48 protein-coding genes and 1 pseudogene (2 of these 49 only partly in view) are annotated in these 57,671 nt (G+C 32.5%); 14 read left to right on the forward strand and 35 right to left on the reverse strand.

From position 1 onward, the window contains the following. On the reverse strand, positions 1-727 hold the beginning of the coding sequence (locus tag C7J89_RS10930; RefSeq protein WP_103294595.1) for a UDP-N-acetylmuramoyl-L-alanyl-D-glutamate--L-lysine ligase. Its footprint begins 758 nt before the window's first position; only the first 727 of its 1,485 coding nucleotides appear in the window; the start codon lies at positions 725-727; its stop codon lies off the left edge, out of view. Positions 728-1,102: 375 nt separating this feature from the next. Between C7J89_RS10930 and C7J89_RS10935 the strand changes: the two genes are divergently transcribed. Then, positions 1,103-2,278 (forward strand): diglucosyl diacylglycerol synthase, encoded by a 1,176-nt coding sequence (locus tag C7J89_RS10935; RefSeq protein ID WP_061855088.1) that lies wholly within the window; start codon positions 1,103-1,105, stop codon positions 2,276-2,278. Further along, positions 2,256-3,449 carry a lipoteichoic acid biosynthesis MFS flippase LtaA gene (ltaA, locus tag C7J89_RS10940; protein WP_103294592.1) on the forward strand — a complete coding sequence of 398 codons (1,194 nt, stop codon included), beginning with the start codon at positions 2,256-2,258 and terminating at the stop codon, positions 3,447-3,449. Before C7J89_RS10935 ends, ltaA begins: the two co-directional genes overlap by 23 nt. Positions 3,450-3,505: 56 nt before the next feature. Here the strand turns inward: ltaA and C7J89_RS10945 are convergent, their stop codons facing one another. The 3 genes from C7J89_RS10945 to C7J89_RS10955 all read right to left on the reverse strand — a co-directional run bounded on the left by C7J89_RS10945 (position 3,506) and on the right by C7J89_RS10955 (position 6,493). Further along, positions 3,506-4,015 carry a YjcG family protein gene (locus tag C7J89_RS10945; protein WP_061855090.1) on the reverse strand — a complete coding sequence of 170 codons (510 nt, stop codon included), beginning with the start codon at positions 4,013-4,015 and terminating at the stop codon, positions 3,506-3,508. 95 nt (positions 4,016-4,110) lie between these two features. Next, positions 4,111-4,857: an esterase family protein gene (locus C7J89_RS10950; protein WP_103294593.1), complete on the reverse strand. Its 747-nt coding sequence runs from the start codon at positions 4,855-4,857 to the stop codon at positions 4,111-4,113. Between the two features lie 64 nt (positions 4,858-4,921). Next, complete coding sequence (locus C7J89_RS10955; protein WP_103294594.1) at positions 4,922-6,493, reverse strand: alanine/glycine:cation symporter family protein; 1,572 nt, start codon at positions 6,491-6,493, stop codon at positions 4,922-4,924. 399 nt (positions 6,494-6,892) lie between these two features. On the opposite strand from C7J89_RS10955, the gene cozEa reads away from it, so the two are divergent. Both cozEa and C7J89_RS13440 read left to right on the forward strand, forming a co-directional pair. Next, the gene (gene cozEa / locus C7J89_RS10960; protein WP_061855093.1) at positions 6,893-7,978 is read left to right on the forward strand and encodes a lipoteichoic acid biosynthesis protein CozEa; all 1,086 of its coding nucleotides are present in this window, start codon (positions 6,893-6,895) and stop codon (positions 7,976-7,978) included. A gap of 350 nt (positions 7,979-8,328) precedes the next feature. Next, positions 8,329-8,649, forward strand: a pseudogene (locus C7J89_RS13440) (transposase); the annotation flags it as partial. A 30-nt stretch (positions 8,650-8,679) separates the two neighbouring features. Here C7J89_RS13440 and fabI read toward each other — a convergent pair. The 7 genes from fabI to C7J89_RS10995 form a co-directional block, all read right to left on the reverse strand. Next, on the reverse strand, positions 8,680-9,450 hold the full coding sequence (fabI, locus tag C7J89_RS10965) for an enoyl-ACP reductase FabI (protein WP_061855094.1): 771 nt from the start codon (positions 9,448-9,450) through the stop codon (positions 8,680-8,682). Between the two features lie 202 nt (positions 9,451-9,652). Beyond that, on the reverse strand, positions 9,653-11,497 hold the full coding sequence (locus tag C7J89_RS10970) for a monovalent cation:proton antiporter family protein (RefSeq protein WP_061855095.1): 1,845 nt from the start codon (positions 11,495-11,497) through the stop codon (positions 9,653-9,655). A 9-nt stretch (positions 11,498-11,506) separates the two neighbouring features. Beyond that, positions 11,507-12,892 (reverse strand): magnesium transporter, encoded by a 1,386-nt coding sequence (mgtE, locus tag C7J89_RS10975; protein WP_061855096.1) that lies wholly within the window; start codon positions 12,890-12,892, stop codon positions 11,507-11,509. A 28-nt stretch (positions 12,893-12,920) separates the two neighbouring features. Continuing rightward, entirely contained in the window at positions 12,921-13,772 is an 852-nt protein-coding gene (locus tag C7J89_RS10980; RefSeq protein ID WP_061855097.1) for an RluA family pseudouridine synthase, read from the reverse strand. Then, positions 13,772-14,581 carry an NAD kinase gene (locus C7J89_RS10985; RefSeq protein WP_048792721.1) on the reverse strand — a complete coding sequence of 270 codons (810 nt, stop codon included), beginning with the start codon at positions 14,579-14,581 and terminating at the stop codon, positions 13,772-13,774. Before C7J89_RS10985 ends, C7J89_RS10980 begins: the two co-directional genes overlap by 1 nt. 12 nt (positions 14,582-14,593) lie before the next feature. Beyond that, on the reverse strand, positions 14,594-15,229 hold the full coding sequence (locus tag C7J89_RS10990; protein WP_061855098.1) for a GTP diphosphokinase: 636 nt from the start codon (positions 15,227-15,229) through the stop codon (positions 14,594-14,596). A gap of 19 nt (positions 15,230-15,248) precedes the next feature. Continuing rightward, complete coding sequence (locus C7J89_RS10995; RefSeq protein WP_061855099.1) at positions 15,249-15,593, reverse strand: UPF0738 family protein; 345 nt, start codon at positions 15,591-15,593, stop codon at positions 15,249-15,251. Positions 15,594-15,774: 181 nt separating this feature from the next. Between C7J89_RS10995 and C7J89_RS11000 the strand changes: the two genes are divergently transcribed. The 3 genes from C7J89_RS11000 (at position 15,775) to yjbH (ending at position 17,629) form a co-directional block, all read left to right on the forward strand. Next, positions 15,775-16,356: a CYTH domain-containing protein gene (locus tag C7J89_RS11000; RefSeq protein ID WP_103296104.1), complete on the forward strand. Its 582-nt coding sequence runs from the start codon at positions 15,775-15,777 to the stop codon at positions 16,354-16,356. 90 nt (positions 16,357-16,446) lie between these two features. Then, complete coding sequence (locus C7J89_RS11005; protein ID WP_103296103.1) at positions 16,447-16,818, forward strand: truncated hemoglobin YjbI; 372 nt, start codon at positions 16,447-16,449, stop codon at positions 16,816-16,818. Between the two features lie 16 nt (positions 16,819-16,834). After that, on the forward strand, positions 16,835-17,629 hold the full coding sequence (gene yjbH / locus C7J89_RS11010; protein WP_103296102.1) for a protease adaptor protein YjbH: 795 nt from the start codon (positions 16,835-16,837) through the stop codon (positions 17,627-17,629). A 267-nt stretch (positions 17,630-17,896) separates the two neighbouring features. Here yjbH and pepF read toward each other — a convergent pair whose 3' ends face one another. The 4 genes from pepF to spxA all read right to left on the reverse strand — a co-directional run bounded on the left by pepF (position 17,897) and on the right by spxA (position 22,232). Beyond that, on the reverse strand, positions 17,897-19,705 hold the full coding sequence (pepF, locus tag C7J89_RS11015; RefSeq protein WP_103296101.1) for an oligoendopeptidase F: 1,809 nt from the start codon (positions 19,703-19,705) through the stop codon (positions 17,897-17,899). 48 nt (positions 19,706-19,753) lie between these two features. Further along, positions 19,754-20,725, reverse strand: coding sequence for a competence protein CoiA (locus C7J89_RS11020; RefSeq protein ID WP_159031778.1), 972 nt, complete (start codon positions 20,723-20,725; stop codon positions 19,754-19,756). 105 nt (positions 20,726-20,830) lie between these two features. Beyond that, on the reverse strand, positions 20,831-21,547 hold the full coding sequence (gene mecA / locus C7J89_RS11025; protein ID WP_103296099.1) for an adaptor protein MecA: 717 nt from the start codon (positions 21,545-21,547) through the stop codon (positions 20,831-20,833). Positions 21,548-21,836: 289 nt separating this feature from the next. Next, complete coding sequence (spxA, locus tag C7J89_RS11030; RefSeq protein ID WP_048792712.1) at positions 21,837-22,232, reverse strand: transcriptional regulator SpxA; 396 nt, start codon at positions 22,230-22,232, stop codon at positions 21,837-21,839. Positions 22,233-22,534: 302 nt separating this feature from the next. On the opposite strand from spxA, the gene trpS reads away from it, so the two are divergent. Continuing rightward, positions 22,535-23,524: a tryptophan--tRNA ligase gene (gene trpS, locus C7J89_RS11035; RefSeq protein WP_103296126.1), complete on the forward strand. Its 990-nt coding sequence runs from the start codon at positions 22,535-22,537 to the stop codon at positions 23,522-23,524. 86 nt (positions 23,525-23,610) lie between these two features. On the opposite strand, the gene C7J89_RS11040 is transcribed toward trpS, so the two are convergent. From C7J89_RS11040 to opp3b, 5 genes are read right to left on the reverse strand one after another with little or no spacing between them, the layout of a single operon-like run. Continuing rightward, the gene (locus C7J89_RS11040) at positions 23,611-25,269 is read right to left on the reverse strand and encodes a peptide ABC transporter substrate-binding protein (RefSeq protein ID WP_103296127.1); all 1,659 of its coding nucleotides are present in this window, start codon (positions 25,267-25,269) and stop codon (positions 23,611-23,613) included. Between the two features lie 18 nt (positions 25,270-25,287). Then, positions 25,288-26,232 carry an ABC transporter ATP-binding protein gene (locus C7J89_RS11045; protein WP_103296128.1) on the reverse strand — a complete coding sequence of 315 codons (945 nt, stop codon included), beginning with the start codon at positions 26,230-26,232 and terminating at the stop codon, positions 25,288-25,290. Continuing rightward, a complete protein-coding gene (locus C7J89_RS11050) occupies positions 26,222-27,304 on the reverse strand; it encodes an ABC transporter ATP-binding protein (protein WP_103296129.1) in 1,083 nt (360 codons plus the stop codon). The genes C7J89_RS11045 and C7J89_RS11050 overlap by 11 nt, the downstream gene beginning before the upstream one ends. 17 nt (positions 27,305-27,321) lie before the next feature. Next, positions 27,322-28,389, reverse strand: coding sequence for an oligopeptide ABC transporter permease (gene opp3C / locus C7J89_RS11055; protein WP_103296130.1), 1,068 nt, complete (start codon positions 28,387-28,389; stop codon positions 27,322-27,324). After that, complete coding sequence (opp3b, locus tag C7J89_RS11060; RefSeq protein ID WP_103296131.1) at positions 28,389-29,315, reverse strand: oligopeptide ABC transporter permease; 927 nt, start codon at positions 29,313-29,315, stop codon at positions 28,389-28,391. The genes opp3C and opp3b overlap by 1 nt, the downstream gene beginning before the upstream one ends. Positions 29,316-29,559: 244 nt before the next feature. On the opposite strand from opp3b, the gene C7J89_RS11065 reads away from it, so the two are divergent. Continuing rightward, positions 29,560-29,934: a DUF3899 domain-containing protein gene (locus C7J89_RS11065; RefSeq protein ID WP_103294923.1), complete on the forward strand. Its 375-nt coding sequence runs from the start codon at positions 29,560-29,562 to the stop codon at positions 29,932-29,934. 51 nt (positions 29,935-29,985) lie between these two features. Here the strand turns inward: C7J89_RS11065 and C7J89_RS11070 are convergent, their stop codons facing one another. From C7J89_RS11070 to C7J89_RS11080, 3 genes are all read right to left on the reverse strand, one after another. Beyond that, the gene (locus tag C7J89_RS11070; protein WP_103294922.1) at positions 29,986-31,221 is read right to left on the reverse strand and encodes an MFS transporter; all 1,236 of its coding nucleotides are present in this window, start codon (positions 31,219-31,221) and stop codon (positions 29,986-29,988) included. 172 nt (positions 31,222-31,393) lie between these two features. Beyond that, the gene (fabF, locus tag C7J89_RS11075; RefSeq protein ID WP_061855114.1) at positions 31,394-32,638 is read right to left on the reverse strand and encodes a beta-ketoacyl-ACP synthase II; all 1,245 of its coding nucleotides are present in this window, start codon (positions 32,636-32,638) and stop codon (positions 31,394-31,396) included. An 11-nt stretch (positions 32,639-32,649) separates the two neighbouring features. After that, positions 32,650-33,591 (reverse strand): beta-ketoacyl-ACP synthase III, encoded by a 942-nt coding sequence (locus tag C7J89_RS11080; protein WP_061855115.1) that lies wholly within the window; start codon positions 33,589-33,591, stop codon positions 32,650-32,652. Between the two features lie 229 nt (positions 33,592-33,820). Here C7J89_RS11080 and C7J89_RS11085 point away from each other — a divergent pair, with 229 nt between their 5' ends. Further along, the gene (locus tag C7J89_RS11085; protein ID WP_048792701.1) at positions 33,821-34,015 is read left to right on the forward strand and encodes a YjzD family protein; all 195 of its coding nucleotides are present in this window, start codon (positions 33,821-33,823) and stop codon (positions 34,013-34,015) included. Between the two features lie 41 nt (positions 34,016-34,056). Here the strand turns inward: C7J89_RS11085 and clpB are convergent, their stop codons facing one another. The 3 genes from clpB to C7J89_RS11100 form a co-directional block, all read right to left on the reverse strand. Next, positions 34,057-36,672 carry an ATP-dependent chaperone ClpB gene (clpB, locus tag C7J89_RS11090; protein ID WP_103294921.1) on the reverse strand — a complete coding sequence of 872 codons (2,616 nt, stop codon included), beginning with the start codon at positions 36,670-36,672 and terminating at the stop codon, positions 34,057-34,059. 201 nt (positions 36,673-36,873) lie between these two features. Further along, positions 36,874-38,679 (reverse strand): acyltransferase family protein, encoded by a 1,806-nt coding sequence (locus C7J89_RS11095; protein WP_170066448.1) that lies wholly within the window; start codon positions 38,677-38,679, stop codon positions 36,874-36,876. Positions 38,680-38,876: 197 nt separating this feature from the next. Further along, entirely contained in the window at positions 38,877-39,185 is a 309-nt protein-coding gene (locus tag C7J89_RS11100; protein WP_048792698.1) for a metal-sulfur cluster assembly factor, read from the reverse strand. A gap of 116 nt (positions 39,186-39,301) precedes the next feature. Between C7J89_RS11100 and C7J89_RS11105 the strand changes: the two genes are divergently transcribed. After that, a complete protein-coding gene (locus C7J89_RS11105; RefSeq protein ID WP_103294920.1) occupies positions 39,302-40,144 on the forward strand; it encodes a Cof-type HAD-IIB family hydrolase in 843 nt (280 codons plus the stop codon). 64 nt (positions 40,145-40,208) lie between these two features. Beyond that, a complete protein-coding gene (locus C7J89_RS11110; RefSeq protein WP_103294919.1) occupies positions 40,209-41,531 on the forward strand; it encodes a CoA-disulfide reductase in 1,323 nt (440 codons plus the stop codon). 176 nt (positions 41,532-41,707) lie between these two features. Here C7J89_RS11110 and C7J89_RS11115 read toward each other — a convergent pair whose 3' ends face one another. From C7J89_RS11115 to C7J89_RS11150, 8 genes are all read right to left on the reverse strand, one after another. Next, on the reverse strand, positions 41,708-42,100 hold the full coding sequence (locus tag C7J89_RS11115; protein ID WP_061855120.1) for a YisL family protein: 393 nt from the start codon (positions 42,098-42,100) through the stop codon (positions 41,708-41,710). A 685-nt stretch (positions 42,101-42,785) separates the two neighbouring features. Continuing rightward, positions 42,786-43,694, reverse strand: coding sequence for a fumarylacetoacetate hydrolase family protein (locus C7J89_RS11120; RefSeq protein WP_103294918.1), 909 nt, complete (start codon positions 43,692-43,694; stop codon positions 42,786-42,788). A gap of 250 nt (positions 43,695-43,944) precedes the next feature. Beyond that, on the reverse strand, positions 43,945-47,601 hold the full coding sequence (gene addA, locus C7J89_RS11125; RefSeq protein ID WP_103294917.1) for a helicase-exonuclease AddAB subunit AddA: 3,657 nt from the start codon (positions 47,599-47,601) through the stop codon (positions 43,945-43,947). Beyond that, positions 47,594-51,067 carry a helicase-exonuclease AddAB subunit AddB gene (gene addB, locus C7J89_RS11130; RefSeq protein WP_103294916.1) on the reverse strand — a complete coding sequence of 1,158 codons (3,474 nt, stop codon included), beginning with the start codon at positions 51,065-51,067 and terminating at the stop codon, positions 47,594-47,596. Before addB ends, addA begins: the two co-directional genes overlap by 8 nt. A gap of 129 nt (positions 51,068-51,196) precedes the next feature. After that, positions 51,197-51,769 (reverse strand): signal peptidase I, encoded by a 573-nt coding sequence (gene lepB / locus C7J89_RS11135; RefSeq protein ID WP_061855124.1) that lies wholly within the window; start codon positions 51,767-51,769, stop codon positions 51,197-51,199. Positions 51,770-51,787: 18 nt separating this feature from the next. Next, complete coding sequence (gene lepB / locus C7J89_RS11140) at positions 51,788-52,309, reverse strand: signal peptidase I (protein WP_103294915.1); 522 nt, start codon at positions 52,307-52,309, stop codon at positions 51,788-51,790. A gap of 4 nt (positions 52,310-52,313) precedes the next feature. Beyond that, positions 52,314-52,889 (reverse strand): TVP38/TMEM64 family protein, encoded by a 576-nt coding sequence (locus tag C7J89_RS11145; protein WP_103294914.1) that lies wholly within the window; start codon positions 52,887-52,889, stop codon positions 52,314-52,316. Between the two features lie 228 nt (positions 52,890-53,117). Then, the gene (locus tag C7J89_RS11150) at positions 53,118-54,449 is read right to left on the reverse strand and encodes a glucose-6-phosphate isomerase (RefSeq protein ID WP_103294913.1); all 1,332 of its coding nucleotides are present in this window, start codon (positions 54,447-54,449) and stop codon (positions 53,118-53,120) included. Positions 54,450-54,786: 337 nt separating this feature from the next. On the opposite strand from C7J89_RS11150, the gene C7J89_RS11155 reads away from it, so the two are divergent. Continuing rightward, complete coding sequence (locus C7J89_RS11155) at positions 54,787-55,989, forward strand: argininosuccinate synthase (protein ID WP_103294912.1); 1,203 nt, start codon at positions 54,787-54,789, stop codon at positions 55,987-55,989. Continuing rightward, a complete protein-coding gene (gene argH / locus C7J89_RS11160; RefSeq protein WP_103294911.1) occupies positions 55,982-57,358 on the forward strand; it encodes an argininosuccinate lyase in 1,377 nt (458 codons plus the stop codon). The genes C7J89_RS11155 and argH overlap by 8 nt, the downstream gene beginning before the upstream one ends. 98 nt (positions 57,359-57,456) lie before the next feature. Here argH and C7J89_RS11165 read toward each other — a convergent pair whose 3' ends face one another. Continuing rightward, positions 57,457-57,671 carry the 3' end of a Glu/Leu/Phe/Val family dehydrogenase gene (locus tag C7J89_RS11165; protein WP_106884411.1) on the reverse strand. It continues 1,030 nt past the right edge of the window, so the window shows 215 of its 1,245 coding nt (coding positions 1,031-1,245); the start codon falls outside the window, past its right edge; its stop codon occupies positions 57,457-57,459.

The raw sequence follows: 57,671 nt of genomic DNA on the forward strand, positions 1-57,671 counted from the left end.
CATCATCATTATTTATAACAGCATATTTATCTTTAGATAAGTCTTCACCTAATTGACTAAATAGTAATGATTTAGCATGACCATATGCCTCCATTGTGCCGTGAAAATCTAAATGATCTTGCGTTAAATTTGTAAAGACTGCAACATCGAATTCTACACCACGTAAACGTCCTAATGACAAACCATGACTCGATACTTCTAGCGTCATTGCTTCAGCTTCAGCCGTTACAGCTTCGTTAATTTTTTTAGTTAATGACACAGTTTCAGGCGTTGTATTTGCCCCTTTAGTTTTTGTTTCATTAATTTGAAAGCCATTCGTACCTAAATAAGCACTACCTTTATTTAACTTTCTATAAATATGATGAATCATCGTAGCAACTGACGTTTTGCCATTTGTACCTGTTACGCCATATGTAATAAGTTGTTGGCTTGGATAATTAAATAGTTCATTTGCTAATAAACTAGCTACGCGTAATGTATCAGGTACGATCACTTGAGTGACTTGCCCAGTAACCGAAACTTCTCTATCAACCACTACGATTTTACAGCCCTGTTCAACCACATTTTGGCAAAATTTATGACTATCTACCGTATATCCTTCAGACGCAACAAAAATACTGTTTTCTGTCGCAGTTCTAGAGTCCGTTGTTATATCATTAACGTCATATTCTAACGTTCCAATTATTTGTTTAACTTTGATTTTTTCGAACAATGCATTCGCATTCACCATCAATCGCTCCTTTAATTCGCTTATAGCCATTATACACTTTTTCACTTCATTTTATAATGATGAATTATTATCATTAAAATTCATCTGTAAAATGCTTATTCTTTCCTATTAATATGTAATTTTAACTTAATATTATTTTACGGTCATTAAATTTGTAGATTTTGTGTCCAAATGATTTTAGCAATACTTTTAATGACAATAATGGTACGCTATTACTAAATTACTTAAAATTCGTACTTAATAGTATGAATTATTTCAATTCATATTGTAAAATGATATAATTTTGACTAAATGTGCTTATTTTCTTTCTCATAACAAAAAATTGCGATAAAATAAAGACAAGTTAAATAAATATAATGGAGGGTGACTGAAATGGTTACTCAAAAGAAAAAATTGTTGATAATTACTGGTTCCTTTGGTAATGGCCATTTACAAGTGACGCAAAGTGTTGTCAATGAACTTAATTCGATGAACCTTGAAAACTTAACAGTCATTGAACATGATTTGTTTTTGGAAGCTCACCCGATATTAACGACTATATGTAAAAAATGGTATATCAATAGTTTTAAATACTTTAGAAATATGTATAAAAACTTTTACTATAGTAGACCGGAAGAATTAGATAAATGTTTTTATAAATATTATGGTTTAAATAAATTAATCAACTTATTGTTAAAAGAGAAACCGGATTTAATTCTATTAACATTCCCTACGCCGGTTATGTCAGTACTAACTGAGCAATTTAATATTAATATTCCAATAGCAACTGTAATGACAGACTACAGAATGCATAAAAACTGGATTACGCCTTACTCAGAAAGATATTATTTAGCAACTGAAGATTTAAAAGACGAGTTTGCTTCTATCGGTATACCACAACATAAAATAAAAGTTACTGGTATACCTATTGCAGATAAATTTGAAGAAGATATAGACAAAGAACATTGGTTAACTCAAAATGGTTTAGATCCAACCAAACCAACTATCTTAATGTCTGCCGGTGCTTTTGGAGTTTCTAAAGGCTTTGATCAGATGATTAAAGAAATATTAGCACAAAGTCCACATTCTCAAATTGTTATGATTTGTGGTAAAAGTAAAGAACTAAAACGTAATTTAGCTGCACAATTTAAAAATTACGATAATGTTCTAATACTAGGCTACACGCAACATATGAATGAATGGATGGCATCTAGTCAATTAATGATTACGAAACCAGGCGGTATTACAATATCAGAAGCTTTGACACGTCAGATACCTATGGTCTTTTTAAATCCTGCACCAGGACAAGAACTAGAAAATGCTCATTATTTCACTGACAAAGGCTATGGCAAAATTGCTTATACGCCAAATGATGCAATTAATATCGTATCAGACCTCACAAATCATCCAGAACAATTAGCAGCTATGGCTAAACATATGGATGAATCTCGGGTTAGTTATTCAACTTATAAATTATGTCGCGATTTATTAGATTTATTACATCACTCTACACAATATGAAGAAGTGTATGGAAAGGTACCTTTATATGCAAAATTCTTCGTTAAATAATTTTAAACAAAGTAACAATTTCATTATTATGCTTGTAATCTTATTTTTAATGGAATTTGCACGTGGTATGTATATATTAAGTTACTTATCACTACTACCCACGGCAACTACTATAGCGGTAGGTATTACATCTACTGCTATTTCTATTCATTTTATTTCAGATGCGGCAACTAATTTTGTTATTGGTTTTCTACTCAAAAGATTTGGCTCTAAAATAGTATTAACATCTGGATTTTTACTCGCCTTTGCTAGTTTATTTTTAGTTATTTGGTTACCAACTAATCCTATCATTTTAATTGCCAGTGCAATGTTACTCGGTATCGCTGTTAGCCCGATTTGGGTTATCATGCTTGCTAGCGTCGAAGAAAAAAGCCGTGGTAAACAAATGGGCTACGTTTATTTCGCATGGTTGTTAGGTTTACTTGTTGGTATGATTACTATGAATCTTATCTTCAAGTTCGATCCAACAAACTTTGCATTTATGATGTCCCTAGTAGTCTTAATCGCATGGATATTATATTACTTCGTCAAAATTAGACTAACAAATTATAATACTCGCCCTGTATCAGAACAATTAGGACAAATTGTAGATGTTACTAAAAAGCATTTGATTTTATTTCCAGGTATCTTGTTACAAGGTGCTTCAATAACTGCTTTAGTACCAATTTTACCTATTTATGCTACGAAAGTTGTCGGCGTCTCTACTGTCGAATATACAATCGCCATTATAATAGGTGGTGTCGGTTGTGCAATCTCAATGTTATTCTTATCTAAAATTATTGATAACAACGGCAAAACATTTATGTATGCCATGATTTTTGGCGGTTTTGTGTTATACGCCATTATGATATTTGCACTTTCTCTTATTACAAATATTTATATTGTATGGGGATTAGCAATATTTATCGGTTTGATGTATGGCTTATTATTACCAGCATGGAATACGTTTATGGCTGCACACATTCACCCTGACGAACAAGAAGAAACATGGGGCGTCTTTAATAGTATCCAAGGTTTTGGTTCTATGATAGGACCTATCGTTGGTGGACTTATTAAAGAATTCACTAAAAGTGTTAATAACACATTTTATTTCTCAGCAGCTGTCTTTTTACTACTGGCAATATTTTATGGTTATTACTTTATTTCAAATAAAAATAAGCAAACACATTAAAAAACGTGTTATACGAAATGTATAACACGCTTTTTTATTCAAACTTATATCGGGAATCAAGCTAAATTAAATGTTTCTTCAACTTCCCATTTTTCGTCAGCATCATTGTATTTAACTAATGATAATTCTTCAATTGTTTCTTTATAATCAATACCAGCTAATTTTAGCTGACCGTATATATCTTCAAATTCTTGGCTAGTCAAGCCTTGTGCAATTGTGAAATGCGGCACAAATGGATGCTCTGCTTTCCCATAAAAATCTTCAGTATTAAATTTATCGAACAATTGTTGTAATGCATCAGTTTTTTCAACTTTGAAATAAATTACGTTATTAGTTGGCGCAAATGTAGATGCTTTAGTCGCATGTACATCGATTGCCGGACTACCTTCAATTCGTTTTTTAATGTCCTCTTTTACCGCTTCATATTCACTATCATCGATAGTAAAATGTCCCTTTACAGTAATGTGTGGCATAATTGTTGCATAATGAGAATCATAACGCTTTCTGTATGCGTTTACCTCATCTTGCAATGCCTTTGACGGAATTAATGCTAATCCTAAAATCATTGAAATTCCTCCTTTGTTTAACATATTACCATTATATCAAATTTTAGAAAATTTCGTTACTTTAAACATCAATTAGTCTAAAAATTTATATATATTTAAAATGAAATATTATCCGACAAAAAATATGTCAACATATCATTTAGCAATGGCTTCCATGATTTCCATCGATGTCCCCCATCAAATTCTTCATAATGATAACTAAGATTATATGAATTTAGTAATTGATTTAATTCTCTATTAGGTGTTAAAAAGTTAGCACGTTTACCATTGGTTGGTAATTCAAAATCTTCTTCTTCTAAGCCTACAGCATGCCAAATAGATAAATTATCTTTAAGCTGACAGCGTTCTAATAATTCAGTAATCACATCATCGTGTTGAGGGCTTAATACGCCAACTTGGCTAAATATTCTTGGATATGAAAGTGCAGTAACCAATGCGACACTTCCAGCCAGACTATCACCAAATAGAATACGTCCATTGCCTACTTTAAATGTAGGGAAATGTTGATCAACATATGGTAGAATTTCTTTCGCCATTGCTTTAATTGTTAGTGGCGTTCTCTCACCTTGTGGATGAAACTCCGCTCTTCTTTTGTCTACCGTTTCATAATGAAAACCAACTATAATTGCACGTTCTACCTTGTTTGCCTCTCTTAACTTTTCATAAGTTCTATGAATTTGACCAAAGCTGAAGAAATCTTTGCCATCAAAACAAAATATCACTTTGTATTTGAATAAAGATGTGTAATCTTTAGGTAAGTAAATAGATAATGTGACATCTCTTTCTAATACTTCACTTTTAAAATCTATTTTATTAATCTTTCCTGCTTGAAATTCGGTCATAAATATAGCGCCTCCTAGATATCTTATCGCTATTGTATCAAGAGACGCTATATTTTAAAATATTCTATTTTTGATTACTTTCCTTTTTTAAACGATTTGGATAATCGTGAAGCCAAAATACTGCGTTTGATAATTTTTTAGGATCTGGTTTATAAATTGCATTTTTACCACTGCCCAATTTTTTCTTCTGGAATTCATAATCTTTCAACGCATTAATAGCTGGTTTATGCAATATCCAAATGGCTATAATATTTAACCAAGCCATTAAACCTACGCCTAAATCACCCATGCCCCATGCAGCCTCTGCCGTTTTAACTGCACCAAATATAGTAGCAGCAATCAAGACAATTCGCGTAACATTTATCCATATTTGAGTGACAGTATTACTTTTATTTCGTGTTAAATAAGTAATATTCGTTTCAGAAATATAGTAGTAAGCTAGTATAGTTGTAAATGCAAAGAAGAATAATGCTATGGCAATAAAGTAAGAACCGATACCTGAGAAGTTAGGATCAAAATGGAAATTACTGCCTTGGAACGCCTTATCAATACCTGCTTGAGCGTACATTGCCGTACCTGTGTAATCTCTACCTCCATCAGACATAGGCTGGAATATGCCGTTATTCTCGATTAATCTAGGTCCACCACTACTCGTAGTGCCACCATCTGTAACATTGTATGTACCTGATAATAAAATAATAAGTCCAGTTGCCGTACATACAAATAATGTATCAACATAAACAGAGAACGCTTGAACTAGACCTTGTTTAGCTGGATGTGAAACCTCTGCCGCAGAAGCTGCGTGTGGTCCAGTACCTTGACCAGCTTCATTAGAATAAAGTCCACGTTTAACTCCAATTTCAATCATTGCACCAACAATACCACCAAATGCTGCCTCCATCCCGAATGCAGATTTAAAGATAAGTGCGAACAATGTTGGAACTTGATCAACATTTATAAAAATAATGATAACCGCCATCAATATATATGCGATAGCCATGAAAGGAACGATAGCAGTTGCCGCATTGGCAATCCATTTAATACCCCCGAATATAATTAAAGCTAACAACACAGCTAACCCAATCGCAATGATCCATGGGTTTAAACTAAAAGCGTTTTTCATAGAACTTGCAATAGCGTTTGACTGCACGCCTGGCAGTAGCAAGCCTACTGAAATGACAGTAACAATCGCGAAAATTAAGCCGTAAATTTTACCAACTTTACCTTTAATTCCATATTCAATATAGAATGCAGGTCCACCACGATATTCCCCTTTTTCTTCACGTTTAAAAATTTGTCCCAACGTAGATTCGATAAATGCACTACTGGCACCTAGAAATGCAGTAGCCCACATCCAGAAAATAGCACCAGGACCACCGATAAATATTGCAGTTGAAACACCGACAATGTTACCTGTTCCAACACGGCCTGCTAATGACAGTGCGATTGCTTGGAAACTAGATATACCAGTCGGTGATTTCTCCCCTTGAAACATTAAGCGAATCATTTCTTTGAAGTGTCTGACTTGGAAGAAACGCATCATTAGTGAAAACAGTATACCAGTAAGTAATAAGCCGTAGACTAGCGCTTTACTCCATACAATACCATTTAACCAAGTTACGAAATTCTCTAACATAACCTCATCCCCTTTATTATATGTCACCTTATGACATATTTTTTATTATTATACACACAAACTATAATCCGCACAATGTATTTATAAAGTTATATTTTTTATAATGAATTTAATAATTTATATTCCGTTTGTGTTATAATTTTGCCACACTCTTGCTAAATAAAAATTAGAATTACATCAATTGATTCTTTTAACAATTATATGTGACTATTTGCTATATTTAAGTAAATTGTTAAAAAATAAATAATTAATTAATAAGCCGAAGTTTTCTATCGATGTGCTTAGTAGTTATGTATTTTCAAATAAAAATTTTATTTTAATCTTTATGTATTTTCGACTTTTGTTCACAATCTATATAAGATATACTTAGCTATAGTAAATTTTTAGGAGGCACCATTTATGTTAAATAAGGTGTGGTTTAGAACAGGTATAGGATTAATCATACTGTTTCTAATCATCAAATTAATTATGGAAGTGCATGTAATTTTCTTACCATTCTTAATTATCATGCAATCTGTACTAATCCCATTTATACTTAGTGGATTTTTATTTTATATTTGTTTACCATTTCAAAAGATCTTAGAAAAAAATAATGTCCCTAGATGGGGCAGTATATTGATTATTTTCATCGGACTTATTATTATCATTGGTATTGTCGTTGGAATCGTCGGACCACTTATAGTTGATCAAATCAATAACTTGATCCAACAAATTCCATCGTTACAACATGAAGTCCAAAATCTAGTCAATTATGCATTGAACCAAATGGAACGATTACCAAGTGATGTCACAGATAGAATTAATAAAGTTGTAAAATCTATGGGTGATAATGTAACTGGTATTTTATCAAATTCATTAGGTTATATTACGTCATTTATTTCAACTTTATTCTTACTCATTATGGTTCCTTTCTTCTTAATTTATATGTTGAAAGACCATGAACGTTTCATTCCTTTTATCGCAAGATTATTTAAAGGTGATAGAAAAGTATTTGCTGTAGACTTATTAAAAGATTTAAATGAAACTTTAAAATCTTATATACAAGGTCAAGTCACAGTAAGTTTAATTTTAGGACTTATTCTGTACATCGGTTACTCTATCGTTGGATTAAAATACACATTACTACTAGTTATGTTTGCAATTGTAGCTAACATGATTCCTTTCTTAGGGCCATGGATGGCCTTTACGCCAGCTGCGATTATTTCAATTATCCAAGGACCAAGTTCATTTATTTGGGTTTGTATTATTACATTGATTGCACAACAATTAGAAGGTAACGTTATTACACCAAATGTTATGGGTAAATCATTAAACATTCACCCATTAACAATTATCGTAGTAATACTAGCTGCAGGTAACCTTGGTGGATTTGCGCTTATATTAGTAGCTGTGCCACTGTATGCAGTAATCAAATGTATTGTACGTAATGTCTTTAACTATCGTCAGAAAATCGTCGATAAAGCTAATAGCAACGTTGTAGATTAGTTGTAATTAAAATAAAGCAGATGACTACTTTGAATTTAAGTAGTCATCTGCTTTTTCTTTTTGAGTTAATTATTTGAGACATAATTTCTAACTTAAATTAAATAACACCTTATTCTACTGATTTATTCAGTAAAAATGAGGTACTATTTTTATAATCCACGATTTTGTTCGTGCATGCTTGCCTTGATTTAGTAAAGTACGGTTCGAGCCTGTAGTCTCTCACTCATACGATTCCCTCAGGCGTCAGCACTTTACAAAATCGTTACAAATTTTCAATTTTATACAAAAAAAGTACGCTTGTATAATTTAATTAATCATGACAAAAACCAAATTAACGAGGTGCCTTATGTAAAAAAATTATGAAAAATAATTGTTTGGGAATACTTCAAATATATGACACAAAACTTGCTTTCAAATCCTGAAATTGAAAAAATCTATTAACAAAAAATTTGATGTAGAACCCGTTTTTGGATATTTGAAAGCTATTTTGGGTTTCAATCGTATGTCATTACGGAGAAATCCAAAGTAAAACGCGAAATAGGAATTGTCTTAATGGCACCAAATATAAAAAAATGGTAGCTCGAAGAGCTACCAAAAAAGACTTTAAAAATGAAATACAGTGGAAATTCAATTTTATTAATGAATTTCCACTCTATTTTTACTTTCTATAATATTTCTGTATCAAACTCGTTTTGATTTTATTATTTGATTGCGTGGAAACCACTATCAACGTGAATATTTTCGCCAGTTACACCGCTTGAGAAGTCACTTAATAAATAAGCTGCTGTTTTACCTACTTCTTCTTGGTCTACATTTCTTTTTAATGGTGCACGTTCTTCAATCTCTTTCAAGATAGTGTTAAAACCGCCTACACCTTTCGCGCTTAAAGTACGGATTGGACCTGCTGAAATTGCGTTAACTCGAATGTTATCAGCACCTAAGTCAGCAGCTAAGTAACGAACGTTTGCTTCTAAACTCGCTTTAGCAACACCCATTACGTTGTAGTTTTGAACGGCATATTCGCCACCGATATAAGTAGTCGCTACGATACTACCACCTTCTGGCATTAACTTTTTAGCTTCTCTACCTACGATTGTTAATGAATATGAACTAATATCTTGAGCTAATAAAAAGCCGTCTCTTGATGTATCTGAAAAACGTCCACGTAAGTCTTCAACATTACCAAAAGCGATTGAGTGATAAACACCGTCGATGTTACCTACGTCTTCACCAATTTTAGCAAAACCGTTAACTACGTCTTCATCATTTTGCACATCAATTTGATACATATGTAGTTCTTTTTGATCTAATTGTTCTACTAATTTTTCTAATTCTTTTTTACTACGCTCTTTACGATAAGTAAAAATTAAATTTGCGCCTAAACTGTCTAAAACTTTTGCTACGCCAAAACCAATACTACGTTTATTTGCAATACCCATAATGACGAAAGTTTTGTTTTCTAAACTAATCATGAGATTAACTCCTTTTAATTATTATTTTTATATAGCAACAACTATTTTTATAAGTGCCTGTGCTATTACTCATAATTAAATGCTTAATTATAACACTATATATTTTAACATTGCTAAGAAAGAATGAACAATTCTTTATTATAAGAAAGATAAAATAATTTGGATGTTTGTATTAATAACAAACATCCAAATAGTAAACTTTTTAATAATATAATTCTAATTCGCGTTTTAATTCGTCTACATATTCTTTCGAACCTGTAACGATTAATCTATCACGATAACGTAATTGCGTGTCACCATGTGGCACGATAGATTCGTTATTTCTAATAATTCTTACGAAAATAATGTCACCATCGAATGGGAAGTTACGTAATTGAATTTGGTCGTATTGATGATTTAACATCGCAATTTCATATAATGATGTTTCTACGTTACTTAATAAGTTAAGCATGTTAGGTGTCTCAATAAGTCCTTTTAGTAAAATTTTATTACTCATATAACTACTAAACACTTCAATACCTTGATCATGTAATTCAGCATCTTCAGAACTAGATTCTAAACGACAAATTACACGCTCAACACCTTTCTCCTTAGCCATTAAAGCAACTTTTTTATTGATTTCATCATCATTTGTAGAACAAACTACAATATTTCGTTTAAATAAGCCAAGTCTATCTAACATTTCAGGCTCATAATCAGCAATTTCAATCATTGAAATTTCATCTGCCAATTTACGTTGATCACTTAAATCAGTTCTATAATAAAGCGATACTTGATATAAATTAGAAGCAAGATTTTGTGCAATTGGTATTGTTAATTGATTTTTGCCAATCATGCTCACTTCGATACGTTTCGTTACTTCATCTGGTATTGGGAACAATTTTTTGAAAATAATCGGCACAATTAAACATGCAATTACTGCACTTAAAATTAAAATACCAGATATTTCAGGCGTTATCGTATGTAGTTGTTCAGCGATTTTAGCTGAAGCAATAACAAGAGACAATGTCGATGTTAAAAGAAATGCCGAAGAAATCGTCGTTTTCTGATCAAACCATCGTCGAATATAAAATACCGGAAGTAATTTTGATACTAAAAATGCAATAAGTAAGATAGGAATAATAACTAATATTGATGGTTCTTTAATTAACGACGGGATATTAAGGTCAACACCTACCATAATGAAAAAGATAGGAATAAAGAAACCGTAACCAAACGAATCTAGTTTATCAACTAAGTCTTCATCAGGTCCCAACAACGAAACAATTACCCCAGCAATAAACGCCCCTAAAATATTTTCTGCGCCTACACCTTCTGCAAGTGCAACTAGTAAAATAATAAGTGCGAAGACGGCTCTAATACCAATTTGTGTCGTACCGTCCATCAACTTTTGTAAAAATTTAGCGCGTTTAAATATACCACCAAGGAAGTAAAATATTATGGCAAATATAACTAAAATACCGATTAGCCATAATGAGCCACTGCCTGTAGCATGAATAGCGCCGTATGCAGTTAATAATATCATCGTTACTAAATCTGCTAACACGGCTACTAATAATATAAATTGTCCTATAGTCGTTCTCATTATATTCATTTCTTTTAACGTTGGCACGACAACACCTAACGATATTGTAGAAATAATAATAACCATTAATAATACATCATCGATAAGACCAAACCATTTAAATAAATACGCTAAAATTACTGATACAATCATAATTAAAGCAAATACCGTAATAGCTAATTGGAAATGGCCAGGCATCTTTTGTGCGTCTGGGTCATTACTATCGGTGTTAGTTGACTTCTTTTTAAAAGCTTTAAAGTCTATTTCTAAACCACTTAAAAACATTAAAAAGATAAAACCTAACGTTGATAGTATTTTTAACATTGAGTCTTTTTCAACCAAATTTAAAAATGAATGACCTATAATGATACCCATGACGATTTCGGCAACAACCACGGGGATAAAATTAATTCTAAGTCTATTTACAAGAATCGGTGTAAAAAATGCTGCTAATACAACGATAACGAGTGATAAAAACTCCATGTTGCCTCCTTAAGTTAAATAAGTCATAAATGATGTCGCTAAACCAAAATAGATTAGCATACTTACAATATCATTTATCGTTGTGATAAATGGACCACTTGCAACCGCTGGGTCAATTTTTAATTTATTCATTACCAATGGTATAACTGAACCAACTAGTGTACCTACCGTCATTGCAATCGTTAAACTCAAACCGACGATAAACGCTAAGAATGGCTGTCTATATATAATGATAATAATTAATACTAAAATTAATGCACATACAAAACCACTTAACAGACCACTACCTGCTTCTCTTAATGCAATTTTAAATTTGCTTTTCTCATCAATTTCACCTGTAGAAATATTACGTACAGAAACTGCTAGTGATTGTGTACCAGAGTTACCAGACATCCCACTGATAATCGGGATAAACGCAGCTAAAAGTGCTACTTGAGATAATGTATCTTCAAATGAGCCTAAAATGGATGCCGTTATCATACCAAGGAAAGTTAGAATAATTAACCATGGTAAACGCTTAGTAGCGGTTTTTAAAACAGAATCATTCGTTGCATCGACGTCAGAGACACCGGCTAAACGAGAGTAGTCTTCACTAGCTTCTTCGTCCATTACGTCTAAAATATCATCGATTGTAATAATTCCTAGTAAATGATCTTGATAATCTAACACTGGCATAGCGATTAAATCATAGTCTCTCATTCTTTGTGCCACGTCTTCTTGGTCCTCTGCAACATTCGAACTAATGACACGTTCGCTCATAATATCTTCAATATAAGCATCATTTTCAGCGATGATTAAATCTCTTAAAGATAATACCCCTATTAATTTTTTATCGTCATTCACTGCGAAAATAACATAGATGGTTTCCGCATCTGGTGCTTGATCTTTTACTTGAATCAAAGCTTCTTTAACTGGCATTGTTGCCTTTAAAGAAATATACTCAGTGGTCATAATACCACCGGCAGTGTCCTCATCATAATGTAATAACGCTTTAATTTCTTTCGCATCTTCTTTATTCATTAAAGTTAATAAACTAACTAACTTTTGTTTAGACAACTGATTCATTATATCTACTGCGTTGTCATATGACATTTCTTCTAATACTTTACTAGCATAAGTAGCATTCATCGTATCAAATAAATCTTCGTATTCTTCTTCATCAATTTCTAATTGATCAAAGAAATCTGCTACTTCTTCAGGAGATAAGACTTCAAAAATACGTTGCCTTATATCATCGTTACTATCCTCAAAGTATTCACTTTGTTCATATGTATGCATAGATAAAAATTCAGTTCTAAATTCATCTATCTCATTATCTAATAATAATTTATCAAGTAATTCTTGATCATAAACTGTTTCATCATCTAATTTTACTGACTCATTTTCGTTATACATATGTCTCACCTCCGTGCTTTATTTTAAATTATAGCATATCAAAAATTGTCATCATCGACATATCACTATCAACTATATTTATTTGCTCATGCGTTATAGGATGTGCAAAGGCAACTTGATAGCACTGTAACAATTGTCGAGGAATGTCTTTACGTGAACTACCGTATAAATCATCACCTACAAGTGAATGCCCAATATGTTGGAAATGAACTCTAATTTGATGCGTTCTTCCCGTCATTAATTTAACTTCACATAAACTATACCCATTTTTTTGTTTTAATGAAGTATAACTTGTGCGAGCATATTTACCGTCAGGTGAAACTTGTCGTTGAATAATGCTTGCTGGATGACGTGCGATAGGCGCTTCGATAATGTTGCTGTCTTGTACATTGCCATGACAAATACATAAATAACGTTTGTCGATTGTAAGTTGCGACATTAAATGGTGGATAAATCCGTGTTTAGTAAAAATAACGATACCTGAAGTATTTCTATCTAATCTAGTAACGATATGCGGTACAACCTCATTATTTTGCCATGTATATGCGTATACTTGTTCCAACAAACTTTCATGTAAATGTTCTTTAGATGGTGCAATATTTTGATGCGCAGGTTTCGCTACAATAATTAAAAAGTCATCTTCAAACAAAATATTTAATGGTGCATCAAATGGTGTGATATTTTCACTTGGAATCTCTTGAGGTAATTGTACCTTTAATTGGTCACCCTTATGCATCATAGCGCGCACAGTGACTTGACAACCATTCACAAGTAAAGCGCCATTATTTTTAATGGCGCTAATTGTTGTTTTTGAATATGAATGACGTTGCAGAAAGGATTTAACCGATTCTTCACCTTGGATGTTATAAACAAAGTGCACTATTCATCGTCTCCACTTGAGATAAATGAATCATGAACCCTTTTCCAAAAAGGAAACGGTCTAAATCTAGCAAAGCGTACTTTTTCATTTGCTACTCTAAATTGAATCGCATTGACATTTTTATGTTTAATACTCACATGATCAATTGTGGTTAAAATCGTGTCATGATTTACAGGAGTGATTAAACAAGTATGGTGTTTAGGTAAGACAAGTGGTGAACCAACCGTTCTGAAGACTCTATTATTTATTGACGCAATTTCTGCTATTTGCATTGCTTCTAGTGATGGATGTATTAACGCTCCACCCAATGCTTTATTATACGCCGTAGATCCAGATGGCGTGGACACACATAACCCATCACCTCTAAAACGCTCAAATTGTTTACCTCTAATATTAACGTCCACAACAAGTGTAGAACCATTTTCTGTTTTCATGGTTGCTTCATTCAAAGCTAAATATCGGGTTTCATAACCATTATTATTATAGCGTACAATTAATTCTAAAAGTGGGTATTCGATAACTTGGAACTGAGAGTTATTAATTTCTATAATTAATTTTTCAACCTCATGTGGTAACCAATCGGCATAGAAGCCTAAATGACCAGTGTGTACACCGACGAAAGCACAACGCGATAACATATGACTATATTGATGAAAAGCTTGTAATAGCGTACCATCGCCACCAACAGAAATTACTATTTCTGGATTTTCAGGATCTTCCACCATTTGAAAGTCTTTCATATGATTAATCATCTTATGCTTTAAAGCGTTTGATTTTGAATCCCCTTTAGACAAAATTGTATAACGCATGCTTACACCCCACTAGTCATTATTGTGCTTCTTAGCTCTTTTTTTTGAATAATATTTTTGAGCTTCTTGTATTTCTTCTTTAATTTCGGACATTTCTTCATCTAACAAATACGCCGCTTCGGCAGCTCTTTCAAGTCTATGTTGAATTTCTGGTGGATAATCTCCATCATATTTATACCTTAAAGTGTGTTCTATTGTTGCCCAAAAATTCATTGCTAAAGTACGAATTTGTATTTCAGCTAAAATATTTTTCTTCCCTGCTAATGTTTCGATTGGATATTCAATTATGACGTGATAAGAGCGATATCCACTTTGTTTAGTATTACTAATATAGTCTCTTTCTTCTATGACTCTAAAGTCTTCTCTTTGTCGTAATAAATTAACGACAATGTCAATGTCATCAACAAATTGACACATCATTCTAAGACCTGCGATGTCATACATTTCTTCATGCAAGCGATCAAAAGGAATGTTACGTTTGTTTGCCTTATCGATAATACTCGTCATAGGTTTAACTCTACCTGTTACGAATTCTATCGGTGAAGCATTTTCTCCTACTTCATATTGCTTCCGTAACCCCTTAAGCTTAATTTTCAATTCATCTACGGCTTGTTTGTATGGAGATAAAAATTGGTCCCATTGATTCATCGTGCTTCACTCCGCTTCACTATAATTCAAATATTTCTTCTACTTTAGCAACAAACTCCTTACCATAGTTTGAATTACCCTCAATATTATCTAATATGTAAGTTAGTTCATTATTAAATTCTTTTAATTCTAAATCGTCATTAACTATAATTTTCTTATCTTTGTTTTCATGTATCATTGACCATGTTTCTTGAACAAAAATTAAATATGAGTATGATTGACCATCATCTAATATATACGCGAAGGCATAGTTATCACTATCAACAAGCATTTGACCTGCTTCTACTAACCCTTCTGTAGATTCTTCTGTATAACAATTTATACTATCTTCTGTTATCTTAATTTCATTAACATAAATTCGCATGCTTGTTCCTCCTTATTCTTACTTAGTTTAACATAATTTACCACGACATAACACGTGACATGACCATTCTATATTATAACTTTTAGCAACTATTTTGACATTAAAAATTATCATATTTTAATGAGTATTGCTTTTAAATTAAAAGCAAATTTTGCATAATATTAGTAAAGGAGTGACAACAATGGCCACAAATAATGAAATTGAATTTAAACAACTATTATCAGCACAACAATATAATCAATTTGCGCAACACTATTTTCCAAATAAAGAACCCTTCACACAAACGAATTACTATATTGACACTCCAGATTTTCAATTAAAGTCACATAAAAGTGCATTACGTATTCGAGTTAAAGATGGTGGTAATGAGATGACTTTAAAAGTCCCTGCCGAAGTAGGATTACTTGAGTATAACTTTGATACGACGATTAATCCTAAAATGAACTATCGACTTACTTTAGATGACTTACCTAATGATATCGAAATTCAACTCAAAAAATTAAATATTGATTTGTCTTCATTAACTATATTAGGTGATTTAACAACTGAACGTTTAGAAACACCGCATGGTCAAGATTTAATCGTCTTAGATAAAAGCACTTATTTAGACACTGAAGACTATGAATTCGAATTTGAAGTCGTTGACTACGATTCAGGCTTAGCAAAATTTAATGCTATTTTGGAAAACTTTGGCATAGCCTACGAACAACCAGCGAATAAGGTACAACGTTTCTTCGATCGTAAGTCTCAAATATCTAATTAACCTTACTATATGTACAGAAGTCGAATTACTTCCAAATGTCAATATTCGTGTTATATTATTATATATATAAATTGAGTATGGTGATGAAAAATGACACAAACACCTTATGAAGTAATTGGTCCAGAAGCATTATACGACCTTATAGATAACTTTTATTCTCTTGTTGCGCAAGACACGAGAATAAATCATTTATTCCCAACAGATTTAAGTGAAACAAGTCGTAAGCAAAAACAATTTTTAACACAATTTCTCGGAGGTCCTAATCTTTACACTCAAGAACATGGTCATCCTATGCTTAAAAGACGCCATTTAGAATTTACCATTACACACTTCGAACGTGATGCATGGTTAGAAAATATGCACCAAGCAATAACAAACGCACAACTACCAGCAGGCGTCGGTGATTACTTATATGAACGTTTACGGTTAACAGCCAATCACATGGTAAACTCTGAAAATTAATTGTAGGTGAAATTACATGACTCAAGAATTAAGACTAATACAAGCGAATAGTCGTGAAGATGCTAATCTTTCACCTGTAAGCAAAATTGAAATTTATTCATTTTTTGACCCATTTAGTCAAGAATGCTTTAAACTTTCAGCTATACTATCTAAATTGCGTTTAGAATACAAACAATATATCCGCATACGACATATATTAAATCCATCTTTACGCATATTGACCAAATGCCAAGCGCAAAGTAGTTCTGATTTAGATAATATTGCTTTAGCATACAAAGCAGCAGAATTACAAGGGAGGATTCGTGCAGAACGATTTATTCATTTACTTCAAAATGAAATTATTCCTAAAAAAGATATAATAACCGAATCCATGGTTAATAATTGTATCTGTAATGCAGGATTAGATAAAGACGTGTTTAAAGAAGACTTGCATAACGCATCGATTAAAGAAAGTTTACAAGTAGATTTGCATATTGCAAGGGAGATGGATATTGAAGAAGCCCCTTCCCTTGTTTTCTTTAATGAAGATGTACATGAAGAAGGATTAAAAGTCGAAGGTTTATATCCATACCATATTTACACTTATATCATCAATGAACTTATGGGCACGTCGATAGAAAAAGAATTGCCACCAAGTTTAGAAACATATATCGAACAACAACAACTCGTTACTAAGGAAGAATTGTTAACGATATACGAATGGCCTGAGAAAGTATTGAATAAGGAATTGAAAAAGTTAGCAATTCAACAAAAAATCGAAAAATTGAGTGCACCTGAAGGAAGCTTTTGGAAAGCTAAAAGTGAAAAGTAGAAGTGCATAATTAAATAGAGCTAATTATTAATATTAATAATTAGCTCTATTTTTTATATTTATACATAAAAAAAACGCCGTGTCTGATTACACGGCGCTAAACAAAGGGGATGGGAGAAATTTTTCACTTCAAACAAAGGGGTATGTTTGTTATGTGATTAATTTCATGTACTTAATATAACACGCCCATATACCCTTTTCAACCTAAAAACTGCAATAAATTTTATTTGTCATAAACTCGTCAAATTGTAAACGAATACATTCATGTTAAGCTTTCATAAGTTTTTCAAAAGCGTCTAATTTTTGTTCAAACACCTCACATGCTTGTTCAATTGGTTCAGGTGTTGTCATGTCTACCCCAGCATTTTTTAGTATTTCTATTGGGTAATCTGAGCTACCTTTTTTCAAGAATTCGTTGATATAACGATCCACTGCAGGTTGCCCTTCTGTTAAAATTTGATGGCTTAAACTTTGTGCTGCGCTATAACCTGTTGCATATTGATACACATAATAATTCATATAGAAGTGAGGAATTCTTGACCATTCTTTGCTAATATTCTCATCGGTTTCAACTGCATCGCCAAAATATTGTTTATTTAATTTTGCATATTCTTCATTCATACGATTAGCAGTTAATGGCTCGCCTGCTTCCTCAATAGCATGAATTTTATGTTCAAATTCTGCAAACATTGTTTGTCGGAATAAAGTAGCTCTAAAACGTTCTAATTCTTGGTTTAACAATAATAAACGACGTTCATCGTCTAAATGTTTGTCCATATAATCACTTAATAACGCTTCGTTACAAGTAGAAGCGACTTCCGCAACAAATATAGTGTAATCACTAAGATTTGAAGGCTGATTTTGACGACTGAAATAACTGTGTGCAGAATGTCCAAATTCATGTACTAAAGTGTATAAATCTGAAACTGTATCTGACCAGTTAAGTAAAATAAATGGATTTGTTAAATGTCCACCTGAAGAATAACCACCTGAACGTTTACCTTTATTTTCATAAACGTCCACCCAGCCATTATTTAGACCTTCATTGACTACATTCATATATGTTTCGCCCATAGGTTGTAGTGCTTTAATCATCCACTGTTTAGCCTCTTCATAGGGCATTTCAAACTTCACGTTTTTCACAAGTGGCGTATATAAGTCATACATTTTCATGTCATCTAAACCTAAAAGTTCCTTACGTAATTCAGTGTAACGATGTAATAATGGTAAATATTTATGAACCGTTTTTACTAAATTATCATACACTTGTTCAGGGATATGATTACGACTTAATGCTGCTTCTCGTGCAGTTTTGAAGTTATGTGTACGCGCATTAAAAATATTTTTCTTAACTTCCCCTGCTAATGTTGCACTTAACGTATTGTTGTATGCACCATATTGCTTATAAAAATTATCGAAAGCTGATTTTCTTAATACGCGATCATCTGACTCTAAACATTTAATAAATGTACCTTGCGTAAGTGGATGACGATTACCTTCACTGTCTACGGCGTCTTCAAATTCTAAATCGGCATTGCTAAACATACCATAAACATTATCAGGCGTTGATAAAGCATCTTGTGCTTCAGTTAACATCTTTTCTTTATCGGCAGATAGTACATGCGGTCTATTTTCATTGATTAGTTGTAAATCAAATTCATAACGTTTTAATTTGTCATTTTCACTAATAAATTGTCTTATAGTAGCCTCATCTATTTGTAAAATTTCTGGTACTAAAAAACTCCAACTTGAACTAAATTTAATAATTAATTGATGTGCTCTCGCTTCAAATCCTGTATATTTATCATTTGCTGTATCTTGGTCTTGTTTTAAATGAGCGTATACGTATACTTTTTCAAGTTTAGCTTCTGCTTCATCTTCCAATGCTAAAGCTTGATAAAGTGTTTCGGCACTATCTCCCAAGTGGCCTTTAAATTGTTCTTCTTGTCCTAAATAAGATTCTACTTCTTTAAAAGCTTCTTCAAAAGCTTCATCAGATTCAAATATTGTAGTTAAATCCCATGTGTATTCAGGATATTTACGCTCTTGTTCTTCTCTCGTTAATTGTTGACTCATAAAGTAAACCTCCTAATATCGATTTATCTTAATTTTCTCATGACAATGCTATTTTTGCACGTCATTACTGCTAAAATTAACAAACTGATGTTTAAATTGTCGTACAAGATTATTAACTTGAGTTTTATAGTCAATATTCGTTTCTGCAAACTGTCTAAATTTGATTGTACTTTTAAATTTTTCGTAAGAATATATATTTAGTTTCAACAATTTATATAGTTGCAATTGCCAACTAATGGGATGTGTTTTTAGGAAGATTTGCTCAGGAAAAATAAAATTCAAGTTTTCACAAACCCATTGATCGCTCAGTTTTAAATTGTACATAATGCTAAGATTCGGTTCTAATACTGAACGCTTTTTCCTACATTGAGTTAAAAAATTCATTCCACATGTACTACTTAATTTATAAGTTATTTTCCTTATATTGTTAGCGTGGCATATTTCAGTTAAGCCATCCACTATTTGCTCACTAATAAATTTATGACCTCCAAGAGCGATGATATTTTTAAAACAATATAAGACTTGTTTTCGAGCATTCCATAAAAATAATTGATATTTATATGGATTGATACAAGCAGATTGAAATGCATTAAGTGATATAACGCTTTTACCGTTAAATGTATCTTCAATAACCCATATGACGATATAGCCTAACTTATTATAGGCACTTGTTCTAGTTTGTAACTGCTCTACTGTAATCGGTGAACATTGGATTTCTAAAATGATTTTATTATTTATTAAAATGTCAGGTATTTGATGACATACTTTTAAATAAGGTTCAATTTGCACCGCCATACCTAAATCTTTAAGAGCTCGTCCCAAACTATACTTTGCTTGATAATGTACATACGACTCTTCCTTATATGTACAACTAATCTCAAAGTGCGCAAAATGCGCCCTTTTATATTTCCCTTGCTTAAGTATTAATTTCTGATAACATAATGGACAATAATAATTACAACATTTCGTGGCATTAGCAGCATGTTCGATCGTGCCTTGTTTCGTCTTACCGTATAACACAACAATCACCTCTTAATGTTACACGTGATAATTGACGACATTACTCTTTATAAAGGCAATAAAAAAAGAGCCAAATGTTTGGCTCTTCTTCATGTTTATAACAATTTATTGTACTGTGTCAGGGAAATAACGACGTACTTGAGAAGTCACGTTATGACTCATAATTACCTTAGCATAATCATTTAAATATACTTCAGATTTATCTGTAGGAGAAGCAAATTCTAATAGTTGGCTATAACTATCATTGATAACTTCTTGGTCTACTGATTTATCAAAGTATATTGCATAATAATATTCATTATTAAGACTAAATAATAAGTCTTCAAACTCAGATACACCGATATTGTTATGATAAGCATAACTAATAACTTCTTCTAAGTCGTTAAATTTCACTATAACTGTGCGTATATTTTGTCGTTTAGACTCGTTTTGTTTTTTACTATTATTATTTGGAGCTTCATTTTTTTGTTCTAATAGGTCTTCTAGACTCTCTTCTTGATCAAATGTTTGTGATAAGATATCACTAACTTGATAGTCCATTTGTTCATTAGCTTCTTCTTCAGACATATTCATTAAATCTTCATTCTTAGATTTAGAAATTGTAACTTCTACGCCTTTTTCAAAAGCATGAACTTGAATCCATAAAGGACCCTCTACGACAAAGTCTTCTTCCTCATTAACTTCTTCCATCATATTCCAAAAAAATTCTTCTCCACGCTTACGATTAGTCCATAAATCTTCACGTTTGAAACCTCTAGCTTCTATGTCGCTATACGTAATAAATAATTTAACTGTTGTATCGTCAACACGCTCTATTCTCATATCATCTCACTCCTTACAGTCGATGAATAGTAATCATATTGTAGTAGAACGTAGTAAGAATTACAATAAATTTGTTTGATTAATTTTTACTATTTTCTATCGATTCCTTATATTAACATATACCCCAAAATATACCAAAAAAACAGCACTCATCATCCCGGTGCTGTTACAATTAGTTACATTATATTGGTGATTTATATTTCAAACTATACAATAAAAGTCATAAAACTACGAATTAAAGATTATAATCATCAAACGTTGTCTTATGACTCCTTATTATATATTAAAATTAATCAACCATACGTTGCGCTTCTTGCAATTGGAAAGTACGGACTTTTCTTGGCAAGAATCTTCTGATTTCGTCTTCGTTATAACCAACTTGTAAACGTTTGTCGTCTAAAATAATTGGACGACGTAATAATCCAGGGTTATCTTGAATAATTGCATATAAGTCTTGAAGTGGAAGTGCATCAATATCCACGTTTAATTTTTGGTAAGTTTTAGAACGTGTAGAGATAATTTCATCTGTACCATCTTCAGTCATTTTTAAAATTTGTTTAATTTCATCAATTGTTAAGTGTTCAGAAAAAATGTTACGCTCCGTATACGGAATGTCATGTTCTTGTAACCATGCTTTCGCTTTACGGCAAGATGTGCAACTTGGTGAAGTAAATAATGTTACCATACATCTCACTCTCCTATTATCATGAATAAAATTCATTGTTTAAATTATTTATATGATTAAGATTTAGTTGAAAACTAATTAAAATTTATATCTTAACCTTACATAACTATATTATACTGCCCTAAGATTAAAATTAAATGAGAAATTCTTTAAATTCTAAATTTTTTTAGAAATTAGTAAAATTTCTTTGTTTAATTTACACATAGAAACACTATGTATTAAGTGTAACATAACTTACAAATGATTGAAATACTGTTATAATGTATAATAAATCAGAAAAAAATAGAAAGTGGGCATCATTAATGGAAACTCTTTTTTCAGGTATCCAACCTAGTGGTATACCAACAATAGGAAATTATATCGGTGCATTAAAACAATTTAGTGAAGTACAAGATAATTACAATTGTTATTTTTGTATTGTTGATCAACATGCCATTACGGTACCTCAAGATCGTTTAAAACTACGCAAGCAAATTCGACAACTCGCAGCAATCTATTTAGCATCAGGCATTGATCCTGAAAAATCAACGCTATTTATTCAATCTGAAGTTCCTGCACATGTACAAGCAAGTTGGATGTTAACGACAATTGCCTCTATAGGTGAGCTAGAACGCATGACTCAATTTAAAGATAAATCACAAAAACAAGTGGACGGCGTACCAGCAGGATTACTTACATATCCGCCACTTATGGCTGCTGATATTGTAATTTACAATACTAATATTGTCCCTGTCGGGGAAGACCAAAAACAACATATGGAATTAACACGTAATTTAGTAGATCGTTTTAATAGCCGTTACAATGATATCCTTATTAAACCTGAAATACGCATGCCAAAAGTTGGTGGCCGTGTAATGAGTTTACAAGACCCAACTAAAAAAATGAGTAAAAGTGATGATAACCAGAAAAACTTCATTTCATTATTAGACGAACCTAATGTTGCAGCTAAGAAAATTAAAAGTGCAGTTACAGATTCTGATGGCGTGATTAAATTTGATCGTGAACAAAAACCTGGTATTACAAACTTATTATCTATTTACTCCAGTTTAACTGATGAATCTATAGACGAATTAGTCGCAAAATATAAAGATTCAAATTATGGTACATTCAAAGCCGATTTAGCAGAAATCGTTAAAGAATTCCTTACAACTTTCCAAGAAAAATATAATGACTATTATAATTCAGATAAATTAGACGATATATTAGATGATGGTAGAGATAAAGCACATAAAGCTTCATTTAAAACATTAAAGAAAATGGAAAAAGCTATGGGCTTAGGACGCAAAAGATAATAAATAATAAGAGGCAAACAATTTTAAAGTTTGCCTCTTTTTTAATTGAAAAACCCTTCGAGAATTATCTCGAAGGGTCATTTTAATTATTTATCTTTTTTCTTTTTACCTGTTTTTCTATCGATACTTTTATCGATGTAAGCATCTTTTAATGTATAATCGCCACCAAATTGATGGTAATGAATACCTTTAACTTGTGGATTAGTTAAATGGGCTTCACCTTTTTGGTATATAGGCGCGATTGGTGCTTCATGTAAAAGTAATTCTTCAGCTTTTTTCATTGCCGCGTTACGTTCTTTCGTTTTCTTCAGTAACGGACCATTTGCCTCTTTAGTTAATTTGTCATATTCTTTACTACCCCAACCAGTGTTGTTTTGTGAATTACCAGTCGTCATCGTATCTAAGAATGTTAATGGATCTGGATAGTCAGGGCCCCAACCAGATAGTGATGCTTCGTAGTTACCTGATTGTTCTCTTGTTACCCTTTGTTTAAATGGTAACTGCTTAATTTTCATAGTTACACCTGGTAAATTCTTTTCAATCTGAGATTTAATATACTCTGCAGAAATTTTTGAATCTGGTGTATCTTCAGTATTAAGTGTAAAAGTAAGATTTTTAATACCTAACTCTTTTTTAGCTTTTGCAAGGTTAGCTTTAGCTGCTTTAGGATTAAATGTTAACGGTGAATTAATTGAATCAGCAAAGTCTTTACCATCCGGTGTTTTAGCAGTTAATTTAGATGTGAAACCATCTACTGGCGCTGAACCATCATTTTTAACGCTATCAACATAACCTTGCTTATCAATGGCTTGTGAAATCGCTAAACGCATTTGTTTGTTTTTAAATGCTGGTACTTCTTTTTGATTTAGTTTAATAAAGAATGTACTTGCTAATAATCGTTTTGTAAGTGCAGGCTTACCTTTATATTTATCTACTTGATCAGCTGTAATACCTGTATCATCTGTAGAACCTGTTTCAAATAATGAAGCGCCTGCTTGTTGGTCTTTAAGAATTTTATAGTTTACTCGATCTAAACGGACGTGTTTTTTGTCCCAGTAATCATCATTTTTCACAAGTTGGATTTTATCTTCAACTCTCCATTCTTTTATTTTGAATGGACCATTATAAACTGTTTTATCAGCTTTTGTACCATATTGTTCACCGTATTTCTCTACCGCATGTTTATTAACTGGCATAAATATACCGAACGTTAATAATTCATCAATATAAGGTATCGGTTTAGTCAATTCTACTTTTAACGTATGGTCGTCTACTGCCTTAACACCTAAATCTTTAACTTTCTTTTTACCCATATTTACTTCTTCAGCGTTTTTAATATCATACATTATGTAAGCATATTCGGCACCTGTATTTGGATTTATAGCTCGTCGCCAAGAATAGACGAAGTCTTGAGCATTTACTGGTTCACCGTTAGACCATTTGGCATCTTTACGTAATTTAATCGTTAACGTTTTACCACCATTTGATTTCTTCGGCATTTCTTTAGCCACACCTGGAATTGCCTTATCATTTTTATCTAATGTATATAAACCTTCAAAGACTTGGTTGAAAATTGTAAAAGATACATTATCTGATACTTGAGATGTATCTAAAGATGCCATATCTTGTGATATAACTTTTCTATATACTTGTCCTTTGTCTGAATAAATACCATTTCCATTACCACAACCTGCTAGAAAAGTTACAAATGCAATTATTATTATTGGTAATTTGAATTTTTTCATCGAACTCCCCCTTCCCCTTTATAGTTGAGTTTGCGTATAATCTGCTGTTAAATTTTTCGCTTCGTCGTTAGTAACAAACACATAATGTCCTGGTGTTATTTCTTGCAATGAACGTTCGTTATTTTTTGCTGCATCTTCTTTATAAACGATTCTTTTACGTTCTTTCTCTGAATCTGGATCTGGTTGTGGAATTGCCGATAATAAAGACTTTGTATAAGGATGTAACGGATTATGATATATCTCATCTGAAGGTCCTAATTCAACAATTTTCCCAAAGTGCATTACCGCAATTCTATCGGAAATATATTTCACCATTGATAAATCATGGGCAATGAATAAGAATGTAATACCATGTTCACGTTGTAATTTTAACAATAAATTAACAACTTGAGCTTGGATTGATACGTCTAAAGCCGAAATCGGTTCATCTGCAATAATAAATTCTGGTTCTACTGCCAATGCACGAGCAATACCAATTCTTTGTCGTTGACCACCTGAAAATTCATGCGGATATCTATTAGCATGTTCTTTACTTAAACCTACCGTTTCCAACATGTCATAAACACGTTTTTTTCTTTCTCTCGTAGAGGAAGCTAATTTATGAATGTCGATACCTTCGCCAACTATATCCATTACTTTTAATCTTGGATTTAACGATGCATATGGATCTTGGAAAATCATTTGAATTTTTTTATTAAATTTTAATAAGTCTTTTCTATTTTTAATCTTTTGAATATCGACACCTTCATATAGGATTTCGCCATCCGTAATATCATTTAATTTAATAATCGCTTTACCAGTCGTTGATTTCCCACAACCTGACTCACCAACTAAACCAAATGTTTCCCCTTTATAAATATCAAATGAAATATTTTCTATAGCGCGAACTTCATTTTTCTTTCCTTCATTGAAATACTGTTTTAGATTTTTTACTTCTAATAAAGTTTCCTTATTATTGACCATCGAACGACACCCTTTCTACCTGTTGAGGCTTATCGTAATTATTAGGCATGCTACGCAAACGTTGTTGCACCATTAAAGGCGGGTCAACATGTGGTGCACGTTCATCTAAAAGCCAAGATTTAACAAAGTGTGTAGGTGACACTTTAAACCACGGTGGCGTTTCTTTAAAATCAACATCCAATGCAAATTTACTACGTCGCGCAAAGGCATCTCCTTTTGGTGGATGTAATAAATCCGGTGGCGTTCCTGGTATAGCTAATAATTCTGTATCAGACCCAGTTGTTAAATCAGGCATCGATGATAGTAATCCCCATGTATAAGGATGCTTTGGATCATAAAATATCTCACTCGCATCGCCAGTTTCGACCATCTGTCCACCATACATAACTGCTACTCTATCAGCAATATTCGCGACTACACCTAGGTCATGTGTAATAAAGATGATTGAAGTATCAATTTTATCTTGTAATTCTTTCATCAAGTCTAAAATTTGCGCCTGCATCGTTACGTCTAATGCTGTCGTCGGTTCGTCAGCAATAAGGACTTTAGGTTCACAAGCTAATGCTGTTGCAATAACAATTCTTTGTCTTTGTCCACCAGAGAATTGGTGCGGATAAGCCCCAAATCGTTGCTCTGCATTAGGTAAACCAACTAAATTTAAAATTTCAAGTGCTCTTTGCTTAGCTTTAGATTTCGTATAATTTCTATGTTTCATCAGTGGTTCCATTACTTGTTTACCAATTTTCATCGTTGGGTTTAATGAAGTCATAGGATCTTGGAAAATCATTGAAATATCTTTACCACGTAGTTTAATAAGCTCTTGCTCACTCTTTTTCGCTAAGTCTTCGCCAAGAAAATCTATCTTACCTTTTTTAATTCTTCCAGTGTCTCCTTGGAATAGTTTAGTTATCGCCTTTGTTGTTACTGATTTCCCAGAACCAGATTCACCAACGATAGCTAAAGTTTCCCCTTTGTCTAAATAAAAATCTACACCTCTTACTGCTTGCACTTCCCCTGCGTCAATGTCAAAGGAAACATGCAAGTCGCTCACTTCTAATATTCTTTCTGACATAATAAATGCCTCCTTTGTTATTTACGCATTTTAGGGTCAAACGCATCGCGTAAGCCGTCACTAAATAGATAGAAGAATAAAATTAATAAACTTAAAACAATTGCCGGTATAAATAATTCGTGTGGGTTAATGAGTAACATAGAACGTCCGTCATTCACGAGTGAACCAAGTGAAGTTTTAGGCGCCGGAACCCCAATACCGATAAAACTTAAAAATGCTTCGAAGAAAATCGCACTTGGCACTGTAAACATAGAAGTTACAACTATTGAACCTAGAGTATTAGGTAAAATATGTTTGAAAATCAATTTAGTTTTTGAACTACCTAATGTTTTAGATGCTAATACGAATTCTTGTGTTTTTAATTTTAAGAATTCTCCACGTACGACACGGCTCATCCCTATCCAACCGGTAATAGCCATCGCTAAAATAATTGTCCAAATTGATGGCTCAAATATCAAGACGAATAAAATTACGACGATTAAGTTAGGTATTGATGCAATGATTTCAATGATACGTTGCATAATATTATCAATTCTTCCGCCAAAAAATCCTGAAATCGCACCGTAGACAACACCGATAAAAATATCTAATATAGCAGCCACGACACCGATAAATAATGATACTTGTGTCCCTTGCCAAGTTCTTGTCCATAAATCTCTACCTAATTGGTCTGTCCCAAACCAATAGTTTTGTTTAACGCCAGCCTCTTTATAAGCATTTACACCTTGCGCGCCTTCACCATCGAATGGTAAAAAAGAAACTTTATCCAACACTGGTACTTTAGGTGGTAAATTTCTTCCTTGCACGTTTTGATCGGCATAACCGTGTGAACTAATCATTGGCCCAACAAATGCTAGGATAATAATTACAATTAATCCAATCATCCCAACTACCGCTAATTTATTTCTTTTTAATTGGCTCCAAGCGTCCTGCCAAAAGTTTTTACTTTCTCTTTGAATTTCAGGTTCTTTTTCTATGTCTGCATTACTACGTACAAAGTCCTCGGCCATAATTGCATTTGAAGCATTTGCCATTACAGCATTTGAAGGTTCATGATTTTCGAAATTATTGTTATTTTCTGCCATTATTTCTTACCTCCTTGTACACGTATACGTGGATCAATCACGCCATATAAAATGTCTACAATGAAGATAGAAACAATGAATAATGTACTAAATAATATAGTTGTCGCCATAATCACTGGAAAATCGTTTGTAGTTATAGAACGAACAAATTGATCCCCTAGACCAGGCACACCAAATATATTTTCAATTGTTAATGTCCCTGTCAAAATTCCTGCTAACATAGGTACGATTATTGTAATTACTGGTATCAATGCATTTCTTAACGCATGTCCGAATAATACTCTCATAGTAGAGTTCCCTTTGGCTCTAGCCATTAAAATATAATCGGAACTTAATACCTCTATCATCTCTGCTCTTATGTATCTCGCAACGGTAGCCAAAACAGTAGCCGAAAGTGCTAATGATGGTAGTACAGCTGTTGAAATGCCTTCCCAACCTGCAACTGGGAACCAATTTAATCTCACTGAGAATGCATATTGCAATAATACGGCTAATACGAATGATGGTACTGACACTGCTATAACTGATATTACGGTGGCTGTATAGTCTACCCAGGTGTTTTGCCGAACAGCAGCAACTACTCCTAAAAATAGACCTAATACAACACCAATAACCATTGCCGAAAGCCCCATTTCCATAGATGGTACCAATCTGTGTTTAACTAAGTCCCAAACTGGTTGGTTATTATATTGGAACGAATTACCGAAATCTCCAGTTACAACGTTTTTCAAATAATGACCATACTGAACTGCGACTGGATCATTCAATCCATACTTTTCATTCAATATTTGTTTTTGCTCATCATTTAATTTTTGGTCATTAAATGGTGAACCTGGCATAAGCTTCATTAGGAAAAAGGTAATTGTAATAATAATAAACAATGACAACACCATGTAACCTAATCGTTTTAAAACATATTTAAGCATAAATCCATCCCCCTTAACTTTTCAAAATTAACATTCCTTTCAAAATTTTCAGAAATATTAATATTATTATATATTTCTTTTACGTATTAATCAATATAGTTTTGCTTCACATTATTAAAGCGGATAATTTATATCAACGATATATTTTTGAGTTAACAGCTTATTTTAACCTTCATATAAAAATCTATTCAGTTTTAATTTGTATTCGGTTACAATTAATATAATAAGGTTTGGGAGGATTTTTATGCAGTTATTTCGTAAATTAATAATTTGGATTTTATTAGCACCACTATTTTCTTGTTTAATATGGATTTTCAGCGATAAATCTTTTATAGATTTTTTAAATATATTATTTTATACATCAGCCGTATTAAGTATCATTACTTTCGTTCTTATAATTGTACAAGATGGTGTATTTGACGTAACAAGTTATGGTTTCCGTAAATTAAAATATCAATTTTCCACAAAAAAGCAACGTGCATCTATGTCAAACGATGACTTTTTCAATCCTCAACAAGTTAAAAAAGACAATTATGTTGTCACATCATGGGTCAAATATGCATTTTTAATCAATTTAAGCTATTTTGCTATTACTATTATTATTAGTTTCTTAATATAAAAAAAGGAGTAACGACATCGCATCGATATCGTCACTCCTTTTTTATAATTATTAGCTTGATTCGTCTATATTAGGATTCATAAACAAGGCATAGTATAGCAAAATAAAGCCTATTAATACGACGGCAGCAACATAGATGGACATCATCCAAGGTGCTAAAAATGCACCAAGTATCAAGCCAAATCTAGCTAAAATTTGTGCTCCATTGTTAGAAACCATATTAAAAGTTGCGTAAGTACTTCTTTGATCGTTTGGGATCATTAAGAAGCGACGTGCGTTTTGTATCGGAGAATAAATCAATTCACCTAACGTTGCTATTATCGCAAATAAACACAGTACCCATACATTATTCGCAGAGGTCAAAATGGCGTATCCAAGCGTATACAATACGATTCCAATTTTAAAAACGTCTTTTTTAGAAGTACTTGCTATCATTTTATTAACGGTAAAAGTTAAAGTTGCCACTACAACTGTATTGATAATCATAATTAACGTAAACATTCGTACGCCATCGACCGTAAAACCAAGTAACTGAAATGGTTCGAATTGTTTTTTTAATCTTACGACAACATAAGAATTTAAGCTTAATTCCGCCATCATAACCATTAAATAGCCTAATGTTAATATCATGTAATACTTATCTTTAATAACTACATGATAGCTTTGTAAAAAGTGCTTTAATTTTGACGTTAAATCATCTTTTTGTTTAAATACTTGCCCTACATGATAAAATTTAGCAAATAAATACCAACTGATTAACATAGCAACTAAAAACAATATAAATAATAGGCGTTTATGACTTAAGTATAACAATGCACCTAACATCATACCGATAGCCGTGCCAATATTAAACATCCAATACATTAATTGATAAACATATTCTCTTACTTCTTCATAAATTGCGTCCATTACGGCCGCTTCGAAAATAGGCTCACTCGCAGCGAACAATAATTCGAAAAGAAAAATCACAATGCAAAATATAACCAACCCAACTCCATCCATCGTTACCGTTATACTTAGAATAATTAAACTTACTGCATACAAAATATGCGCCCAATTTAATACTTTTTTCCGCGACAAATTATCCCCTATATAACCACCAATAAAAGTAACCATAAAGCCAACGATAATATTGATAATTAAAAATGTTCCTGCAAACACAGCATTAACTTTACTCGTTAAATAAAGTGCGATAAATGGCATAATCGCCTGACTCGCAATAATAAGCACAAAATCGGCAAGTAATCTCGTTTTTAAAGTTGTAGTTAAAGTAAAAAATCTCCCCATGTTGTAAACACCTCTATACTGCCTTTTAGTATTGAGCTTATCTTATCATTAATCACTAATTATGAAAACATGCTTAATATTGCACAATCTAATGTCTGCGGATTAATACCACTTTAATGCTACAAAATAAAAAAAGCTTTCCACTAAAAATGGAAAGCTTAAATAATATCAATTATTCGCTAAATTTTTTAAATACTAATACAGCATTATGTCCACCAAAACCTAAACTGTTACTCATAGCATAAGTAATGTCTAAATCTTGTGCTGTGTTAGGTACGAAGTCTAAATCACATTCTGGATCAGGTGATTCAACGTGAATTGTTGGCGCAATACGGCTATCTCTAATAGATAATGCTGAGAATATTGCTTCAATACCACCAGTTGCACCCAATAAGTGACCAGTCATTGATTTTGTTGAACTTACTTTAAGTGATTTAGCAGCGTCACCGAATGTATTTTTAATTGCTTGTACTTCTGTTAAGTCGCCTACTGGTGTACTCGTTCCGTGTGCATTTAAATATTGGATATCTTTAGCTTCGATACCAGCATCGTCAATGGCTGCTTGCATTGCACGTGAACCGCCTTCACCTTCTGGTGCTGGAGCAGTAATATGATAAGCATCACCAGTTGAACCGTAACCTACAACTTCTGCATAAATATTAGCACCTCTTGCTTGAGCTGCTTCTAATGATTCAAGTACAACTATTCCAGCGCCTTCACCCATAACGAAGCCATCACGACCAATTTGGAATGGTCTACAAGCTGTTTCAGGGTCGTCATTTGTTGATAATGCACGACTTGCGCTAAAGCCAGCAATTGCCATATCAGTAATCGGCGCTTCAGTACCACCTGTAATCATGGCATCAGCATCGCCACGTTGTATAATTTTGAATGCTTCACCAATTGAGTTCGTTCCAGTCGCACAAGCTGTAACTGTAGAACCATTAGGACCTTTAGCACCTAAGTCTATTGACACTTGTCCAGTCGCCATATCTGGAATTAACATAGGAACGAAGAAAGGACTAACACGTCTTGGTCCTTTATTTAATAATGTATTATGTGCATTTTCAAATGTTTCCATACCACCAATACCAGCACCAATCCATACACCGATATTGTTAGCATTATCTTCATTAATTTCTAATTTAGCATCTTGAACCGCTTCTCTAGCCGCAACTAATGCATATTGAGTGAAACGGTCCATACGTCTCGCTTCTTTTTTCTCAATAAAGTTCTCAATATTGAAATCCTTTAATTCACCTGCTAAATGTACATTATAAGGATCTGTATCAATTCGAGTTATTTTATCTATTCCGTTAACGCCATTCAAAGCATTTTCCCAAGAAGTTTTGGCATCATTACCAATTGGTGATAATACACCTACACCAGTAATAACGACACGTTGTGCTTTACTCATAAATTTACCTCCTATTTACCCCATCTTAATGTAATGGCACCCCAAGTAAGGCCACCGCCAAATCCTACAAAAACAAGGACATCATCATCTTTTATTTTATTATTTTCTAATTCTTGAGCCACACTTAATGGTATCGATGCAGCAGACGTATTTCCATATTTATCTACAGAAACACTCATTTTAGATTTATCTAGTCCTAAACGTTCACGTGCAGACTCCATAATACGTATGTTAGCTTGATGCGGCACAAACATATCAACATCTTCTGGCTGTAAGCCTGCCTTAGCAACAGCTTTATTTGAAGCCTCGCCCATAATTCTAACCGCGAACTTAAATACTTCACGACCGTTCATGAAAATTTTACCATTTTCTGGATTTAAATATAAATATTCTCCACCTGAACCATCTGAACCTAGTTCATAACTTAATATGCCTCTACCTTCAGATACTTCACCAATTATAGCAGCACCGGCACCATCGCCGAAAAGAATTGCTGTGGAACGGTCTGTCATATCTGTTATTTTAGATAATTTATCGGCACCAACAACTAAAATATTTTTATAATCGCCTGATTTAATAAATTGTTGCGCATTAATGATAGCGTACATAAAGCCACTACAAGCAGCTAGTTGATCCATAGAAGCAACTTTACCTATGCCTAATTTAGTTTGCAACATATTTGCTACAGTTGGAAAAGCATAGTCTCCTGTTGACGTAGCAACCATAATCATATCTATATCTGTCGCTTCAATCCCAGCGTCTTCAATTGCTTTTAAACTTGCTTTGTAAGCCAAATCAGATGTATCTTCATCTTCATTTGCCCATCTTCTTTCTTTTATACCTGTCATTTTTGAAATCCATTCATCTGAAGTTTCTAAAAATGATTCAAAATAGGCATTGTCTACAACATTTTCAGGTGCGTAAGCCCCAAAACCTTTAATACCCACATTCATGGTCGTACACCTTCTTATTTTCGATTTTAATACCAGGTATTAATTTAACATAAATTTTCATCTAAATACAAGAACTTATCTTGCTACAAAAGTAATTATGCTTTATACATTATAAATTACACATCATATTATCTCAAAGTAAAAGTAACAATGTAAGCGATTTATACTATACAAACATCACTCTTTTAATTATAATATAAATATATATAAGTTATTGGAGGCATTACTAATGAAATACCTCGCAGTATTGGTTTGGGCAATCGTATTATTAGAAATGGTTAATTTTGTCTTAAATAGTCTAGAGGGTGGCGGAGCATTAAACTTTGTTACACCTATTATTATCGCTGTTATTTTCACCATTCTTATAATGTTATTTGATTTAGTTATCAAACCTAAGAACAACCAAACTAAAAATGAACATTAAAAAACACCAACATGTTAAACATGTTGGTGTCTTTTTTGTGCTTAAACGTTAGTTGTTTCGTTGTTTTCCATGTCGAAAGTCAATCCATCTTCAGTTAAATCAACTTTTACAACAGTTCCTTCAGGTAAGTTTTCTCTTATCATTTTTCTTGCTAATGGTGTTTCAATTTGAGATTGGATGAAACGTTTTAATGGTCTTGCACCAAATTGTGGTTCATATGCTTCTTTACCTAACCATTCTTTAGCTTCATCTGAAACTTCAATAGATATGCGTTGATCTAATAATCTAATGTTTAATTGTGTTAATAGTTTATCGACAATCATACCCATATCATCGACAGATAATGGTTTGAATAATACTATATCATCCATACGATTTAATATTTCTGGTTTAAAGTATTGATTTAAGCTTTCCATTACAGCTTTTTCAGTTGATTCTGTAATAACACCAGTATCTTTCACATTTTCAAGTAAGACTTGTGAACCAATGTTACTAGTCATAATAATGATAGTGTTTTTGAAATCAACGTTTCTACCTTTAGAATCAGTTAAGCGACCTTCATCTAAAATTTGAAGTAACACGTTGAATACGTCGCTGTGTGCTTTTTCTATTTCGTCTAACAGAATAACGGAATATGGATTACGACGAACTGATTCAGTTAATTGACCCCCTTCATCATGGCCTACATAACCAGGAGGCGCTCCAATTAAACGTGACACTGAATGTTTTTCCATATATTCACTCATATCTATGCGAATCATATGTTTTTCTGAATCAAATAAAGTTGAGGCTAGTGACTTAGCTAACTCAGTTTTACCTACACCAGTTGGTCCTAAGAATAGGAAACTACCTATAGGTCTTTGAGGGTCTTTAATACCTGCACGCGCTCTTACTACTGCATCAGATACTAAATCTACCGCTTTATCTTGACCCACAACGCGTTCGTGTAAAATATCAGCTAAGTTTAAAAGTTTTTCACGTTCTGTTTCAACTAATTTTGAAACTGGAATACCTGTCCAAGCACTTACAATATCGCCTATTTCTTCGTCAGAAACGATTTCTCTTATAATGCGATCATTGTCTTCATTTTGTTCATCTTGGAATGCTGCTTCTAACTCTCTTAATTCTTTTTCTAATTCAGGAATTTTACCGTGTTGTAGTTCTGCTGCACGTTCTAAATTATAATTATTTTCAGCATCTTCTAGTGCTTTTCTACTTTCATCAAGTTCTGTACGTTTTTCTTGAAGTTTTGCAATTTTTTCTTTTTCTTGTTCTACACGAGATGAAATTTCAGATTGTTTTTCTTTTTCGTTAGCTAATTCTTCTTGTAATTCTTGTAAACGTTGTTTACTAGCGTTATCAGATTCATTTTTCAATGCACTTTCTTCGATTTCTAATTGCATTACGCGACGATTAACTTGGTCTAATTCTGTTGGATTTGAACCCATTTCAGTACGAATCGTTGCACAAGCTTGGTCAACTAAATCAATAGCTTTATCTGGTAAGAAACGATCTGTAATATAACGATCTGATAATTCTGCTGCAGCAACTAAAGCGCGGTCTTGAATTCTAACGCCGTGATATACTTCATAACGTTCTTTTAAACCTCTTAAAATAGAAATTGTATCTTCAACATCAGGTTCAGAAACATTTACTTTTTGGAAACGACGTTCTAACGCAGAATCTTTTTCGATATATTCACGATATTCATTTAAAGTTGTCGCACCAATACAGTGTAATTCACCTCTAGCTAACATAGGTTTCAACATGTTGCCAGCGTCCATTGCACCTTCTGTTTTACCTGCACCAACGAGCATGTGTATTTCATCTATAAATAAAATGATTCTACCGTCTGAATCTTTAACTTCTTTAAGTACTGCTTTTAATCGTTCTTCAAACTCACCGCGGTATTTAGCGCCAGCTACAAGTGCACTTAAATCTAATTCAAAGATTGTTTTATCTAGTAATGATTCTGGAACGTCTTTACGTACGATTCTTTGTGCTAAGCCCTCAACTATCGCAGTTTTACCTACACCAGGTTCACCGATAAGTACTGGGTTATTTTTCATTTTTCTACTTAAAATTCTTATAGAGTTTCTAATTTCTTCATCTCTACCTATAACTGGATCCATGTTACCTTGTCGGACCTCTTCAACTAAATCACGTCCATATTTCTCAAGAGCTTCATAGTTCACTTCTGGATTTTGTGATGTCACGTGATTCCCTCCTCTAATTTTTTTTATAATTTCTCTTACTACTTCTGCTTTATTTGCTACTGCTTGTTTTGTTGTGTCGTCAATTTCTATTGCAGCTAACAGTAGATGTTCCATAGATATATAGTCATCATCGTATTCTTTCATATATGATTCGGCTTTAGTCAAAAGTTCATTTGCTTTTGGACTAATGTACTGTCCGTATTGAATATTATCTCCTTGTACAGAAGGATAATTTTTTAATTTATTTTCATATTGTGTTATTAATTGGTCTGTATCAATATTTGCTCTTTCTAAAACATTGTGATATAAACTATCAGTTTCAGTCAATGCTGATATTAGTATGGCTTCAATTTCAATATTTTGTAATTCATATGTTTGAGCTTGCTCAACCGCATTTTGTAATACGCTTTGCACTTTGTAGGTCATTTGATTTATATCCAATATTTTCACCCCTATACAATTAGCGTTAGGTCAAATTATTTTTGACTTTGACTTTCTTTGACCTTGATTTTATTATAGACCCTTTTACATAAAGAATCAACTCGAAAGCACTAAAAATTACATCATTTTTTATTATATTAATTTCCTTATTAAAGCATAAAAAACCGGTAACGTTTATCGTACACGATTACCGGTTTACTATTATTTTTTTAGTGCATTAACGATTAGATCTGTTAACGCATCTACACCTTTTTGTTCTAGATGAATGCCATCTGGGGCAAAGTATTCAGTATGCCCTTCTGAAGTTTCATACCAATTTATTAATTTAACATTTGAATGTTCTTTTGCTGCTTGAGCTAGCAAATCATTCACATGTTGTTCGTACGGTCTAGGAACTCTAACATTAATCAAATAGATGTCTGCCTCTCCTAATCTAGTAATTAATTCATCCAATTGACTCTTACTAAAATCTCCGTTCGTACCCAACTCGAGTACAACTTGATTGCCCTTTTGCGTTTTATCTTTATACTGACTATTTACTAGTGGCAATGCTTCATATAGATTTCTTCCTACCTTGCCATCAATATCAGCATTAGGTACTTTGTCTTTGAAAGTATCACCAATGTCTACCATTACGGAATCTCCTAGTAATAATGGAGATAAGTCTTTTACATCTTTTTTAGATTTTGACTGCTTGTCTGTAACTTCATTATTATCTATACGTTTGGGTTTAACAATTTTCTTACCATTATTAGTTGAATGAAAAGTAGTTTTTTTATGTGCTATATCATCTTTGCCTAATTTATCGAAAGCACCTAAAAATACTAATATCGTTGGTACACAAACACATAATGCAACAATTGTTCTAATTAAAGAAGTCTTAAATAAGTGATTAAAACTAAATATACGGAATCCATGTTTTCTAAAAGGTACTTCTATATATCTGTAAGATATTTCTGCTAAAGCGACAGTTAATATCAAATCCAAAATAAATACATAAAGTGGGTATTGCCCTGCTACGTAATATGAATGGATAAAGCTTATTATTGGAAAATGCCAAAGATATAAACTATATGATCTTTGTCCTATGTATACAAATACTTCATTACCTAATACGCGTGCAAAAGCATTTGAAGGATGTACGGCACTTGCGATAATTAATAACGTGAGTGCTGAAATCAGGTAAAAACCACCATTATAAATCCATGCACTGTCATCTTCCACAGTGAAAAATAAAGTTATTAAAATAAGTAGCGCACTTGTTCCAACAGAACCAATTATTATTTGTAAAATTTTTGGTGGTTGAGCATTTAATTTAAATGGTGGCCAAGCAAAAGCTAAAATCACTCCTAATAATATTGTTTGTAAACGTGTGTCTGTACCGAAATAAACACGTGAATTTCCCGTAGTCATCAGTGAAATTAATATCATCAAAGTTAATGATATTAATGACACAATCCATAATATAAGGGTTACTTTTTTGTAGCTGTTAAATTTAAATAATAACAATACTAATATGAATGGGAAAAATAAGTAAAACTGTTCCTCAATAGCTAATGACCATAAATGTTTCAATGGCATAAATGCAAATTGTTCAAAATAATTTACATCTGTTGCTATGTACCACCAGTTTGACATATAGAAAAGGGCTGCAAATGCATCATGTTTAATTTGGACAATGTGAGATGGTTTAAAAATAAGTGTAGCTATGATAACTGTAAAAATTAATATTAATAAAGCTGGTAATAGTCGTTTTATACGTCTGAGCCAAAATTGCTTTATTTTAATCGTTCCTGTTTCTTCATATTCGCTAAGTAATAAGCTGGTAATTAAATAGCCAGAAATCACGAAAAAGGTATCAACACCTAAAAAGCCGCCACTAAGCCATTGCTTATTTAAGTGATAAATTATTATACCAATGACTGCAATCGCTCTTAATCCATCTAAACCAGGCATATATCGTTTAGGATAACGGTTACGATTTTTAGTTGTCTTGTTTGTTTTCATTAATAAACATCTTTCCTTACAATTTATTGAATGTCAGGCATTTATTGATTGTAATGTTTTTGTAATGAAATTGCAATTATTTTAATGACTTGCACAACCAAAATTTAAATTTTATAATTTTAAACACAAAAAGCTTAGATAATAATCACAAATTACTGCAATTATCATCTAAGCTTTATCGTGTATCAATTAAATAATTATCCAATACCTAATGCTATTTTTGCATAGCGAGACATCATTTCTTTATCCCATGGTGGATTCCATACGATATTTACTTCTGTGTCTTGAATTTCAGGTAATTCAGCTAATACCATTTTTATTTGGTTAATAATTTGCGGTCCAAGCGGACAGCCCATAGAAGTCAATGTCATTTCTACCGTACATAAACCTTCATCGTCTACATCTACTTTATATACTAAACCTAAGTTAACAATATCAATACCTAACTCAGGGTCAATTACCATTTCTAAGGCATTTAAAATATTATCTTTTAAACCTTCATCCATTTGTCTCACCTCTTTGTATTTAATCTTACTTAACAATATATCAAATATCTTACAAAACGCCAATAAAATGCTATGATGTTGTTACATTCTAATATACTTATTTCAAGGAGAAAGTTATGCAACCTTATTTAATTTGTCTAGATTTAGACGGAACGTTATTAAATGATGAAAAAATCATTACGCCTTACACAAAAAAAGTACTAACTGTTTTACAAGAACAAGGTCATAAATTAATGATTGCTACGGGTCGTCCATACCGTGCAAGTCAAATATATTACCATGAATTAAATATGGATACACCTATCGTCAATTTTAATGGAGCTTACGTTCACCACCCTAAAAACAAAGCATTTAAAGAACAACATGAAGTACTTGATTTAAACTTAGCGACAAGTATCATTCAATCATTAAAAGACTATGGCGTTAGTAATATGATAGCCGAAATTAAAGACCATGTATTTATCGAAAATTTTGACCAAAAATTATTTGATGGTTTTTCAATGGGTAATCCTAAAATAGAAACTGGAAATTTATTACAAAATTTAAGTACGTCACCGACTTCAATTTTAGTAGAAGCTGAAGAAGTAATGATTCCTAGAATTAAGCAAATGTTGTCTAGCTTTTACACAGAAAGTATAGAACATCGTCGTTGGGGGTCACCTTTCCCAGTTATTGAAATAGTCGGTAAAAACATCAACAAAGCACGTGGTATAGAAATGTCAAAATCACACTTAGATATTGATCAGCAACATATTATCGCTTTTGGTGATGAAGACAATGATTTAGAAATGATCAAATATGCAGAGCATGGCATAGCTATGGGTAATGGGTTAACAGACTTAAAAAATATAGCCAATGCTACTACATTCACAAATAATGAAGATGGTGTTGCTCATTATCTAAATGACTTCTTTAAGTTAAACATTAAACAAGAACAATATATAAATACTAATGTGTAAATTTAAAACACTCATATTTATTATCGCCAAAATTTATACTCACCATTAAGTAGGAGGTTATTATATGACCGAAATAGTTGTCGTAGGCGCTGTAGCAGGAGGTGCAACTGTCGCAAGTCAAATACGTAGATTAGACAAGGAAAGTAACATTACTGTTTTCGAAAAAGATAGAGACATGAGTTTTGCCAATTGTGGTTTACCTTACTATCTTGGCAATGTCGTCGATTCAAGAGATAAACTACTAGCTACAACACCTGAAACTTTCTATGAAAAGAAAAATATTACCGTTAAAACCCACCATGAAGTTACAGCCATTGATGATGTAAATCAAACTGTAACAGTATATAATCACTTAACTTCAGAGAGCACTACAGTGCCTTACGATAAATTGATTTTAAGCCCGGGTTGTAGCGCAAATAAACTACCTTTAGATAGTGAGATAGTATTTACTCTACGTAATATGGAAGATACTGACGCAATTGACGACTTTATTATCACTAACAATGTTCAAAGTGCCTTAGTCGTTGGTGCTGGCTATATAAGCTTAGAAGTTTTAGATAATTTACATTATCGTGGAATTGATACGACGCTTATTCATCGTTCAACTCAAATCAATAAATTAATGGATCAAGATATGAATCAACCTATCTTTGATGAATTAAATAGTAAAAACATCACTTACCATTTAAATGAAGAAATAAGTAATGTTGAAGGTAATAAAGTTACCTTTAAATCTGGTAAAGAAGCATCATACGACATCATTATTACTGGTGTAGGTATTACACCAAATTCTGACTTTGTTAAATCATCAAATGTACAACTTGATAATAAAGGTTACATCCCTGTTAATGATAAATTCGAAACTAATGTAGATAACATTTATGCATTAGGCGATATTATTACATCACACTATAGACATGTGAATTTACGCGCACATGTACCACTTGCTTGGGGTGCACATCGTGGAGCAGGTATCATCGCTGAGCAAATTGCTGGTAACAGTGATATTCGTTTCAAAGGATATCTTGGTGCCAATATTGTTAAATTCTTTGATTATACATTGGCTAGTTCAGGTATAAATCCACAAGAATTATCTAATTTTGATTATGAGATGCTTGAAATTAATGCCGGTAAACATGCGAACTATTACCCAGGAAATAGTAAAATACACTTACGAGTTTATTTTGATAAACAGACAAGAAAAATTATTCGCGCAGCAGCAACGGGTGTAGCAGACGTAGATAAACGTATAGACATTTTAACAATGGCAATGATGAATGGCTTAACCGTCGATGAACTGACAGAAGTTGAAACAGCTTATGCCCCACCTTATAGTCATCCTAAAGATTTAATTAATCTAATTGGTTACTCCGCGCGTGAAAAATAAAATATTTAAAATCAATTTCTACTTTTTGTAGAAATTGATTTTTTTGTATTTATTTATAAACATTGTTTTATACATTGTCAAAAGCATTATAGATGAAAAAAAAACCAATCAACGCATTTATAAATAAATTACATTGATTGGTTTTTGAGTGGATACAAGCTCCACTTTCTTTTTAATTATAGCCCGAAAAGTTTTGTTATTGGTCCCCATGGTAAAATAACGCCCAATACCATAGTGATGACGATAACAATTATTGTCCACCATAACAAACTTGTAGTTGGTTGCGATTTTTTTCTTTTGATTAATGTAACTTCCATTAAAGCAATTGCTGCAAAACCGCCTACCATTTTAAATGTTAATAACATATGGCCCCCACCATTGCTTCCAGCTGAAAACTCTTGGATAAGTAACCATAATCCTGAGAATAACACCAAAACCATAAATAGTCTTAACAACATATGAACTGGTTTATAGAAAGGTGTTGGTCCTTGCGTCTGCGATAAGTTAAAGTAAGCAGCGAAAAATAAAATAATCGCTAATACCCAACTTAGTATGTGCATGTGTATCATGCTATCCCTCCACACAACTTTATCTTTCTACAGCTATTTTATCATATATCCCCTATTACTCAATCGGTCTTTTTTGATTACTGATGAACAAACGATTATGAGACAGAAATATTCTGGAATGTTATAACTTCTATCCATAAGGCACCTCGTTAATTTGTTTTTGTTATGATTAATTAAATTATACAAGCTTGCTTTTTGTGTGAAAAATTGGAAAGTTGTAACGACTTTGTAAAGTGCTGACGCCTGAGGGAATCGTATGAGTGAGAGATTACAGGCTCGAACCATACTATCCTAAATCAAGGCAAGCATGCACGACAAAATCGTAGAGAGCCGGACAAAAATCTTTTTCAGAAGAATTTATAACCCCGCACTGGTAATGATAATTAAAGTTAAAAACAGCTTGATAGAAGCGCATTTTTCAATTCAGTCATAAAGTCATATACTATCAATATAAAGACAAGATAAGATTAACTTTGTAATGATTTTGCATCGTGCTGACGCCTGAGGGAAGCGTATGAGTGAGAGACTACAGGCTCGAGCCATACTATCCTAAATTAAGGCAAGCATGCACGAATAAAATCATAGATTATAATAAAAAAATAGCACCTCATTTTTACTGAATAAATCAGTAGAATGAGGTGTTATTTAATTTGAGTTAGGAATGATGTCCCAAACTCGACATTAATTATTCTTCTTCAGCAATATAATTTGTTAATGTACCAATGTTATCAATTGTTACTTTTACTTCGTCACCTGGTTGTAAAAACTGAGGTGGATTCATACCTGCACCTACACCAGCTGGCGTACCTGTAGCAATAATATCTCCTGGATGTAAGGCTACATATTTAGAAATTTCTTCTATAAGTTCATCTATTTTTAAAATCATTTGGCTAGTATTGCCATCTTGACGTATTTCGTTATTTACTTTAGTGACGATATTAACGTCTTCAGGTGTTGGTAATTCATCTTTAGTTACGATATATGGTCCAATTGGGCAACCGCCTGTTAAACTTTTAGATAAGAAAGCTTGAGCATGCGTTTTTTGTGCATTACGGTCAGTCACATCATTGATTATAGTGTAACCATAAACATAGTCTAAAGCTAAGCCTTTAGGAATTTTTTCACCATCTTTACCGATAACAATACCTAACTCACCTTCATAATCTAATTGATCAGTAATATCTTTATGATTTGGTATTATGCTGTTATCACCAGTTAATGAAGATGCCGCTTTAGTAAAGACATATAAACGTTGAACTTCATTATTTAATTCATTAGCATGATCTTGATAATTACGTCCAAAAGCGATTACATTATTAGTTGGTGTTACTGGTGGTAAAAATTCTATATCTGAAAATGGCACTTTATAATTATCGCCATTACCACTGTCTTCAGCAGCTACAACTGCTTTTCTAACTTGTTCTTGGAAATCAACTAATTGATTCTGTTGTAAACCATTTAGCAACGTCTTCGGATGAAATTCACCTTCAGCAAAGTCTGCAAATACACGTTTTAAATCCCATGCAGCTTCTTCACGTTTAACTTTAACACCATAGGATGTTTGTCCTTCATGTCTGAATGATAAAAATTTCATTCAATATCAGCTCCTCAACTTTTAACTTACTTCATATTATAACTATAATTCTAAGTAAATAACAAATAAATGAATAGGTTGAAATCATTAAAATTTAACAACGAATCTAATTAGTAACACAACCGTATTCTGTTATTATTCATCTTTCCCTATGTTCAATTTTTTATGCATTAATTTTTCAAAGGAAATGTACACTTAAAAATGCTTTAAATGCTTTATAGGTATCTACGTTTATAAATCAAACTAACATTTATTCATCTACTGATAATTGACCATATTTAAAGAAATATAAATAGCCTTTCACTTCAGTATTTAATATTGTTTCTAAAGTGTTTTTATAATAAGTCATTTGAATTTTATAACGATTTCTTAGTTGTTTACCTATTTCTTCATCGCTCATTCCTCTACGTCTATTAAAAGCGTCTGTTTTATAATCTACAAAATAGTAGAAACCATCTTTCACGAAAATTAAATCTATCATACCTTGAATTATAGAACTATCTTCTTCGTCCTCTGGTACGTGATCTACTCTTCCTTGGTTTACAATGAACGGCAACTCTCTAAATACTGCATCGCTGTGTGCGATAGTTAAATATAAATCGCTGTTAATAAATTGTTCTATTTCTGGAATATTAATGTCTTGTTTAGCATCGTCAGCTATGATGTTTTTACTAATTAAGTCATCGATATATGTCTTCACTTCTTCGGTACTTAAGCGCTCTACTTTAAAAGGTAAATGTTGCATGACTGTATGCATTAGTGTCCCTATTTCATTTGCTTTACGCTTTGTATAATGATTTAAAAAGTTTGGACGTTCATACGTAGTTGAACCAACACGATATTGTCTAACGCGATTATAATCAGTACCTGCTTCTTCAGTTTCGAGTTGTCGTTTCAATTCTGAAACTGATTGTTTAGATGCCTTATGCATATCTTTTTGATATGGGTATTCATAACTTAATTGTTCATGAATTTGCGCTTGTAACGCTTTATCATTCGATGCCTCGTTCGATATATCATGAACAGTACGTTGCGTTGATGTGTCAGCAACATGTTCACTAGCGATGTCTTCATAATTGTGAATGTTAATATTCACGTTTGGTCTAACACTATCGTCTAACGCATTGATATCTCTTTCAAACTGAAGATCTAATGGAATAGCAGTTGATTGATGTTTGGCTAATATTGTGTAAATAAGATCTATCGGGCGCTGAGCTGTCAAACGATAACTCACAGGTAAATAGTCATTAGAAACTGCTACTTGTTCCCATTGTTCTAATTCTTTACTATCTTTAATTCTTCCAATCAAATACAATTGCTCTTTTGCCCTCGTTAATGCAACATAGATAAGTCTCATTTCTTCAGAAATCAGTTCTTTTTCGGCAATTGCCTTTAAAGTAACAGAAGCTAATGAAGGATAACTTACGTTATGTTGTACATCAAAATAATTCATTCCTAAACCATATTGTTGATTCAAAATGACCGGTTTACTTAAAGCGTCTCTTCGAAATTTTCTTGAAAGACCTGAATATATTACAAATGGAAACTCTAGTCCTTTACTACTATGGACTGTCATCATTCGAACTACGTCATCATTCGGTCCAATTACATTTTCTTCACCAAAATCTTTACCACGTTCTATTAATTCATCAATAAAACGGATAAATTGATACAACCCACGGAAACTAGAATTTTCAAATTCAATTGCTTTATTAAATAAACCATATAAATTAGCTCTTCTACCTTTACCGCCAATTAGCCCACTAAAATATTGAATAACAAAATGATCATTGTAAAATTTATCAATCAATTGGTAAACTGGGTGACTTTGACTATATGTTTGATACATAGCTAAGTCGTCCATAAAGTATTGTAATTTTTGTACAAGCTTTTTATTGGCAACTTCATTATTCATATAGTTATGAATCGATTGATAGAAATAATCATAGTTAGGGCTAAACACTCTAATATTAGACAATTCATCTTCAGTAAACTGATAAATTACAGAACGCATTAACCCCACTAAATAGATATCTTGCAAAGGATTATCGACAGTTCTTAAAAATGACAATATCAATCGAACTTCAGTCTGTTCGAAATAGCCTTCTTTACTATTTACGTGGAAAGGAATGTCATGGTCTTTAAAGGCTTGTTGGATACGTCTAGCCTGACTATATGATCTCTCTAAGATAACAATATCTTTATAAGTAGGTTGGCGATACTTGCCTAACTTCACATCATATACTTCCCGTTCGTTCATAATTTGTTGCACGTGTTGTACGATATATTCAGCTTCTTGCTCAGCACCTGTTAAATCAGATTCTCCATCTTCTATTAACATATCTAGATGCAATGGTACATTAGCATCATCAAAGTTGGCACCATAATATAATTGTGCCGCTTCATCATACTCAATTTCACCTACTTGGCTATCCATCATATGCTTAAATAAATAGTTAGTCGTGCTTAATACTTCTTTACGTGATCTGAAATTTTGAGACAAATCAATACGCAAGCCGCTTTGCTCACCTTCGACATTAAAACGGTTATACTTTTCTATAAACAAACTAGGGTCAGCCTGTCTAAATTTATAAATTGATTGCTTAACGTCGCCGACCATAAATAAATTACCGTCATGATCATTGCCTTTTTTAATACACGCTAAAATCTGCTCTTGTACTCTATTCGTATCTTGGTATTCATCTACGAGTATCTCATCTATTTGTGTAGATAATTGTTGCGCTATTTCAGATGGTGTACCATCTTCATTTGTTAATATTTTTAACGCAAAATGCTCATAATCTGCAAAATCAATAAGATTATTACTTCGCTTTTTGCTATTAAATTGTTCGATAACATCGGCTGTAATTTGAGCCAAGTAACTCACACGTGGTTTTAATTGTCGCATATCACTTTTAAGACTCTCTGCATCTCTTGAGAAATAATCATCTTGTACTTTTGTCACTAAAGACTTGTAGTTATCATAATGCGCTTTAGCACTATCATATGCTTCTATATTTAATTCATTAGCTTCTTTTATCTTTTTATTTTTAGCAGGAAAACGCGGCTCAAATTGATGATTCGCAATTAACTCGGTGTTTAATACGCCATCTTCCATTGCTTGAGTTAAAAATTGACGTTCTCTTTGCACAACATCAACTTGCTTATCTACCTCTTCTAGCATCATAAATAAGTCATAACTTTTATTTATTGATTCTTCTGCCGAAGTTAAAAATATTTTAGCCAAGTCGCTAAGCAAATGTAACAAGTTGTCTTGTTGTGTCTCATTGTTATATGGTTCTGCAAGTGAATTTAGCCACTCAAATGGATATGGATTGGCTACACTAAAGTTATATAATTGTTTAATAATTTCTCTGAGCTGTTCATCATTTCTGTCGGATGATAGTTGCTCTGTTAAGTCAACAAAATCAGGATCTAATTTGTCATAGTGTTGTTCTAACACTTCATCAATCGTTTGTTCTAACAGTAATATGTTTTCCGCTTCACTACTCGTTCTAAAGTTCGGATCCACATCTAACACATCATAATGCTGTTGAATTAACTTTAAACAAAAGCTGTGTAATGTTGAAATTTGCGCTTGATGAATTTTGACGCGTTGACTTTTTAAATGTTCATTCGTCGGATCTTCCAAAGAAGCCTCTTTAATTCTATTTTCAACACGATGTTTCATTTCTCGCGCACTTGCATTAGTAAAGGTAACGACGAGCATGCGATCGACATCTAATTCATCACGTAATATACGTTGGATGATACGTTCAACTAATACCGCAGTTTTTCCTGAACCAGCGGCGGCTGCTACTAAAATATCTTGATCTTTAGCATAAATACTTTTCCATTGGTTATCTGTCCATTGTGCATTACTTGGCTTTGTTGGTATATTACTCATTTTGCTCGTCTTCCTCACTTTCTATCTCGACTTGTTGAATTGCTTCAAGAGGATTAATGGTTTCATCTACTTGACGATAACGTTTTTGATCAATCATACCATCAACGTGACAGACAGATTTGTAGTTACAATATTGACATGGTAATGTTTGATTATATTTAAGTGGAGCGACTTCAGTATGACCATCCATAATATTCGTTGCTGTATCTATAAAGTTTTGTTTATTATGTGCAATAAATTTATAAATAGTTGATTCGTCTGCCACTTTACTACTACTTTTAACGGTTCCATCTTTTTTTAATCCTACTGGTACGATGTCAGAAGTAAAACTTGGCTCGATTCTATCATCCAACGCATCTAATACATTTGTGTCACTATTCAATAAACCATTTAATTTAAATGCAGTTAAAAATTCGTTCGTCCGTTTTTCTTCTTGCAATTCTTTCCAAGCTAATTTAATTCGTGGTTCATGAACGTGGAAGTATAATAGGCCACCCGGTTTCGTAACTTTATTCAATCCTAAACGCGTTTTATTTTGCAATACAATATCCATATAAGTCATCATTTGCATTTGCATGCCATAATATACTTTTGTTAAATCTAAAGTCCCACTGTATTTTGACGATTTATAATCAATAATATTAACAAAGCTTTCATCATTTTTTGTGTAAGTATCAATACGGTCGATTTGACCTCTAATATTGATTGGCACACCTTGACGTGTCACTAGCGGTTGCGCATAGAGTTCTTCATTATTTTTAGGATTTTTTCTAAAGCTTGCTTCAAATTTTGTCGGTATAAATTTAGAATGACTGCCTTGATACTGAAGTGCCGTTAATGTCGTTTCTACTATTGCACCAATACGTTGGGATAAATAACGGTAATAAGCCGTTGAGTTAAGCACATTAAATTGAACTTCCGGTAATATTTCCTCTAGTGCTTTTGTCGTCAATTCATGAATTGACTTATGTGTTAATTTGTTAAATTGACCGTTAACTTGCTCTGAAATATATTTTAAAACTTGGTGGAAAATATCTCCTAAATCAAAGTTTTCTAATTTATATTTAGTTCGTTCATTTAAGCGTAAACCGTGTGACGCAAAATGTTTAAAGGGACAAGCTAAATACCCTTCGAAACGCGACACACTCGCATTAATTTTCTCACCATATAATGATTTAGATAAAGATTCACTTAATTGCACTGTTTCATTATCATAAGTTAATGCCGTAAGGAGATAATCTAAGCCCTGATTTAAACGTTGATCATTATGCATAACTTGGTATGTATCTAACCAAGTTTCGGCAACGATTTCATCATCTAACCATGCTTTTAAAGCTTCAAACAATGCAATTTTCGTTTGATGCGGATGCTCCATTAACGTTAAAGGATTCATTTGATGTAAATGATGTATATTTTGAATTTCTAAATTAGTATACAGCGCTTGAATTTGTGTAATAAAAGGACTGAGTTCTTTTTCATCACCGCTTGTACCCATTAAGCTATAAGAAAATGTGACATCTACTTGTGCTCTCGTCATCGCAATATAACACACGAAAGCTTCATCCATTTGTAATATGTCAGCTGTAGGGCTTAGTTCAAGTTGAGATTGCGTTTGGAAATATTTCTTTTCATCATCTGTCATTAATCCGGATGCTTGCACTGATTGAGGTATTACTCCGTCATTAACACCTACAAGATAAACTTTAGCTTTATTATCTACTTTAGCTAAGTCCATTGTCCCTATACTCACTTGATCTATCATTTGAGGAATCATTCTAAACTCTAGCTGTTCTAAACCAATATCTAATAACTCTAAAAATCTAGTTTTAGACATTTGTTGTTCTTTGAACACTGAAACTAAATCATCTAATGTCTGAATAAATCCATTCCATACTTGGTCTAATTCTTCCGCTTCTGTGTGTAATTGTGCAGTATCTAATCTATCTCTTTCTGCCATTAATTGACTTGGTAATTCAAAAGATTCGATTGCTTCATAAAATGAACGTGCGAAATCAACTGCAGTTTGAGCATCTCCTAAACGTTCTTCAAACGCCATTAATTTATTAACGACATTGTCTTTTATTTTAACAACACGTTCAAAAGTTTCACGTTCTTCATCAGTCAATGGTTGGCGTTTAATTCCCATTTTATTAAAACGTTCAATTTCAAAATATTTGTCATCTAACCAACGCTTGCCATATATACCACGTTCTAACACGAAGTTTTCTAAGATACTAATTAAATAATCACTCTGTTCTACAGTTTGAGTTAATACATCCGTTTTAAACAGACGCATCAACGGTTCAAAACGCCAATTCGTTTGCAACACTTCGATTAATGAGCGGAACATTTCCATTACTGGATGATGTGTCATCGGTTTTTTTAAATCAATATGATAAGGGATATCATATTGTGGAAAAATTGACTCTATTAAATAAGCGTAAGATTCATCTCTATATAAAATTGCGATATCTTGGAACCGTCTACCTAATTCCCTATTTTCACGCAAAATTTGGCGGGCCACTTCATTTATTTCTTCACGCATATTAGACGATTCATAGATTTTAAGATGATGCTGTGATTGTAGTGGTTCAAATTGTAAGGCATTAAAATTTTGCTCTAAATGTTGTAAGTCTTTATTCTCAAATCTCTGTTGTTGTGAAAAAGTTTCGACATTTAATGAAATATTGAGTTCTTGAGCGATTCCTTCGATGTGAGTTAAAGATTCTGATGGCTTTCTATATAAACTAAATGGATCTTTATCACCATCTGTAGTCAAAAGAATCGTAACTTGTCGACATTGTTTAACTAACCCTTTAATAATTTCATATTCTAATGTAGAAAAATTGTGAAAGCCATCTATGTATATTTGTGCACGACTTAACCATTCAGATTGATCCATCATAGTGATAAAACGTTGTAACGTATCTTCAGTAGATACATATTGACCATTAATACGTTGCTCTAATTGTTTATATACTAAAGCGATATCCTGTAATTTATGTTGTGTTCTAGTTTGTAAGTTGTTTTCGGCGATATAATCTTCTAGTTGTTGTGGAGAAACTGCATATTTTTTAAAATCTTGAATTTGTTCATATAGTTTTTCACTAAATCCATAATATTTAACTTGTGATTGATATAACTTCAACTCATTTTTATGTTGTTGAATAATATCATAAATCATCATTTGTGTAGCAGCTTTTGATAATTGTTCTTCCATTAAGCCCCCAACTTCTTGAAAGACACGATAGCTTAAACGCTCAAAGTGTAACACTTCAGTCCTTAAACTCCCATTTAACTCTGGATCATTAACAAATGCTTGTTCTAGTTGGAATGTATTTTGTGTTGGTGCGATTAAAACAATAGGATCGCCTAACGGATCTTGTTTCATGTCCGCTTTAATAGTTTCTATCATTTTATGAGATTTCCCTGTACCTGCTCTTCCTATATATGCATTTAATTCCATGAACTCGCTCCACTCCTTTGAGTCATATTTTAACATATCAAGCTAAAAAATAATTGTGCTCTATAGGTATAAAAAAGAAGAATTAGTTAACTTTAAACTTGTACACGTCAACTAATTCTTCATTATTAATTATTTGTTGTAATTCGTATCTGGATCGAAGCCAAATTTAAAATCGCTAAATGGCCAAAATCTAAATGATACTTTACCTACTACTGTATCTTTATCAATTAAACCGAATGAACGACTATCTTTACTTACTTCACGGTTATCACCTAGCACTAATAATTTACCTTTAGGTATTTTATTACCTTGAGCATTTGGTAAATCTTTCGTTTTGAAACTACCTGTAATGTATTCATATTGCTTATGTTTTTCATTGTAGTCTAGATATGGCTCTTTTACTTGGTGACCATTTACATAAAGTTTATCTTTTTTATATTCGATACTGTCTCCTGGTGTTCCAATTACTCGTTTAACGTAGTCATCAGTTTTATTAGCATGGAAAACGATAACATTACCTTTTTTAATATCGTTAAATCTATAGTCAAATAAGTTAACAATAACATGTTGACCATCTTTTAATGTTGGATCCATCGAGTCACCTTTTACCGTATATGACTTTGCGACAAAATTGATAATGAATAATACCAATGCTACTGCCACCACGATTGATATAATCCATTCAGTTATTTCTTTTTTCACGTTTCACACCTCATCTATTTATTTAAAATCTACAGTGAATGCCTTAAATGGGTAATATCGTAAAGATACCTCACCAATTATATCTTTTTTATGAATATAACCAAAATTTCTTGAATCTTGTTTATTTTGTCGATGATCATTCAACACAAAATAATTGTTAGTAGGTACGATATCACTTTCAGAACCTTTAATTTGACGTAAAGCTAAATTATCAATGCTATTGCTTTTTACATATGGTTCATCTACCTGTCTATCATCACGAAGTAATTTCCCATTTTTAAAGACGATAGACTGACCAGGTTCTCCAATAATTCGTGCAACATAAGTATGTCCATTATGATGATACATAATAACGTCGTTGTTTTTCAATAGGTTAAAAGTCGTAGTTATTTTATTAACGATTAAACGATCTCCACTTTTCAAAATAGGAGTCATATTACTATTGTGCATAACTGTTCCCGAAATTACAAATGCTTGTAGCAATAAAACTATAATAATCGCAAAAATAATAGAAATCAAATGATTTATTATTTTTTTCATGGCGTCACTCCTTTGATGAATGCATAAAGTGTTTTTCTACCTTTCTTCCTATAAACCAAACAATGATTACAACAATCACGACAATCGTTATACGTAAAGGATTAGTAAATAATGTAGAAATATCTTTCCCTAACCAACCTACAAGACTAATCATGACTAATTTAGATAATGTTAACACCCAAAAATAATGTACAGACTTTATATTGGTGACGCTAGCGATCAAATTCACTAAAGCACTCGGTGTAAAAGGAAAACAAAACAAAATAAATATTGGTATAACGCCATGTTCATCAATATATTTAATTAATCTTTCTGCAGACTTACGTTGTTTAAGTCGTTTCATATATTTAGAATTAGACAATCTTCTAAAGATTAAAAACATAATAAAGCTACCAAGCACTGTTCCTAACCATGCAAGTATCATTCCTATTATAAAACCATAGGCATTTACGTTTACTATGACAAATACTATCAACGGTAAAATTGGTATAAACGCTTCAATAAATGGTAATAAAAATCCAACAAGATACCCCATGTTTCCAAATGCATCAAACCACTCATTAACTTGTTCAGTCGACATTCAATCAATCCTCATCCCTGCTATTGATATATATTATATGTTTTTTTGTAATGATTTTAAATACTTAACACTTCTTGTATAAATAATTCATGCTGAAGTAGTAGACCTTTTTCATATGTAAGTCTGATAAATGATATAAAAAAGCGATGACATCATCTAGACTATGTAGATTCTATCACCGCTCTTATTTTTATTTATCTATATCTTGCGTTTAATATAATCGTTAAATTATAGACGTTGTTCTAATTCTTGTTTTTTATCTTCAAAACCTGGTTTACCTAATAATGCAAACATATTTTGTTTATATGCTTCAACACCAGGTTGGTTAAATGGATTAACACCTAATTGGTAACCACTCATTGCACATGCAAGTTCAAAGAAGTAAACAACATAACCAAATGTTTCTTCATCTAATTTAGGAATATTCACAACTAAATTAGGAACGCCACCATCTGTATGAGCTAATAAAGTACCTTCGAAGGCTTTAGTATTAACTTCATCGATCGTTTTGCCTGCTAAATAGTTTAGACCATCTAAGTCATCAGCATCTTCTTCAATAGTAATGTTATGTTTTGGATTATTAACTTTAACTACTGTTTCAAATAAGAAACGTCGACCTTCTTGAACGTATTGACCTAATGAGTGTAAGTCAGTAGTATAGTTGGCACTTGAAGGATATACACCTTTATAGTCTTTACCTTCAGATTCACCAAATAATTGTTTCCACCATTCATTAAAGTATTGCATAGAAGGCTCATAGTTGATAAGCATTTCAGTTGTATAACCTTTTGCATATAAAATATTACGGATTGTCGCATATTGATATGCAATATTATCTTCTAAGTTTTCAGAAGAAAGTTCTTCTCTCGCTTTAGCAGCACCTTGCATCATTGTTTCAATATCGATGCCTGCTACTGCGATTGGTAATAAACCTACTGCAGTTAAAACTGAGTATCGTCCACCAACATCATCAGGAACGACGAAAGTTTCATAACCTTCATTTGTAGCTAATTGTTTTAATGCGCCTTTTTCTTTATCAGTTGTAGCAAAGATACGTTTTTTCGCTTCTTCTTTACCATATTTGTCTTCTACTAATTGTTTAAATAATCTAAACGCTACAGCAGGTTCAGTAGTTGTACCTGATTTAGAAATAACGTTTACTGAGAAGTCTTTTCCATCTAAATAATCTATTAATTCTTGTGTGTAAGAAGAAGATAAATGATTACCTACAAATACAATTTCAGGATATTCATCACTATTTCTAAATGATGAAGTAAGCATTTCAATTGCTGCACGTGCACCTAAATAAGAACCACCGATACCAATAACTACGAAAACATCTGAATGTTCTTTAACGCGTTTAGACGCCTCTAAAATACGTGAAAATTCTTCTTTATCATAATCAACAGGAAGATCTATCCAGCCTAAGAAATCATTGCCAGCGCCTGTACCTTCGTGAATAGTATGATGTATTGATTTGACGATATCTTTTTGTTGCTCTAATTCATGCTCGTTAAAAAATTCTAAAGTTTTACCATAATCTAACTGTATATGAGTCATGTAAATTGCCTCCTGTATATTGGGTTCATATATTATTTTACTAACTTTGAAATTAGTATTCAAACAACTAGCCTATCCCCCTACTTATATGACAGGAAAAACTAGTTAGTTAAATTTATATCATATTTTTATAACTTATGCATAAAAATATACATTTTTCTAACGGCTTTATAAAAGCATTGGTATAAATACATATTATTGAAATACTAGAACAAAAAATATCAGAAAACTAAAATATTTGTATATTTATGTAAAATAATGGTTTTATTTTCATTCAGTTTTTGTTATTCTAGTTTTATTAACTTACAAATTAAAAATTATGAATGAGGTGTCCTATATGAAACAAAAAATAGTTTTAGCATATTCAGGCGGTTTAGATACAAGTGTTGCAGTACATTGGTTAATCGAGAAAGGCTACGATGTTGTAGCTTGTTGTTTAGATGTTGGTGAAGGAAAAGATTTAGACGTTGTATACCAAAAAGCATTAGATATGGGAGCTGTCGAATGCCACATTATCGATGCAACAGAAGAATTTAGTCAAGATTACGTTTCTTATGCAATCAAAGGTAATTTAATGTATGAAGGTGCATATCCATTAGTATCAGCTCTTTCGAGACCATTAATTTCAAAAAAATTAGTAGAAATTGCTGACAAAACTGGTGCGGTTGGTATTGCACATGGTTGTACTGGTAAAGGTAATGACCAAGTTCGTTTTGAAGTTTCTATAAAAGCGTTAAATCCAGAATTAAAAGTATTTGCACCAGTTAGAGAATGGGCATGGAGTCGTGAGGAAGAAATTGATTATGCAATCAAACACAACATCCCTGTACCTATCCAACATGACTCACCGTATTCTATCGACCAAAACTTATGGGGTAGAAGTAATGAATGTGGCATATTAGAAGATCCATATGCCACACCACCAGAAGATGCATATGATTTAACAAATGCTTTAGAAAATACGCCAGACCAAGCTGAAGAATTAGTGCTATCTTTTGAAAAAGGTTTGCCAACAGCTTTAAACGGCGAATCACTGTCATTAACTAAATTAATTTTAAAATTAAATAAAATTGCTGGTAAACATGGCATCGGTAGAATCGACCACGTAGAAAATAGACTTGTAGGTATTAAATCAAGAGAAGTTTATGAAACACCGGCTGCTGAAGTTATCGTTAAAGCACATAAAGCATTAGAAACAATTACATTAACTAAAGATGTTGCTCACTTTAAACCAGTTATTGAAAAACAATTGTCAGAGCAAGTTTATAACGCTTTATGGTTCTCTCCATTAACAGATAGCTTAAAAACTTTTGTTGATAGTACACAAGACCATGTTACTGGTGAAGTAAGAATCAAACTTTATAAAGGTAATGCTGTCGTTAATGGTAGAAAATCACCATATACTTTATACAATGAAAAATTAGCTACTTATACAAAAGAAGACGCATTTAATCAAGAGTCTGCAGTAGGTTTCATAGAAATTTACGGTTTACCAACACAAGTAAATTCTATGCTTCATGGAGGTTATCATAATGAGTGAGAAAGCTTGGGGTGGTAGATTTAAAGAAAAGCCTGAAGATTGGGTCGATGAATTTAACGCATCTATTCACTTTGATAAGACTTTAATTAAACAAGACATTGAAGGCAGTATTGCTCATGCTAAGATGTTAGCCAATCAAAATATCATTGCTCCTAAAGAGAGCGATGATATTATTGCAGGCTTGGAACAAATATTAACTGATTATAAAGATGGAAATATTGCATTTGATGTATCGTTAGAAGATATTCATTTAAACATAGAACATGAATTAATTAAACGTATAGGTGATACTGGAGGTAAATTGCATACTGGACGTAGCAGAAATGATCAAGTTGCGACGGATATGCACTTATACACAAAAGAACAAGTATCAACGATTATCGAATTAATCACGTCATTCCAAACAACTATCGTAAATGTTGCAGAACAGCATGTTGATACTATTATGCCAGGGTATACTCATTTACAAAGAGCTCAACCTATCTCCTTAGCACATCATCTTTTAACTTATTACTGGATGTTGGAAAGAGATAAAGGGAGATTCCATGATAGTTTGAAACGAATCGATATTTCACCACTTGGTGCAGCAGCTTTAAGTGGCACCACTTACCCTATCGATCGTCAAATGACACAGGAGTTGTTAGGCTTTAGTTCCTTATATGAAAATAGTATGGATGCGGTTAGTGATAGAGATTATATTGTTGAAACGCTACACAATATTTCGTTGACTATGGTCCACTTATCTCGTTTTGCGGAAGAAATTATTTTTTGGTCTTCAGCAGAAGCTAATTTCGTTACATTATCCGATGCATTTTCAACTGGTTCTTCAATTATGCCACAAAAGAAAAATCCTGATATGGCTGAGTTAATCAGAGGTAAAGTTGGTCGAACTGCAGGTCATTTAACAAGTATGTTAATGACTTTAAAAGGATTACCATTATCCTACAACAAAGATATGCAAGAAGATAAAGAAGGCTTATTCGATGCTGTTCATACTATTAAAGGTTCGCTAAGAATTTTTGAAGGTATGGTTGATTCAATGACCATTAACGTAGATCATTTAAAAGAAACTGTAAACAATGACTTTTCTAACGCCACAGAACTTGCAGATTACTTAGTTACTAAAGACGTTCCATTTAGAACTGCACATGAAATCGTAGGCAAAATTGTATTATGGTGTATACAAAACAATAAATATTTATTAGATGTACCACTTGCTCAATATCAAGAAGCACACCCTTCGATTGAAGAAGATATATATTCATTCTTAAAACCTGAAAACTGCGTTAGTCGAAGAATCAGTTATGGTTCTACTGGTCAAGATGCAGTGCAGCAGCAATTAAAAATTATTAAAAATCAATTGCATTAAAAATAGTCATAGAAGTATTACTTCTATGACTATTTTTGTTTGCTATACAAAACATGCAAGTATTGATCTATTATCAATACTTGCATGTTGTTTAAATATTATGCCCAACCACGGTAACGTGCTGCTTCTGCAGTACGTTTAATACCTACGATGTATGCAGCTAAGCGCATATCAATTTTACGATTTTGAGCTAATTCATAAATTGTATCAAATGCTGTGATTAATTTTTCACGTAATTTTTCGTTAACTTCTTCTTCTGTCCAGTAATAACCTTGGTTATTTTGAACCCATTCGAAGTAAGAAACTGTAACGC

It is taken from the genome of Staphylococcus kloosii, from assembly GCF_003019255.1.
In the GTDB taxonomy this organism is placed as follows: domain Bacteria; phylum Bacillota; class Bacilli; order Staphylococcales; family Staphylococcaceae; genus Staphylococcus; species Staphylococcus kloosii.

Excerpts from the sequence above, each read along its gene's own strand:
- C7J89_RS10935 (WP_061855088.1), top strand. The coding sequence starts at position 1,103 with ATGGTTACTCAAAAGAAAAAATTGTTGATAATTACTGGTTCCTTTGGT.
- ltaA (WP_103294592.1), top strand. The coding sequence starts at position 2,256 with ATGCAAAATTCTTCGTTAAATAATTTTAAACAAAGTAACAATTTCATT.
- C7J89_RS10945 (WP_061855090.1), bottom strand. The coding sequence starts at position 4,015 with ATGATTTTAGGATTAGCATTAATTCCGTCAAAGGCATTGCAAGATGAG.
- C7J89_RS10950 (WP_103294593.1), bottom strand. The coding sequence starts at position 4,857 with ATGACCGAATTTCAAGCAGGAAAGATTAATAAAATAGATTTTAAAAGT.
- C7J89_RS10955 (WP_103294594.1), bottom strand. The coding sequence starts at position 6,493 with ATGTTAGAGAATTTCGTAACTTGGTTAAATGGTATTGTATGGAGTAAA.
- cozEa (WP_061855093.1), top strand. The coding sequence starts at position 6,893 with ATGTTAAATAAGGTGTGGTTTAGAACAGGTATAGGATTAATCATACTG.
- fabI (WP_061855094.1), bottom strand. The coding sequence starts at position 9,450 with ATGATTAGTTTAGAAAACAAAACTTTCGTCATTATGGGTATTGCAAAT.
- C7J89_RS10970 (WP_061855095.1), bottom strand. The coding sequence starts at position 11,497 with ATGGAGTTTTTATCACTCGTTATCGTTGTATTAGCAGCATTTTTTACA.
- mgtE (WP_061855096.1), bottom strand. The coding sequence starts at position 12,892 with ATGTATAACGAAAATGAGTCAGTAAAATTAGATGATGAAACAGTTTAT.
- C7J89_RS10985 (WP_048792721.1), bottom strand. The coding sequence starts at position 14,581 with ATGCGTTATACAATTTTGTCTAAAGGGGATTCAAAATCAAACGCTTTA.
- C7J89_RS10990 (WP_061855098.1), bottom strand. The coding sequence starts at position 15,229 with ATGAATCAATGGGACCAATTTTTATCTCCATACAAACAAGCCGTAGAT.
- C7J89_RS10995 (WP_061855099.1), bottom strand. The coding sequence starts at position 15,593 with ATGCGAATTTATGTTAATGAAATTAAGATAACAGAAGATAGTATAAAT.
- C7J89_RS11000 (WP_103296104.1), top strand. The coding sequence starts at position 15,775 with ATGGCCACAAATAATGAAATTGAATTTAAACAACTATTATCAGCACAA.
- C7J89_RS11005 (WP_103296103.1), top strand. The coding sequence starts at position 16,447 with ATGACACAAACACCTTATGAAGTAATTGGTCCAGAAGCATTATACGAC.
- yjbH (WP_103296102.1), top strand. The coding sequence starts at position 16,835 with ATGACTCAAGAATTAAGACTAATACAAGCGAATAGTCGTGAAGATGCT.
- pepF (WP_103296101.1), bottom strand. The coding sequence starts at position 19,705 with ATGAGTCAACAATTAACGAGAGAAGAACAAGAGCGTAAATATCCTGAA.
- mecA (WP_103296099.1), bottom strand. The coding sequence starts at position 21,547 with ATGAGAATAGAGCGTGTTGACGATACAACAGTTAAATTATTTATTACG.
- spxA (WP_048792712.1), bottom strand. The coding sequence starts at position 22,232 with ATGGTAACATTATTTACTTCACCAAGTTGCACATCTTGCCGTAAAGCG.
- trpS (WP_103296126.1), top strand. The coding sequence starts at position 22,535 with ATGGAAACTCTTTTTTCAGGTATCCAACCTAGTGGTATACCAACAATA.
- C7J89_RS11040 (WP_103296127.1), bottom strand. The coding sequence starts at position 25,269 with ATGAAAAAATTCAAATTACCAATAATAATAATTGCATTTGTAACTTTT.
- C7J89_RS11045 (WP_103296128.1), bottom strand. The coding sequence starts at position 26,232 with ATGGTCAATAATAAGGAAACTTTATTAGAAGTAAAAAATCTAAAACAG.
- C7J89_RS11050 (WP_103296129.1), bottom strand. The coding sequence starts at position 27,304 with ATGTCAGAAAGAATATTAGAAGTGAGCGACTTGCATGTTTCCTTTGAC.
- opp3C (WP_103296130.1), bottom strand. The coding sequence starts at position 28,389 with ATGGCAGAAAATAACAATAATTTCGAAAATCATGAACCTTCAAATGCT.
- opp3b (WP_103296131.1), bottom strand. The coding sequence starts at position 29,315 with ATGCTTAAATATGTTTTAAAACGATTAGGTTACATGGTGTTGTCATTG.
- C7J89_RS11065 (WP_103294923.1), top strand. The coding sequence starts at position 29,560 with ATGCAGTTATTTCGTAAATTAATAATTTGGATTTTATTAGCACCACTA.
- C7J89_RS11070 (WP_103294922.1), bottom strand. The coding sequence starts at position 31,221 with ATGGGGAGATTTTTTACTTTAACTACAACTTTAAAAACGAGATTACTT.
- fabF (WP_061855114.1), bottom strand. The coding sequence starts at position 32,638 with ATGAGTAAAGCACAACGTGTCGTTATTACTGGTGTAGGTGTATTATCA.
- C7J89_RS11080 (WP_061855115.1), bottom strand. The coding sequence starts at position 33,591 with ATGAATGTGGGTATTAAAGGTTTTGGGGCTTACGCACCTGAAAATGTT.
- C7J89_RS11085 (WP_048792701.1), top strand. The coding sequence starts at position 33,821 with ATGAAATACCTCGCAGTATTGGTTTGGGCAATCGTATTATTAGAAATG.
- C7J89_RS11095 (WP_170066448.1), bottom strand. The coding sequence starts at position 38,679 with ATGAAAACAAACAAGACAACTAAAAATCGTAACCGTTATCCTAAACGA.
- C7J89_RS11100 (WP_048792698.1), bottom strand. The coding sequence starts at position 39,185 with ATGGATGAAGGTTTAAAAGATAATATTTTAAATGCCTTAGAAATGGTA.
- C7J89_RS11105 (WP_103294920.1), top strand. The coding sequence starts at position 39,302 with ATGCAACCTTATTTAATTTGTCTAGATTTAGACGGAACGTTATTAAAT.
- C7J89_RS11110 (WP_103294919.1), top strand. The coding sequence starts at position 40,209 with ATGACCGAAATAGTTGTCGTAGGCGCTGTAGCAGGAGGTGCAACTGTC.
- C7J89_RS11115 (WP_061855120.1), bottom strand. The coding sequence starts at position 42,100 with ATGATACACATGCACATACTAAGTTGGGTATTAGCGATTATTTTATTT.
- C7J89_RS11120 (WP_103294918.1), bottom strand. The coding sequence starts at position 43,694 with ATGAAATTTTTATCATTCAGACATGAAGGACAAACATCCTATGGTGTT.
- addA (WP_103294917.1), bottom strand. The coding sequence starts at position 47,601 with ATGAGTAATATACCAACAAAGCCAAGTAATGCACAATGGACAGATAAC.
- addB (WP_103294916.1), bottom strand. The coding sequence starts at position 51,067 with ATGGAATTAAATGCATATATAGGAAGAGCAGGTACAGGGAAATCTCAT.
- lepB (WP_103294915.1), bottom strand. The coding sequence starts at position 52,309 with ATGAAAAAAATAATAAATCATTTGATTTCTATTATTTTTGCGATTATT.
- C7J89_RS11145 (WP_103294914.1), bottom strand. The coding sequence starts at position 52,889 with ATGTCGACTGAACAAGTTAATGAGTGGTTTGATGCATTTGGAAACATG.
- C7J89_RS11150 (WP_103294913.1), bottom strand. The coding sequence starts at position 54,449 with ATGACTCATATACAGTTAGATTATGGTAAAACTTTAGAATTTTTTAAC.
- C7J89_RS11155 (WP_103294912.1), top strand. The coding sequence starts at position 54,787 with ATGAAACAAAAAATAGTTTTAGCATATTCAGGCGGTTTAGATACAAGT.
- argH (WP_103294911.1), top strand. The coding sequence starts at position 55,982 with ATGAGTGAGAAAGCTTGGGGTGGTAGATTTAAAGAAAAGCCTGAAGAT.